We start from the raw sequence: 55,381 nt of genomic DNA, 5'->3' as shown, positions 1-55,381 counted from the left end.
TCAACTCCTCGACGAAGAGCGTCGAGGAGATGTCCGCAGTGATCCTGCAAACCCTCGGCCTTCGCCGCTGACCAAGACGAAAGAGCTCATCGTGACCAACATCCTCTGGTTCGATCAGATCGGAATGGCCGATCTTCCCCAGGTCGGCGGCAAGAACGCCTCCCTCGGCGAGATGATCTCGAATCTCTCCGAACTCGGCGTGCGCGTGCCCGGCGGCTTCGCGACGACCGCAGACGCCTACCGGCGCTTTCTCGCTCACGACGGGCTGCGCGAGCGCATCCGCGACGCGATCGCCGGGCTCGACGCCGACGACGTGACGCGGCTCGCGCTGGTCGGCACCGAGATCCGCGGCTGGATCATCGAGCACCCGCTGCCCGGCGACCTCGAGCGCGACATCCGCGACGCATACGACCAGCTCGTGGTGAAGGATGCCGAGCCCGACCGCGTCACCTGGGCCGTCCGCTCCTCTGCGACGGCGGAGGATCTTCCGGATGCCTCATTCGCCGGCCAGCAGGAGACCTTCCTCAACATCGGCGGGATCGAGAACGTGCTGACCGCGATCCGCAGCGTGTACGCCTCGCTGTACAACGACCGTGCCATCGCGTACCGCGTGCACCATGGCTTCGATCACGACGAGGTCGCCCTCTCGGCCGGCGTGCAGCGCATGGTGCGCTCGGACATCGGCGCGTCGGGCGTGATGTTCACCATCGACACCGAATCCGGCTTCGACGACGCCGTGTTCGTCACCAGCTCGTACGGTCTGGGCGAGGCCGTTGTGCAGGGCGCCGTGAACCCCGACGAGTTCTACGTCTCGAAGCCGGCGCTGCGCGCCGGGCGCCCCGCGATCCTCAAGCGATCGGTCGGCGAGAAGGCGATCGCCATGCGCTACACCGACAGCAGGGAGGCAGGGGCCAGCACCGCATTCGTCGACGTGCCCGTCGCGGATCGCCCGCTGTTCTCCATCACCGACACCGAGCTCACCGAGCTCGCCCGACACGCGCTCGTGATCGAGGAGCACTACGGCCGCCCGATGGACATCGAGTGGGGCAAGGACGGCGTCGACGGCCGGCTGTACATCCTGCAGGCGCGTCCTGAGACAGTCGTGTCGCGGGCGTCGTCCACGGTCATGCGCCGCTTCCGCCTGCAGGAGAAGGGGCCAGTAGCCGTCGAGGGTCGCGCGATCGGGCAGCGGATCGGCGCAGGTCCGGTGCGCGTGCTGCGTGATGCGACGCAGATGAGCGAGTTCCGGACCGGCGATGTGCTCGTCGCCGACATGACCGATCCCGATTGGGAGCCGATCATGAAGCGCGCATCGGCCATCGTGACCAACCGCGGCGGCCGCACCTGCCATGCCGCGATCATCGCCCGCGAACTCGGCATCCCCGCCGTGGTCGGAACCGGCGGCGCGACGCGGGTACTCACCGACGGTCAGCCGGTCACCGTCTCGTGCGCCGAGGGCGACACGGGTGTCGTCTACGAGGGCATCCTGCCTTTCGCCGAGGAGGAGACGGCTCTCGACAGCATGCCGGAGGCGCCGGTCAAGATCATGATGAACGTCGGAACGCCCGATCAGGCCTTCTCGTTCTCGCGACTGCCGCACCGCGGGGTCGGCCTCGCGCGGCTCGAGTTCATCATCAACCGCCAGATCGGCATCCACCCGCGCGCCCTGCTCGAGCACGACGCCCTGCCCGACGACCTTGGTCGGCAGGTGGATGCTCGCATCGCCGCCTACCCGTCACCGCGCGATTACTTCGTGCAGCGGGTCGCGGAAGGCGTCTCGATGCTCGCCGCCGCGTTCGCGCCAGAGCCGGTCATCGTGCGGATGAGCGATTTCAAGTCGAACGAGTACGCCAATCTCATCGGCGGGGAGCGCTACGAGCCGCACGAGGAGAACCCGATGATCGGGTACCGCGGCGCTTCGCGGTACATCTCGCCCGACTTCCGTGAGTGCTTCGAGATGGAGTGCGAGGCGCTGAAGTTCGTGCGCGACGAGATGGGCTTCACCAACGTGCAGGTGATGGTGCCGTTCGTGCGCACCGTCGCCGAAGGGCAGGCGGTCGTCGAGCTGCTCGCCGAGAACGGTCTGCGCCGCGGAGAGAACGGCCTGAAGGTCGTGATGATGTGCGAGGTGCCCACCAACGCGCTGCTGGCCGACGACTACCTCGAGCACTTCGACGGATTCTCGATCGGCTCGAACGACATGACCCAGCTGACGCTCGGCCTCGACCGCGACAGCGCCCTGGTCGCAGACACCTTCGACGAGCGCGATCCCGCCGTGCTCAAGCTGCTGTCGATGGCGATCGAGGCGTGCCGTCGGCAGGGCAAGTACGTGGGGATCTGCGGTCAGGGGCCGAGTGATCACCCCGAGCTCGCGGAGTGGCTGGTCGAACAGGGCATCGAATCGGTCTCACTGAACCCCGACACCGTCGTCGAGACCTGGCTGCGGCTGGCACGACTGCAGAGCGTGGAGGCGTGATCCTACCGCGCCGGGCGTGACATGCGGCGAAACAAGGGTGCGTATTGTGTATCACCGGTGGGCCTTCGGCCCCTCCCTCAGCACAGTCGACTACGGTTCAGAAGGAGCGCGTCCGCGCTCATCGAACGAATGCAGGTGCCTCAATGCCATATCGCGACCGGACCACCGTGGAGAGCTGGGTCGACGAGTACATCGAGTCGCACAGCGCTGACTCGCTGGGCGTCGCGGTGCTCGACAAGAACTTCGAGGCGGGCCCCGATTCCGGGATAGTGGTCGTCACGCTGCGCACGGCCAGCACGATCACGTTCCTGCACCCCGAGATCCGTCGGGGATCACCGATCTGGATCGTCACCTTCGAGGAGCGCAACGAGACGCTCGATCTCGACGACGTGGCGCTTCGCCAGCTCGCGGAAGACCTCACCGCGCTCACCGAGCTGCGGACGTTCCTGCAGCGGAAGACCGACGCGGTCGTGCTCGCGCACTGACCGCGGCGATCAGGCCGGGAAGACGGTGAGCAGCGCGCCGAATGCGGCGGTGACGCCTGCCACCAGGCCCGCCGATGCGGCGATGGGGTGCACGATGCGGCCGACCCGACGATCGCGCATGCGCGCCTTCTCGGGCTTCCACGACAGCACTGCCGTCTTCGCTGCGGAGAGCTCGGCGTAGCGGCCGATCGGGGCGCTCGTCGCGTCGAACGCGACGAAGTGCCCGTCCGGCGTCGTGTCGACGGATCCGACGTACTCGCCGGCCTTCGAGGCGACGTAGAAACCGGTGTCGACCTTGCTCCACGTCACCGAGCGCGGCACGATCGTGGCGGTCGGCGCCTGCGGTAGAGCGGAAGCGAGCGGAGCGTCGGGGGCGGCCGGGTTGTACAGGCGGCCGGCGGGGTGATCTGCGATGGTCATGCCACACGCGCCAGTGCAGGGGTGCGGACGTCGAGCTCGGAGATCTCGCGCTCGGCGACCTGGTCGCAGAGATCGATGACGACGCCTGCGGACGAGTTCGCCTGGTCGGCGAGCTGCTGCAGGTAGCTGCGATCCAGCTGCTTGGCGGCCTCGGCATCCATCTTGAACTGCAGCGGGATGGAGCAGTGCAGCCAGATGCTGGACCGCTCGACGTTGCCGTCGGTGAGGCGGTCCCACGAGAGCGAGAAGCTCTCGTTGCGCCGCAGCTTGGTCGAGACGAGAACCTTCAGGTGAGCGAGGATGCGATCCGGCATCTCGATTGCTTCGCCGGTGGCTCCGTAGTGCAGCGTGCCCATTTCAACTCCTCAGGTCGGGGGATCCGATGTAGGAAAACTTACTCAGGTCAAAACTAGTTTGTCAAACTACATATCTGCCACGCTTCATGGTTTGTTATACTCGAGTTCAGGAGGTGGCTATGAGCGTTCAGATCGATGCCGCTACAGAGATCATCGATGCCCTTCGGCAGTACCAAGAGGCCGACAGTGCGATGCACGCGCGTGCCCGCCAGGCGTCGTCGATGTCCGACAACGAGATCCGCATCATCCAGTTCCTCCTGACCGCCGCGGGCAACAATCACACCGTCACCCCCACCGCGCTGTCGAAGCACCTCGGCGTGACATCCGCGTCGATGACCGCGCTGCTCGACCGTCTCGAACGGGCGGGCGCCATCGAGCGCGTGCGGCACCCCTCAGATCGACGAAGCCTCGTGATCACCGCGGCGCCGTTCGCAGAGCAGACTGTCGGTGCGCCAGTGGTCGCCTTCCAGCAGGCCACTCAGGAGATCGCGGCCGACCTCACCGAAGACGAGCAGGCAGCCGTCGTCCGCTTCCTTCGCCGACTCACCAGCGCAGTCGACCAGGCAAGCCGCACCGTCGGCGGCTGAGAGCGATAAGCCGCGTCAGGCCTTCAGCGCCTCGGCGATGCGCAGCACGGCCTCGCGGATGATCGGGCGCGGGGTGGCGAACACGAATCGCGTGCAGCCGATCGCGGCCTGACCGCACAGCGCACCATCTGTCATCGACACCGCGGCGTTCTCTCGGAACCACGTGCCGAGGTCGGCATCCGCGCCGAGTTCGGCCGAGAGCCGGGTGCCGCGGAAGTCGAGCAGGGCGATGTACGTGCCCTCGGGCACCGTGACCCGCACATCGGGAAGGTGCTCGGCCACCAGGTCAGCGAGCAGTCGGCGACTGCCGTCGAGGTACTCGGTCATCTCGGCCAGCCACTGCGCACCGCCGGTGTAGGCGGCGAGCTGCGCGATCACTCCGATCGTCGCCGTGCCGTGACCGGCCCAGCCGCCGTCGGCATCCCACGCCTGGCGGGTCTCGTCGTTCGACAGGATCAGCTGCGCGCACTTGAACCCGGCGAGGTTCCACGCCTTCGACGCCGAAGTCGCCGTGAGCGTGTGCGCGGCGGCATCATCCGACACCGACGCGTACGGGATGTGCCGAGCAGGCTCGTACACCAGCGGCGCGTGGATCTCGTCGGAGAAGACCCGGCCGCCGGCATCCGCCACCGTCTGAGCGATCGCGAGCAGCTCTTCCCTGGTCGCCACCGTCCCCAGCGGGTTGTGCGGGTTGCAGAGCACGAGCAGCTCACCACCGTCGGCGAACGCGGACGCGACCGCCTCGAGATCTATCGTCCAGCGCCTGTCGACCTCGACGCTGGGCACCTCGATCACACGGCGTCCGTGCCGCAGCGGCACATCGAGGAACGGCATGTACGCCGGCGTCGGCACGATGACCGCGGCTCCCGGCTCGGTGTACGTGGTGATCGCGAACTCGTATGCCGCGATCACGTCGGCGACCAGCCGCACGTCGTCGCTCGGCACCGCCCAGCCGTACCGGTCGGCGTACCAGTCGGCGACCGCCTGCTGCAGAGCGCGGGCGGTGGGCACGGGCAGGTACCCGGTGAACCCGGCCTGCAGCGCATCGACGACGGCGTCCGAGATCGCCGGGGCCACGCCGAAGTCCATCTCGGCGATGAACGTGCCGATGGTGTCGGGGAAGCGGGTCCACTTCACGCTTCCCGCCTGCCGCAGATCGGCCTCGGTGATCGCGTCGTACGGGTGCATGGCGGCGGGATCGGCGAGGCTCATGCATCCATTCTGCTGTGCTCCCGCGACACCGTGGGCAGCCGTCGCCGCGCGACGTCACACGACGCTACAGCCAGCCCTTGCGCTTGAAGGCGAGATAGAGGGCGCCGCCGAGCGCCGCCATCGCCGCGATGGACAGCGGGTAGCCGTACGCCCAGTCCAGTTCGGGCATGTCGCGGAAGTTCATGCCGTAGATCGAGCCGATCAGCGTCGGCGCGAACAGGATCGCCGCCCAGGCCGAGATCCGCTTCATCTGGTCGCCCTGGCGGATGCTCTCCTCGGTCATCCGCCGCATCTCCTCGTTCTGCCTGCGCGCCACGATCGTCGACTCGACGGTGAGCGCGTTCTCGAGCACCGCCCGGAACGTGGCCGCCCGGTCGGCGACCCTGATCGCGTGGTCGTGCACGTCTCGGAGGCGACGCTGCAGCTCGGCATCCGCTCCGCGCCTCTCGCCCTCGCGCAGCAGGGCGCCGACGATGTCTGTCAGCGGCTGCGCCGCGCGCTGGAACTCGAGCACCTCCCGGGAGAGCTCGTAGATGCGCTGCGTGGCGTCGACGTCATCGACGAACAGCTGATTCTCGATCTCGTCGATGTCGTTCTCGAGCCCGACGAGAACCGGCGCGTACCTGTCGACGACCTCGTCGAGGATCGCGTACAGCACCGCCTCAGGCCCATGCGCGAGCAGCTCGGGGTCGTTCTCCAGGCGCCGACGCACATGCCCCAGGTCTGGCTCCTCGGCGTGCCGGACGGTGACGACGAAGTCGCGTCCGACGAACACGTGCACCTCGCCGAACTCCACCTCCTCCTCGGCGTCGAGGTATCTGGCGGGACGGAGCACGACGAAGAGGTGGTCCTCGTAGTGCTCGAGCTTGGGCCGCTGGTGGCCGCGGAGGGCGTCTTCGACCGCGAGCTCGTGCAGTCGGAATTCAGCGGCGACGACCTGCAGCTCGTCGGCGTCCGGTCGGTAGAGGCCGATCCAGCCCATCCCGCCGCGCTCGCGCATCAGCTCGAACGTCTCGTCGATGCTGTCGGGGTTCGCCGTGCGCGTGCCGCCGACGTAGATGCCGTTGTCGACGATCGCCATGCCATGCCTCCTGTATGCCCCGGTCGGGCGCTGTCGCCGAACGTATCACCGCGACCGGGCCCCGCCGATGCACGACGGGGCCCGGTCCGGCAGTCGGTGTCAGCGCTTGCGCCGCACCGCGATCACGATGGCCGTGACGATGGCGGCGAGCAGAACCACGCCGAGTCCGATCAGCAGCGGCCACGGCATCGAGTCATCGGACTGCTGCGCCGGCTGCGCCGCGTCGGAGGGCGGGTCGGTCGGCTCTGCCGCGGCCGTCTCGCTCGGGGTGGCGCTCGGGGCGGCGGATGCCTCGGGGAGGGTGAGCGAGAACCCGTACTCCCCCGACGTCGGGTGCCCGTCGCTGGAGACGACCTGCCAGGTCACCGTGTAGGCGCCACCCGGCATCCCCTCGGCCAGCGGAACCGTGACGGTGTCGGCGGCGACCACGGGGGGCCCTGCGACCCAGTCCTCACCGGATTCGTCGATGACGGTCATGGCGGTGCCGCTGTTCTCGTCGAGCGACAGCAGGGTGTTCGAGAAGGTGAGGACGACCTCGGCCGGCGCGGCGGTCAGCTGCGAGTCGGCTGCCGGTGTGCTCGAGACGATGGTGTCGTGAGCCGACGCCGGCGCGGCGACGGCGAGTGCGGCGACCGTCGCCACGGCGACGGCTGCGATGGTGGTGCGGATGCGGAACATGGGAAACCTCTTTCTGGATGCCGCGAAGCGGCGAGTCATCGGGACGGGCGCACCGCGCCCACGCGGCCCTGGAGAGCCGCACTGGATCAGATGACGGGAAGAGGCGGGCCGCGACGGCGAAGGGTCGACAGGCGCGGCTCGGAGCGACGCGGCGCCGAGAGCACTGCCCAGCGCGGCCGGGCCGGGGCGCCGGGAGGCAACGGCGCGGCGGCGACGATGCGCGTCAGCCACCGCGCGACGGAGGAGGCAACCGCCGCGAGCGCCTGGAGCAGGCGCTCACCGCGGTGCAGGGCGACCACGGTGATCAGAGCGGCGATGCCGTGTGCGAGCCACATGCCTGCGTCTTCGGGAACGACCGCACTGCTCCCGGCGGGGAGCATCAGCGGACCGTGCACGTGCGGCGCGATGCCCCCGCGCGGTGTGATCGCCCCGAGCACGAACAGAGCGTGGAACAGCGCCTGAGACACCACCACCGAGAACGTCAGCCGGATGGCCGACAGCCGGATGCCGCTCAGCAGCGTGCACACCATGAACGACAGCAGCCACGGTACGCCGATGCCGAGCATCCCCGGCATCTGACCGTCGACCCAGACGTGAGAGGCGAGGGCGACGAAGGTCGAGATCGATGCGCCCGCGAAGCCGCGGAGGAGCCGAGATCTACCAGACGTGCGCACCCGTCGATCCTTTCACGGAGTGGATGGCATTTCGGCGTCGATGATGCCGCGGGGCCGGCGCTGCCGCCCTGCCCACACCTCACCGGCGCTGGCGAGCAGGTCGCCTCGGACGGTGGCGCGGCTCACTCCGCGGCGGGCGGCGCGCAGATCGCAGCATCCGCGATGCTCTGCGCGTACTGCTCAGCCGTGAAGGGCAGCCCGAACTCCGGCGCGGTCTGCCCCTCGGCCGCGGGGGCCTTCGAGGCGATCGCCGCGAGCTGCCAGGCGAGGTAGCCCGCCATCGATCCGCCGGCGGACGAGCCGTTGAGTGTGACCGCCACGGTGAACCCCGTGGCCGGGTCGGAGTACGCCGCCGTCGCGTAGCCGGGCACCCAGCCGTGCTGTCCGACCATCGACCCCACGAGGTAGCCGCCGCCCGTCGCCTGGTACCAGGTGGGCGCATCGGCGCTGACCGGGAGGGGAGCGCCGAAGCGCGCCGGTTCTGCGTTCTTCGGCCGCAGCGCCTGACGTGCCTCGGCCTGTGCGTAGCGTCCGAGATCGGTGATGGTCGACACCACGCCCGAGTCGGTGAAGCCGATGCTCGACGAGCTCTTCGTGATGTCGACGGGCGCGGCGCAGTCGTAGCCGCCGCCTTCGGCTGCGGGCAGGAAGGTGCCCTTGAGCGCGGGCGAGGGGGTGGGCTCGGCCGACTCGCGCGACGGAAGCGAGGTGGAGGCCAGATCGAGGGGCGTGGTGACGTACTTCGCGATCAGCTCTGCCGCGCTGCGTCCGGAGATGCGCTCCAGAGCCATGCCCAGCATGAGGTATCCGGCATCGGACTCGCGGTACTCGGTGTGCGCCGGAGTGCGTCCGGTGCCCAGCCCGAAGCTCGCCAACTGCATGGGCGCCCATTCCCGACCCGGGGTGTTCAGCCAGTATGGCTTCACCACGGCTTCGGACGATCCGACGCCGCTGGTGCCGTTGCAGAGGTCGAGCAGCGTGATGTCGGCGAGGTCGGCGACACCCGAGACGTACTTGGGCACCGGGGCGTCGAGCTCGACCTCGCCGTCGTCGGCCATGCCGTAGAGCACGTCGCAGGTCATCAGCCGCGTCACGTCGGCGACTCGGAACGACATGTCGGCGGTCACCTCGGCGCCCTCCGGGCCCTGCGTGCCCAGGCCGGCGACCCACTGGCCGCTCCACGGCACCCAGACTCCGACGATCGCGCCAGACGAACCGCTCGCGGCGATCGCCTGCTCGACGGCGGCCTGCAGCTGTCCGGTCATGTCTTCGGGCAGTGTCGCGTCGACCTGCGCGGGGGGCGTGTAGCTGAACTCGGAATCCGACCCGGTGCAGCCGGTCAGTGCGAGGGCCAGGGCGAGCGCGCCGCCCACGGCAGCGCGCACGCGGCGCGACGAACGAAGATGCATAGGACACTCCCGGGGATGGACTCTCCGAGTCTAGGGCGACGAGACTGAAAGGCCGCCCGTCACGGCATCCGGATGCCCTTTTCGGTCTTCGGGTTCGTCTCGGCGCTTCCGGCTCTCTCGGCCTGACGGGCCTCCCACGATTCGCGCATGAACCGGCGCACGTCCTCGTCGACGCGGATGTCGCTCGGCCGCAGCGGCCGCGAGAGGTAGAGCCCCTCGAGCGAGGTGAGTCGGGAGAGTGCGACGTACGTCTGCCCTGGCGCGAAGGCGCCCGAACCGAGATCGACGACCGCGCGGTCATACGTCTTGCCCTGGGACTTGTGGATGGTGACTGCCCAGGCCAGACGCAGCGGGAATTGCGTGAACTCCGCGGCGACCTCGCGGGTCAGGGTCTTGGTGCCCGGGTTGTAGGCGTAGCGGAATCTCTCCCACACCGCCGGCTCGACATCGAATTCGTCGCCGTCCACCTCGACCCGCACGGTGCCGCCGAGGATGCGCGTCACCGTGCCGATCGACCCGTTCACCCACCGTGGCGGCTCGCCCTGCATCGAGACGTCGTTGCGCAGGAACATCACCTGTGCGCCCACCTTCAGCTTCAGCTCGGCGTCAGCGGGATAGTTCGCCTCGCCGCGCCCGAAGTCGCCCGAGACCTCGGCGTGCGCGGTCTGCTCGCGGCCGGGGAGCGCCGCGAGATGACGCCGGTTGATGCTGTTCACGATGTCGTTGCGCGTCGCGAGCGTGATAATGGGCACTTCGCCCGGCTCGGGCTCGGGCGGGGTTCGCGCGCCCTTCTCGTTGAGCACGCCGGCGATGTCGGCGGTGACGCGTCCGTAGCGCACGGCGTTCAGCATCGCCTTGAAGCCGTCGTCGGACTGACGGTGGATGTGCACCAGCTCGTGCACGTGCAGCTTCGCCCCATAGGTGCCGATGTCGAGCATGCCGCCGCCGTCGTCCCGTCCGCCGGTCCACACCTTCGCATCGAAGAACCAGAACGAGCGGTAGTGATCCTGGATGTAGCGCAGCTCGTCGCCGCGGGGCGGCACCGGCGCGAGCTGGTAGGGATCGCCGAACATGACGATCTGCACTCCTCCGAACGGGATTCCGCGCTTGCCGCGCGCCTGCCGCAGAGACCGGTCGATGGCATCCATCAGGTCGGCATTGACCATCGAGATCTCATCGATGACGAGTGTCTCGATGGCATTGAGCAGGCGCCGGGTCGCGTCGGACTGCTCGATCTCGCTCTCGGCGATGAGTCCGATCGGCAGGCGGAACAGCGAGTGGATCGTCTGCCCCTCGACATTCAGTGCCGCGACTCCGGTCGGCGCGCAGATCGCGATCTGCTTCTTGGTGTTCCACGCGAAGTGCTGCAGCAGCGTCGACTTGCCCGTGCCCGCGCGGCCCGTCACGAAGACGTGCTCGTCGGTGTCCTCGATGAGTCGGAACAGCGCGTGCTGTTCTTCGGAGAGGGCGACGGACACGCCCCCTATGTTAGGTCCACCACGGCTTCGTACGGCATGGTCCCAGGGCCGACTGCCTAGACTTGCGCCATGATGCAGGGGCGGGTGTCACCGGGGCGAGCGCGCCCGCGCGCGCGTTCCCGCCTGCGATCCGATCTCACCCTGCTCGCCGTCATCGGCGTGCTGCTGTTCGCCGCGATCGCTGCCGGCGGCATGTCGCTGTACCAGTCGTTCTACAGCCCCTCCGCCTTCGTGCAGCGGTACATGGATCTGCTCTCGAGCGGGCGCGCCGTCGAGGCGCTGCGGGTGCCCGGCGTCTCGCTCGACCTCGCTGTGCTGCAGGAGGCCGGCATCGACCCATCCGCCTCCGAGGCTCTGCTGCGCCGAGCGGCTCTCGCCCCGCTCACCGACGTGACGGTCACCGAGAAGGGCTCGAAGGACGGCGTGCACGAGATCGTCGTCGACTATCGTGCCGGCGGGGTCAGCGGCACCTCGGCTTTCACCGTCGCGCAGGACGGCTGGGTCGGCGTCACCCCGAACTGGCGATTCACCACCAGCCCGCTGGCCGAGATCGAGCTCACCGTGCGCGGAGCCGATGTCTTCGCCGTCAACGGCTTCGCGATCGACCGGCGGCAGGTCTCGGTGGACGGCGCCGAGGCCGCTCCCCTCGACCCGCTCCACCTGCTCGTGTTCACGCCGGGCAGGTACTCGGTGACCGTCGACACGGCGATCTCGTCGACGCCGGGTGTGAGCGTGCTCGCCGACAAGGCGCTGGCCCGCACGCCCATCGACGTCCAGGCTCAGCCGACCGAGAAGTTCGTCGAGGTGGTGCAGCAGCAGGTCGAGCAGTTCCTCACCGAATGCGCCACGCAGGAGGTGCTGCAGCCCACCCGGTGCCCGTTCGGTCTGCAGCTGCACAACCGGCTGGCGCCGGACACCGTGCCGAAGTGGTCGATCACCACGCAGCCCGTGGTCAGCCTCGTGCCCGACGGCGGCGCCTGGGCTCTGCCGCCCACCGACGCGATGGCGCACATCGAGGTGAGGATCCAGTCGCTGTTCGACGGCACCGTGCGCAAGGTGTCGCAGGATGTTCCCTTCCAGGTCAACGGCACCGCGACGGTGCTGCCCGACGGATCGGTGTCGATCCGGGTCGGGTCGCCGAACGGCGGTCAGCCGACGCTCGAGGACTGATCGCTCAGCGCACGCTGTCGCGCTCGGCCATGCGCGCGAGCCGCGCGTTGTACTCCTCCAGCTCAGCGTCCCCGGTGCGGTCGGCGTGCCGGTCACGGCGACGCTGCAGCCTGACATCAGATCTCGACCACTGGATCGCGACCGTCACCGCCAGGATCAGCGTGGGGATCTCACCGACCGACCACGCGATGCCACCGCCGATGTACTGATCCTCCATCGGCGTCGGCCCCCAGGTGCGACCCATCGCTCCGAACCACTCGGCGACGAACAGTCCCGACTGCATCATGATCGCCATGCCGAAGAACGCGTGCGTCGCCATCACCGCGATCAGGGTGATGAGCCGGCCCGCGTACGGCAGTCGGTACGGGATCGGATCCACGCCGATCAGGGTCATCGCGAAGAGGTAGCCCGAGATGAGGAAGTGGATGATCATCCACTCGTGACCGAGGTGGTCGTACATCGCCCAGCGCACGAGGTCGGTGAAGTAGAACGCCCACAGCGACACGGCGAAGATCCCGGCGGCGACGAAGGGATGCGTGATGAACCGCGAGTACGGCGAATGCACCGCCCAGAGGATCCACTCCCGACCGCCGCGGGTGCCGTCGTCGCGCTTGTGGATGCTGCGCAGCGCCAGTGTGATCGGGGCGCCAGCGACGAGCAGCACCGGGATCGCCATGCTGAGCAGCATGTGCCCCGCCATGTGCACGCTGAACAGGTAGTCCTGGTACGCGTTGATCGGACCGCTCGTCACCCACAGCAGCAGCGACAGGCCGAGCATCCAGAAGATCGTGCGGTGCACCGGCCAGGCATCCCCCCGGCGGCGCAGCCGGACGATCCCGACGATGTAGAGGAAGACTCCGAAGCCGACGGCGGCGATCCACAGCACGTCGAGGTCGAACGAGGTGAACCAGCGATCGAGGGTCAGCTCGGGCGGCAGCGGCTCCCGGGTGAGCCGCTGCGCCGGCGTCTGCAACGCCGGGGCCTGCTCGCCGAGCGGCGGAGGCGTGCGGGCGAGGGCGGCGGCGGCACCTGAGGCGATGCCCATCAGCGCGAGCTCGCCGAGGATCAGCGACCAGAATGCGCGCTTCTGGCGCGTGCCGGCGAGATTCGGGATGAGCCGGCGGCGGTACCAGGCGCCGAACAGGCCGAGGCCGACGAGGGCGACCGCCTTGGCGATGACGATCAGGCCGTACGGCGAGAGCAGCTCGCTCCACTCCCCCAGCGCGACGACCGTGCGCGCGACGCCCGAGAACGCCACGACAGCGAACGCCGCGAGCGCGAGAGACGAGTAGCGCGCGACGAGCACGGGGAGGTCGATCCGGGCATCCGTCTTCGGCGTCTTCGACTGAGGGGCACTGTCGACCTGCCGGAGGATCACGAGCAGCAGCAGACCGCCCACCCACACCGCCGCGCCGATCGTGTGCAGCAGGATCGCGTTCACGGCGACGGTGTGACCGGCGACGTCACCCGAGTGACCCTGCGTGGCCATGGGCAGGAACGATGCGGCGGCGAGCACCGCCGTGAGCATCGTGCCGGTCCAGCTGCGCCATCCGAACAGCAGCAGGGTGATCACGGCGCCCATCAGCGTGGTGATCAGCCAGGCCTGCCCGAGGGGCAGCTCGAGCAGATAGCGGCCGAACTGCTCGCCGAAGCCGCGATCGGCGGTGAGCTTCGGGTTGAATGCCGCCATGAACGTGAGGAAGGCGGTGACCCCCGACCCGATCGTGAAAACGGCAGCTCCCACGGATGCCGTGTCGATCGCGAGCTCGAACGGACGGGTGCCCGCGCGCAGGCCGAACAGCGCGAGCACGAGTGAGCCCAGCATCGCTGCGGCGCCGAGGTTGGCGACGAGCTTCACGGCCGGCAGGCCCCACATGACGATGGGCCCCGGATCGAGCAGCTTCGGAGGCACCGCGCCGCCGCCGACGAGCAGGGCGGCGATGAGGCCGGCGGCCCCGCTGACGACGATGATCGCCAGGCCAGCGAGACGGTACGGGTTCACCCTTCCAGCCTACGGCCGATACGACGGAAGGCCGCCCCCGGAGGGACGGCCTTCACGTACGGCGAGCGGTCTTACTTGACGGCTGCCTTCAGCTTGGAGCCAGCGGTGACCTTGACGCGCTTGCCGGCCGGGATCTTGATCTCGGCGCCGGTCTGCGGGTTGCGGCCGGTGCGAGCGGCGGTGTCGACCTGCTCGAACGCGATCCAGCCCGGGATCGAGACCTTGCTGCCCTTGGCAACGGCGTCCGAGACGGTGGTGAACAGCGAGTCGAGCACGCGCGAGACGGTGGCCTGGCTCTCGCCGGTGGCGGAAGCGATGCTCGCGACGAGCTCGGTCTTGGTGATGGACTTGTCAGCCATGTCACTCCTCCAGCGACGAAGGTCCGTCGCATCGTGTTGATTTCGAGGGAGAGACCCCCGTCGGTCGTTCGACCGCCTCGAATGTACCAACCAGCGCACGGCATTCCGCGTCATTTCGCGGGTTTTGGCGCGATTTCCCGGCGAGTTCGGTCACTTTGGTCACTTCAGTCACAGATTCGGCCCTGCGGCGGCGTCTCGGGAGGACTCGACATGCACGTGATGCGCGCGGGGCGAGGATGCGAAAGGGGCGAGGATCCGAAGATCCTCGCCCCTCACAACCCTTCGACGAGCTCAGGGGATGCTTACCAGCTCGACTTGGTGATGCCGGGCAGCTCGCCGCGGTGAGCCATGTCACGGAAGCGGACACGCGAGATGCCGAACTTCGTGAGCACGCCACGGGGGCGGCCGTCGATGGCGTCGCGCGAGCGGACGCGGATCGGCGACGCGTTGCGCGGCAGCTTCTGCAGGCCGACGCGTGCGGCCTCGCGGGCCTCGTCGGTGGCGTTCGGGTCGACCAGGGTCTTCTTCAGCTCGGCGCGACGCTCGGCGTAGCGCTCGACGATGACCTTGCGCTGCTCGTTGCGAGCGATCTTGCTCTTCTTCGCCATGATTAACGCTCCTCGCGGAATTCGACGTGCTTGCGAACGACCGGGTCGTACTTCTTCAGCACGAGACGGTCCGGGGTGTTGCGGCGGTTCTTCTTGGTCACGTAGGTGTAACCGGTGCCCGCCGTCGAGCGCAGCTTGATGATCGGACGGATGTCCTGAGCCTTCTTGGCCATTAGAGCTTCACACCCTTCGCCTTGAGGTCCGCGACGACCTTCTCGATACCGCGAGCGTCGATCACCTTGATGCCCTTGGCGGACACGTTCAGGGTGACCTTACGACCGAGCGACGGCACGTAGTAGGTCTTCTTCTGCACGTTCGGGTCGAAGCGACGCTTCGTCCGGCGGTGCGAGTGCGAGATGTTGTGACCGAAGCCGGGAACAGCACCGGTCACCTGGCACACTGCTGCCATGTTGTGACTCCTTCATTACCGTGAGGCCGGACGGCCTCACCCAAGATCCCTTGTCTGCATCCCACCCGCAGGCACGGCGCCGGCCCCATGACAGGGCTCGAGACCGAGAAGAGGGAAATGGGATACGAACTGCGCACAGGAGTGTGCACAGACAAGGAGTCAGTCTAGCACGGACGAGGCGCCGAGCCGTTCCGCGCCGCGATCTCCGAAGTGAAGTAGTGCGCAGACTCCCATATCGTGCTACTCTACCCGCGTAGATCACTGGGGAACCGAGGGGTCTCGGAACCGTTCTGAGGGGCACGGTTCCGAGGCCCCTTCCCTTTGTTGACACCCGTTGACGACGGATGGAAGACTGCGGCACATGGCGTTCAGCATGGGGCTCGTCGGCGCGGGCCAGTTCGCAGGTCAGTTCGCCACCCTCTTCCACCACCATCCCGGGATCTCGGCCGTCCACGTCACAGACGTCGTGCCGGCCCGTGCGACCGAGCTGGTGGCATCCGCCGGCCTCGCCGGCACCTTCGAGAGCTTCGAGGACATGATCGCGTCGCCCGCGATCGACTCGATCGCGATCTTCACGCAGCGGTGGATGCACGGACCGCTCGTCGTCGCGGCGCTGCGCGCCGGCAAGCACGTCTACTCGGCCGTGCCCATGGCTATCACCGTCGACGAGATCGGCGCGATCATCGACGCCGTCCGCGAGACGGGCCTCACCTACATGATGGGCGAGACGAGCTTCTACAACCCGGCCACGGTCTACGCCAGGCAGAAGCTCGCCTCCGGCGAATTCGGGCAGCTCTTCTACGGCGAGGGCGACTACATCCACGACATGGATCTGGGCTTCTACGAGGCGTACCAGTACTCCGGCGGCGAGGGCTGGAAGAGCACGGCGAGCTATCCGCCTCTGCTGTACCCGACGCATTCGATCGGGGGCGTGCTGGGCGCGTGGCCCACCCACGCCGTCGCGGTCTCGGCGATCGGGGTGACCGACCGGCGCGGTGACGGGGTCTTCGAGCGCGAGGTCAGTCAGTTCGACAACGACTTCTCCAACGCCACCGCCCTGTTCGAGGTCGCAGGCGGCGGCTCGATGCGGATCAACGAGTTCCGCCGCGTGGGCTACCCCACGCATCTGCGCGAATCGCGCTTCCGCTGGTTCGGGACCGAGGGGTCGTTCGAGCAGCTGGCCCGCACGACGGTGTGGCAGACCCGCCAGGGCATCGAAGACATCTCGCATCTCATCGACACCGACGCCTCGGCATCCATCGACGACCCCGCGCTGTCGGGCATCGCGCCGGCGCTGCGCGAGGCCTTCGTCTCGGGGTACGCGGCCATCCACGAGCAGGAGCGCGCCCGCATCCCCGCTGAGCTGCAGAAGCTGCCCAACGGTCACGAGGGCAGCCACCACTTCCTCGTCGACGACTTCGTGCGCGCGGTGACCCATCAGACGCTGCCGCCGGTGAACGCGTGGCAGGCGGCGCGCTTCACGCTTCCGGGCGTGATGGCGCACGAGTCCGCACGTCGGGGCGGCGAGCGGCTTATGATTCCCGATATGGGACAACCGAATGCACGCTGACCGCCGACCGCGGTCTGTGACCCGGGCCGACGTCGCCCGTTATGCCGGCGTCAGCACGGCCGTCGTCAGCTACGTGCTCAACGATGGGCCGAAGGCCGTGGCGCCCCTCACCCGGGAACGGGTGCTCGATGCGGTGCGGGTGCTGGGCTATCGGCCCAATGCCGCCGCTCGAGCGCTGTCGATGGGTTCGGCTGATATGTTCGGCCTGCTCGTGCACGACAATCGCAGCCCGTTCTTCGCCGAGCTCTGCCATGCCCTCGATCAGGCCAGCGCCGACAACGGGCGATCGCTCCTGATCGTGAACTCCGACCGCGAGCAGGTGCCCACCTCGGAGCAGATCCGCGATCTCGTCTCACGCCAGATCGGTGGCCTGATCATCGCCGACGTGCTGACCGCGCGCGAGCAGTCGCTGGTCGAAGCCCTCGGCATCCCCACCGTGGTGATCGGCCAGTTCGGCGAGACGGACGGCCTGCACAGCGTCGGCGTCGACTTCGCCGTCGGCGCGCGCGCCGCGACCGCGCACCTCATCGGACACGGCTACCGCGACATCGCGTTCGTGGGAAGCGCTGCGCGATACGACGAGCGCGAACGAGGCTGGCGCGATGCGCTGAGCGCCGCCGGCCTGCCGCTCGGGCCACTCGTGCACGTGCCGTTCACCCACCAGGGCGGCTACGACGCGGCGATTCAGCTGATCAGGGCTCCTCACCGGCCACGGGCGGTGCTCGCGGCATCCGACCAGATCGCGATCGGCATGCTCGCCGCCTTCGGCCAGCACGGCGTGCGAGTGCCGCACGACATCGCCATCGTGTCGTTCGACGGCACGGTCGCCGCCGACTTCGTGTGGCCGCGCCTCACGACCGCGGTGCAGCCGCTGGAGGAGATGGCGCATGCGGCGGTGAACATCCTGCTCAAGTCAGGAAACCAGCGCCGCCACCACGAGTTCACCACCGAGCTGCGGGTGCGCGAGTCGTGCGGGTGCACCGTCGCCTGACCAGACCCGCGATCCTGCGCAGACGTCAGCCGTGACCGCCGCGCTCGCGTGACGACCCGGCGTTCAGCCCTGCTTGGCGGCTTCCCGAGCGCCGCGCCCCCAGCGGAACGGCGACACGGTCGGGTCGCCGGTGATCCAGAACCGCCAGGGGAACGCCATGGTGCCGGCGAGACCGGCGACACCCACGCGTGGCCCGGCCGAGACATCCGCCACCGGCTCACCCCAGCTCAGCTGCGCGATCGCTCCGTTCTGCTCCTCGCTCGTGACGAAGTCGATCCCGTCGTGCAGCGCGTGCCGCAGGCCGAGCGCCTGCCCGAGCCGCCCCGGCCCGCGCGCGAGGTCGCGCAGCGCGATGCGCGAGAGCGGCGGCGAGACCCCGCGACGGTGCGCCGCGGCATCCGCTCCGTCGACCACCTCACCTGCGCGAAGCAGCACTCCTCCCGCCGTTCCCTCCGGCCCGCAGACGACGTTGATGCACGAGTGGATGCCGTGGCTCAGGTACACGTAGAGGTGCCCCGGCCGGCCCCACATCGTGGCGTTGCGTGCGGTCGGCCCCATGCGCGCGTGCGAGCCGGGGTCGGGCACGTCTCCGGTGCCGCGTCCGTGGTACGCCTCGACCTCGGTGATGCGCAGAGCTGTCTCGACGCCGTCGACGACCGTGCGCAGCTGGGCTCCGAGCAGGCGCGGAGCGACCTCGACCGGCAGTCCGAGCAGATCTCGACGGTCGATCGTCATGGCAGCGGGGCTGTGCGGCACCAGGAGATGTCGAAGCCACTCAGGGTCGGCAGCTCGCGATCGCCGACGAGATCGATCAGGCTGGTGTGCAGGGTCACAGGAAGCGGCAGCAGCAGGTCGTCGTACTCGTTGGTGGCGAGGTCGGGGGCGATCGTGACGGCGGCGTACTGGCCGCTGGGCGAGACGCAGGTCTGCAGGATCGAGTCCTCGCCGCTCACCTCGGCGATCATGGTCGCGGCGCCCTGGTCATCGACCCGCACGACCGCCTGGCCGGTCGGCATGCCGAGCTCGTCGCGCTGCACCACGTGACGCAGGGTTCCGCCGGGGAACGCCTCGATGCCCACCGCGTCGCCGTAGTAGGGATCGGAGGCGGGCAGCGGCTGCTCGGTGCCGTCGGTGAGGTCGAGCACGACGAAGCTGCCGTCGGAGCGCTCGATGAGCGCCGTGTAGGTGCCTCGGTTCACGCCGAGAATGCTCGCCGCAGTGCCCATGGGCTGCGCGCCTGCGTCACCCGTCGGGTCCTCGACGGTCAGCGATCCGTCGAAGTCGATGAACAGCAGCGCTGACGAATCGGGCACGAAGCGCCATTCGGCGACGTTCGCCTCCTTGTCGTCGATCCGCACGATGCGCGGCTCGTCCCCGCCGCTCAGCGACTGGGTCACGAGCACACTGGCGCGACCGGTCGTCTCGGTGAGATCGCGGTCGGAGTAGCTGTAGCCGACCAGGCCGGCGCGGTCGGAGACCTGCACCGATGAGACGTACCCCTCGCCCGGCAGCTCGAGCTCGCGCTGGTCGGAGCCGTCGCGGTTCATCACGAGCAGCCGCGACCCGTCATCCTCCTCGACGGCGACGACCAGCACATCGGTCGTGGCGCGGTAATCGCTGATGCGCGGATGCTCGAAGACCGGCGCCGCCTTCTCACCGCTCAGGTCGGAGAGGAAGATCTTGTCGACGCCGTCGGTCGAGCGCTGCAGCAGCATGATGCTCGAGGCAGGCGTGCGGAAGCTCGTCTCGAGGTCGGCTGCGGTGCCCCCGCCGGCGGCGGTGACCCCGGCGACGGAGACCCGGTAGGTCGTGTCGTCGTGCAGCGGGACGGTGAACCGGATGCCGACGCTGCGCCCGCCCGCATCGACCGTGAACGGTACGACGGGCTCGACGGTGACCTGGGCGGGATCGATCTCGTCGAGGCCCTGGTTGGCGGTGAGGATGAGCCGGCTGCCGGATGCCTCGATCGCCTGCGCCGGGTCGACCTGCACCTGACTGAGGCGCGGGCCCTGCACGAGACTGACCACCGCGAGCACGCCGGCAACCAGCGTCAGGACACCGAGGACGGACAGCAGCGTGAGTGTGAACCGGCGGTCGCGGCGTGCGGGGCCCTGGTGCGGTTGCGGCTCCGGGTGCGGGTCCGGGTGCGGTTGCGGGTGCGGTTGCGGGTGCGGGTGCGGGTGCGGGTGCCGTTGCGGTTGCACTTCGGGGGCCGACACGCCAGATGTCGGACGGTTCCCCGCAATCGGTCCGACATCTGGAGTGTCGGCCCCCGTTTCGTCAACGGTGGGAGGGGCGCCGGGTGCCTGAGGGACATCGGATGCGGAGGAGGCTGCGGCGGCGGGTGGGGCGTCGGCGGCGGGTGGGGCGTCGGCGGCGGGTGCGCCGGGATCGGATGCGGAGGAGGCTGCGGCGGCGGGTGGGGAGGCGTCGGGTGCGTTGGGGTCGGGGGCGGCGGCGTCGGGGGCGTGGCCGGGCTGCGGCGTGGGGAGCACCGCGGGATCCGGCGCCGCGGCGGATGCCCCGGGCGACGCCGCGTGTTCGTCGCGGGTTTCCGCAGCGCGCAGAGCGCGCAGCTGCGCGCGGGTGAGCGGCTGCTCGCCGGTGCCGCCGTCTTTCGGGCCGTCAGTACTCATACGGGTCCTTCGGCTCGTCGATCCGCTTCACCGTCGCCGACTCGATGCTCAGCTCGCCGTCGGCTCCGGCGCGGACGGTGCCGGTGACCTCGACCCACTGTCCGGTCTCGTAATCGCCGTCGAGCCCGCCGCCGCTCACGGGGACGGATGCCGGCTGCGCATCGATCACGCAGTGCGAGATCACCATGCGGGTGAGGTTCACGTCGCCGTCCTCGGCGGGGGTGACGAATCCGGTGAGGGTGACCGCCGCACCGTCGTACTTCTCGGGCCGGGTGGAGTTGGCGAACGCGATCGACCAGTCGCCGACCCCGAAGCTCGTGGTGTCGGCGACGCCGAGCGCGACGTCGTCGGCGCCGGCGAACAGCGTGGGCGACTCCCCGGCACGCGACAGCGCGAGCTGCGCCGAGAGCGATGCCGGCGGCAGCACGAGCCCTGCGAGCACGACAGCAGAGCCGATCACCCCGCCGCTCACGGCGGCGACGGTCTGCATCCGGCGTCGACGATCCCCCCGGGCATCCGGCGCAGTGTGCGCGTCGGCATCCGGCGCAGTGTGCGCGTCGGCATCCGGCGCGGTGTGCGCGTGGTCATCCGGCGCGGTGTGCGCGTGGTCGTGCTCGCCCTCCGCGCCGAGCGGGAGGGTGCATGACCAGACGGCGAGGACGAGCGTGACCACGGCCGCCGCCGCAGCGAACCAGACCGTTTCGGGGCTGATGTACAGGGTGAGGCGACCGGTCAGTGCCAGCACCAGCGTGACCACCGAGATGACTACGGCGAGGCCCACCCCGAGCCAGCGGGTCGCCACGGCGCGCCAGAGGTCGCGTCGGGCGTTCGCGCTCTCAGCCAAAGACGTTCACCCCGATCCCGATCACGCAGGCCGACAGCACGACCACGCCGACGACGGCGGTCAGTACGCGGGCGGTGAAGGTGGTGCGCAGCAGCGCGAGCATCTTCACATCGACCAGCGGTCCGACGATGAGGAACGCGATGATCGCACCCGACGAGAAGGTCGAGGCGAACGACAGGGCGAAGAAGGCGTCGACGTTCGAGCAGATCGCGACGGTCATCGCGAGCGCGACCATGGCGAGGATCGACAGCACGGGATTCGACCCGATCGCCAGCAGCACGTCTCGCGGCACGAGCACCTGCACGGCCCCGGCGAGAGCGGAGCCGATGACGAGAGCCGGCATCACGGCACGCAGCTCGATGAGGAACTGCACGAGGCTGCGGCGTGCGGGACTGCCCGGTTCGTGCGCCACGTGCGCGCAGGTGTCGACGAATCGCTCGGTGAGCAGCGCCTGCTGATCGCGGCGCAGGCTGAAGATCCATCCGATGAGGTTCGCGATGACGAAGCCGCCGAGCAGACGCGCGACGAGGATCCCGCCGTCCCAGCCGAACGCGGCGTGGGTGGTGAGGATCACGATGGGGTTCACGATGGGAGCGGCGATGAGGAAGGTCATCGCCTCGGCCGGCGCGAGGCCGCGCATCATCAGCCCTCGGGCGAAGGGCACGTTGCCGCACTCGCAGACCGGGATGAACATGCCCAGCAGCGACAGTACGCCCCGCCGCGCCCACGGGTTGCGCGGCAGCCAGCGCTGCACGGCGTCTGACGGCAGCCAGACCTGCACGACGATCGACAGCACGACGCCGAGGATCACCCAGGGCAGCGCCTCGATCAGCACGCTGAGCGCGAGGGTCAGGCCGTCCTGAGCACGGGCGGGCAGCGTCTCGGGGAAGAGCGCGGGTGCGAACAGGTCGATGAGCACCAGCACGGCGACGATACCCGCGCCGACCGCGACGGCCCTGCCCGTCGGCACCCGGGAAGGCTGCTGCCGGTGCGCGTGCGGCACCGTCGGCGGGGCGGTGGATGTCACTGCGCTGCCTCGGAAGCGGCGTTCTGCCTGTTGGCGCAGCCGGCGCAGAGACCGAAGATGTCGACGACGTGCTCGGCGTCGCGGAACCCGTGCAGGGATGCCGTGCGCTGAGCCCACTGCTCGACATCCTTCGCCTCGATCTCGACCGTCAGACCGCACGATCGGCAGATGAGGTGGTGGTGGTGACCCTCGGTCGAGCAGGCCCGGTACAGCGCCTCACCCTCGGGGCTCTGCAGCGAGTCCGCCTCACCCGAGGCGGCGAGGCCGGCCAGCGCGCGGTACACCGTGGCGAGACCGATTCCGGTGTTCGCCAGGCGCAGCTCGGCGTGCAGCGACTGCGCGCTCACGAAGCCGCGCGCGTCGGCGAGCGCATCGCGCACGCGTTCGCGCTGCCAGGTGTTCCGCTGAGCCATGCCTCGAGTCTAGGCCGGGAGCCTGTGCGGACGGTCAGCGCGCACAGCACCCGGCGGGGTCTGCCTGCCGGCATCCGGGCTCATCCGCGCGCCCCGCGACGCACCCTCGACCGCACCCGCTGCAGGGTCCAGCATCCGGCATAGATCAGGAACGAGATCGTGGTGATGTAGGGACTGACCGGAAGCGTCCCGGCGAGCGCGAGCAGGATGCCCCCCACTGCGGCCGTGAAGCCGAACAGCGCCGCGAGCAGCGGCACCGCGACGGGTCCGCTCGACAGGCGCATCGCCGCGGCCGCCGGGGTGACCAGCAGCGCCATCACGAGCAGGGCGCCGATGATGTGCACGCTGACCGCGACGATCAGCCCGAGCAGCACCATGAAGATGAGACTGACCGCGCGCACGGGCACGCCGCGAGCGGCGGCCGATTCGGCGTCGAGCGAGTCGAAGCGCAGCGGATTCCACATCAGCAGCAGTCCGATCAGAACGACCGCCGAGATGCCGATAAGCCAGCCGAGGTCGGGGTTCGAGACCGACACGATCTGGCCGGTGAGCAGACCGAAGCGGTTCGCGGTGCGTCCCTCCACGAGCGAGAGGAACAGGATGCCCAGGCCCAGCCCGAACGGCATCAGCACGCCCACGATCGAATTGCGGTCACGAGCTCTCGCGCCGAGCACGCCGATGAGGACGGCGGCCACCAGCGCCCCGCCCAACGACCCCATGACGACACTGCCGCCGAACAGCAGGGCGGCGGCGGCGCCGGCGAACGACAGCTCGCTCACCCCGTGCACCGCGAAGGCGAGGTCGCGCTGCATGACGAAGACGCCGATCAGGCCGCCGACCACGCCCAGCACGGCGCCCGCGATCAGCGAGTTCGACAGCAGGACGAGCAGCTCGCCGTAGTCCTGGAACGAGAAGACGTCACCCCACTCGAGCAGCGGCCTCATGCGTGCGCTCCCCGGTGCGCGTCGCCGTCTTCGGAGTGCTCGTGCGCGTGCGTGCCCTCGGCATCCGGCGCACCGACCACCACCAGCCGGTCGCCGGCGCGCAGCACGAACACCGCCGTGCCGTACAGATCGGTGAGCACTCGGCTCTGCAGCACCTCGTCGGGAGTGCCGAGCACGAACCTGCCGCCGGCGATGTAGAGGATGCGGTCGACGAGCCCCAGGATCGGGTTGACGTCGTGGGTGACGAACAGCACTCCTGCGCCCTGTCGTCGCTGACGATCGATGATGTCGGTGATGCCGCGCTGGTTGGCCAGGTCGAGACCCGACAGCGGCTCGTCGCACAGGAGCAGCGCGGGATCGTCGGCGAGAGCCTGGCCGACCCGCAGTCGCTGCTGCTCGCCGCCCGAGAGCAGTCCGACCGGCCGCTCGGCGTAGTGCGCCGCGCCCACTCCCTCGAGCAGCGCGTCGACGCGCGCGCGATCGCCGCGGCGCGGGATGGGCAGGCCGAAACGGGTGCCGTTCACGCCGAGCGCGACGAGGTCTCGCGCGCGCATGCTCGTGTCGGGCGGCAGCGGTCGCTGCTGCGGCACGTAGCCGATGCGGCGGTTACCGCGCCGAGCGGGCCGCCCGCCGACCCGGATGCTGCCGGCTGAGAGCGGCTGCAGGCCCAGGATGCTGCGCAGCAGAGTCGTCTTGCCCGATCCGGACGGCCCGAGCACGGCGAGGAACTCCCCCGGCGCGACGTCGAGATCGAGTCCCGACCACAGCTCGCGGCGGGAGCGATGCAGCGCGGCACCGCGGATCTCGAGCACGCTGGATGGAGCGCCGCTCATCCGTCGAGTGCGGCGGCGAGGTCGGAGATCGCAGAGCGCATCCACTCAGCGTACGACTGGTCGGCGCTGAGCAGCTCATGGAAGGTGATCACGGGGATGCCCGCACCGCGCGCGGCGTCTTCGATGCGGCTCGTCTCGGTGCCGCCGGTCTGCGCGTTGGCGAGCACCGCGCGCACTCCGCCGTCTTCGACCAATGACAGCGACTCGAGCAGGATCGCGGGGGCGACCTCGTTGCCCTCTTCCACCGCCGAGGCGAACCCCTCGGGGGCGACGTCGTCGAGACCGGCCGCGGCGGCCAGCGCGCCGGGCAGCGGCTCGGTGATGAATACCGGCGTGCCCTCGAGCTTCGCGTGCAGCTCGTCGAGTTCACCCTCGATCGCCTCGAGTTCGCCGGCCAGCGTCTCGGCGGCGGCCGAGTAATCCGCCTTGCCCGCCGGGTCGAGCTCGGCGAGATCGGCCGCGATCTGCTCGGCGACGTGCGAGACCGTGTGCACGTCGAACCAGACGTGCTCGTTGAAGCCCTCGATGTGCGAGTGGCCCTCGTGCTCGTCGGCGTGGTCGGCGTCGCCGTGGTCGTCGACCACGGCGTCCGGGTAGTCGTGCGAGAACTCCGCCGCAGTGATCACGACGGCATCCGATCCGTCGATCAGCTCGTCCATGAAAGCGTCGTAGCCGCCGCCGTTCGCGATGACGAGGTCGGCCTTCTGCACGGCGAGGCGATCGCGGGCGGTGGCCTCGTAGCCGTGCGGATCCTTCGCGGCCGAGTCGATCAGGCTGGTCACCTCGACGCGGTCTCCGCCGAGCTCGGCCGCGAGCTGACCGTAGACGTTGGTCGAGGCGACGACCTGCAGCGCGCCGTCATCGCTCGTCTCCGCCGGCGCCGAGCATCCGGTCAGGGCGAGGGCGGATGCGGCGGACAGGGCGACTGCGAGGACGAAGCGTGAGGAGTGCATGTGCCCATGCTAATTGCTAATGAGAACCATTCTCAACTTGGCGACGAAGTTCCCACACATGAGACAGGGCGAGACCGACCTGCGGTCGGAGACGTACGCGAATTCACGATTCGCGAACGTCTCCGACCTCATACGAGTGCGAGCGTCAAGCCCTCAGCCAGGCCGTCGCCTCCGCCGGCAGGGCGCCGTCGCGAAGCGGCTGGGTGCTCAGCAGCACGGCATCCGCATCCGCGCCGAGATCGAACGGCTCGGTGCCGAAGTTCGTCACCACCTGCCATCCGTTCGGGCGAGCGAAGCGCAGCACGTCGGACCGGCCGGTCTCACGCCACTCGAGCCTCTCCTCCGTCTGCAGGCGACGGCGCAGTCCCAGCGCCTTCCGATAGAGCGAGAGGGTGGATGCCGGATCCGCCGCCTCGACATCCACCGCGTACTCGGCGAACCACGATGGCTGGGGCAGATGCGCGCCGTCGGAGCCGAAGCCGAACGACGCCCCCTCGGCGCTCCACGGCAGCGGAACCCGGCATCCGTCGCGGCCGAGTCCGTCGAACTCCGCGCCGCGGAAGAAGGCCGGGTCCTGACGCTGCTCGGGCGAGATATCGGCGACCTCGTGCAGGCCGAGCTCCTCGCCTTGGTAGAGATAGGTACTGCCGGGCAGGCCGAGCAGCAGCATCGTGGCCGCCTCGGCGCGCCGGCGCCCCTGCGCGCGATCGAGCTGGTCATCGGGTCCGCCGGCGGCGACCCACTCCGTGCCCTGCTTGACCCGCCGGCCGTCCAGCGGCGGCAGCCCGTAGCGTGTGGCATGCCGGGTGACGTCATGGTTCGAGAGCACCCAGGTCGTCGACGATCCCGTCGCATCGGCCTGCGCGAGGTTGACCGTGATCAGGCGACGGAACTCCGCGGCGTCGAAGTCGGCCTCGAGCAGATCGAAGTTGAACGCCTGGCCGAGCCCCTCGGCCGACGCGTACCGGGCGCGCCGCTCTGGCGTCTGAACCCATGCCTCGGCGACGGCGGTGCGCGGCGGGTCGTACTCGTTGAACACCTGGCGCCATTCGGCGTACACCTCGTGCACGTCGTCGCGATCGGTGATCGGGTGCTGACCGGTGGTGCTGTCGATGGCCTCGAGCTCGGCGCGGCTGGGCAGCGGCTCGGTGAGGTCCTTGGTGAGCATGTGGGCGACGTCGATGCGGAAGCCGTCGACACCACGGTCCGACCAGAACCGCAGAGTCTTCAGGAAGTCGGCGCGCACCTCGGGGTGCGACCAGTTCAGGTCGGGCTGCTCGACGGCGAAGTGGTGGAAGTACCACTGCCCGTCCTCCACCCGCTCCCAGGCCCCGCCGCCGAACACCGACAGCCAGTCGGTGGGCGGCTCGCTGCCGTCGGGACCGGTGCCCTCGCGGAAGATGTACCGCTCCCGGGCGGCCGACCCGCGCCCAGCGGCCAGCGCCTCCTGGAACCACTCGTGCAGGTTAGACGAGTGGTTCGGGACGATGTCGACGATGACGTGGATGCCGCGCTCGTGCAGCGCCTGAACCATCCGGTCGAACTCCTCGAGCGTGCCGATGCGGGGGTCGACGTCGCGATAGTCGGCCACGTCATAGCCGCCGTCGGCGAGCGCGGAAGGGTAGAAAGGGCTGAGCCAGACCGCGTCGATACCCAGCTCGGCGAGGTAGTCGACGCGGGAGAGGATGCCGGCGATGTCGCCGATGCCGTCACCGTTGCCGTCGGCGAAGCTGCGCGGATAGATCTGGTAGACGGCGGCCTGCCGCCACCACGTGGTGGGGTCGATGGTGCTCTGCTCGGCGACGGACGGGTCGGTCATGAATCTCCTTGACTGGGGGTTTGGGTCGGTCTGGTGGGTTGCGGAGCCTGCTCCCCTGGGTTGCTGAGCCTGCTCCCCTGGGTAGCTGAGCCTGCCGAAGCATCAGCCCTTCACGGCGCCCTGGGTGACGCCCTCCATCACCCAGCGCTGCGTGAACAGGTAGGCGACGATCGCGGGCGCCATGGCCATGAGGTACGAGGCGAAGGCGACGTTGTAGTTGTTGCTGAACTGGTTCTGGAACAGGTTCTGCCGCACGGGAAGGGTCTGCAGGTTCGGATCGGAGATGATCAACGACGGCATCATGAAGTCGTTCCACGCGTAGAGGAACGCGAAGATGCCGACCGTGGCGCTCATCGGCGCGAGCAGCGGGAAGATCAGCTTCCAGAACGTCTGCCATGTCGTCGCGCCGTCGATGCGGGCGCTCTCTTCGAGCTCGATGGGGATCGAGCGCAGGAACGCGGTGAACAGCAGCACGCTGAAGCTGAGCTGGAACATCGTGGCGAGGATGATCACGCCCATGGGGTTGTCGAGCCCGACTCGGCCGGTCAGCTGGATCTGCGGCAGCGCGACGACGGGGAACGGGATGAACATCGCCGCGAGCAGATAGAAGAAGGAGTACCGGAAGAACCGCCGGTCCCAGTTGCGCACGATCGCGTACGACGCGAAGGCCGCGAGCACGATCGTCGCGATCACCGTTCCGGCCGTGACGAGCATCGAGATCGCCGCGCCGACGGGGAACTTCGTCAGGGTCCAGGCCTGCACGAAGCCGTCGACGCTGAACGGCGCCGGCAGCGAGAACGCGTTGCCGTCGACGGCCTGGCCGGTGGTCTTGAACGCCATCGAGATGGTGACGTACAGAGGCAGCAGCACGGTGACCGCACACAGGATGAGGATGATGGTGCCCGACCAGTTGACGCGCTCCATCGCCGTGCGCGACGGCGTGGTCGGTGTGCGCTCGGTCAGTGCGCCCGGGGTGGCCGAGGTGAGAGCGGGCTGGGTGGTCATCAGAGCGCATTCCTTCCGCGCGTCAGCGAGAGCTGGAGCAGGGAGATGAGCACGGCGACGATGAAGAAGATCGTCGCGTTCGCCATCTGGTAGGCGTAGTCGCCGCCGTTGAAGCCCGCGATGATCGTCATCGCGACGCTGCGGGTGGCGGTGCCCGGGCCGCCGTTGGTGAGGCCGACGATGATGTCGTAGGCGTTCAGGAAGCCCTTGAACCCGAGGATGACATTGATCACCACGTAGCCGGCCACGAGAGGGACGGTGATGCGCATGAGCTGCTGCGTCTTGGTCGCACCGTCGATCGACGCGGCCTCGTACACGTCGCCGGGCACAGAGAGCAGTCCCGCGATGTAGATGAGCATCGTGCCGGGGATCGCCTGCCACGCCGTGACGATGACGATGGCGACCCAGGCGAGGTCGGGGTTGGCCAGCAGGCTGGTCTGCAGCCAGCCGATGCCCGTCGCCGCGCCGGCGGCGGGGATCGAGTTCGAGAAGAGGAAGTTGAAGACGTAGGCGATGATGATGCCCGAGATCACCATCGGGATGACGAAGATCGTGCGCAGGCCCGTCTTGAACCGGATGCGCGAGGTGAGCCCCACGGCGAGCAGGAACGCGACGAAGTTGACGACGATCACCGTCGCGATCGAGAACCCGAACGTGAACAGGTAGCTCTGCAGGATGGCCGGGTCGCTGAACATCGCGATGTAGTTCGTCAGGCCGTTGAAGCTCCAGTCGCCGAGCCCGATCGAGTCGGTGAAGCTGAAGAAGATGCCGATCACGCCGGGGACGGTGATCGCCAGGGTGAACAGCACGAGGGTGGGGACGAGGAAGAAGTAGTAGATCGGCTCGACCCGACGACTGCTGCGTCGGCGTGTGCGATCGCCCTGCGTGATGACCGTGGACGTGGTGCTCATTCTGCCGACTCCTTCGTCTGGCTGGTGGGCGCAGGGGCGCGGAAGGCGATGCGCGCCCAGTCGGCGTCCATCGTGCGCAGGATGTCGTCGGGGTCGGCCCCGAGCACCATGGCCTGCGCGTAGTTGAAGACGGGGATCGTCTTGGGAACGAGAACCGAGGGGCCCTGGTAGATGCGGCCCTCGTCGTAGTACTCGATCATCCCCTCGATGCGCGGATCATCCGGCGCGGCGGCGTCTTCGAGCGGGGTGAAGCCGAGCTGCGATGCGTTGTACTCCTCGATGTGCTCGGGCTGGTAGAGGTACTCGAGGAAGTCCCGGGCAGCCTCTTTGTGGCGAGACTCCTCGGGGATCATCGCCGCGAGGTCCATGTTGACGCGCACGGCGAGGTCGTCGGGGTCGTCGGTCATCGGCAGCGGGAAGGTGCCGAGCTCGAGGTCGGGGGCGGTCTTCGCGATCTCGCTGAACGCCCACGGCCCCTGCAGGTACATGGCCGCCTCCCCCTTCGAGAAGGCGAGGTTGCCGTCGCCGTAGCCGCGACTGGCCGCGTCGTCGTTGGTGTAGTCGGACGCGAGCGTCAGCATCCGGTCCATCGGCTCGGCGAAATTCTTCTGGAACGAGACCTCCGACTCGGGGCCCACCTCGGTGCCCTCCTTCGCGAGGGCGTCGAAGAACTCGAGCACGTCGAGCGACCCTCCGACCGAGTAGTCGTACCAGCCCTGACCCACCGTCCAGTCGTCTTTGAAGGTGCCGTAGAACGGGGTGATCCCGGCCTGCTTCAGCTGATCGGCGACCTGCAGCAGCTCGTCCCACGTGCGCGGGACCTCGAGGCCCTGCTCGGCGAAGATCTGCTTGTTGTAGATGACCGACGCGGCCATCACCGAATAGGGCAGTGCGCTGGTGCGCCCTTCGCATGACCCGTACTGCTCCATGAGCGGCTGCAGATCCTCGCGCACGCTCTTCGCGGCGTCGGTGCCGCTGAGATCGCTGAGCGCGCAGCGCTGCACGAAGCGCGCGACCTCGTAGTTGTAGTTGGCGAGCATGATGTCGGGCGGGTTGCCGCGCACGAAGCTGGCCGAGACGACGTCGACGCCGGATGTGTCGATCTCGACGCGCACGTCGTCCTGCGAGGCGTTGTAGTCGGCGACGAGCTTGGTCATGAACTCGATCGCCTCGCGTTTGCTGAAGGTGAAGCGGATGGTCTCGCGGCCGTCCGACGAACAGCCGACCAGGGCCGAGCCGAGCAGCGCGAGCGTCGCGGCGCTCGCCGCGATGCGCACCGCGCGAGGAGATGTGACAGACACCGTCGTCCTTCCGACCTGAATATCCGGAGAGTAAATCTAGTGACTAGATTTAGTCGCTTGCCCGGTACTCTCTCAGAGGGAAGGGAAGAGGTCAAGAGCTGTGAGCGATATCTCCGCAGATCTCGGCACCGGCAGAGCCAGCGTCGGAGCGGTGCTCGACTACGCCTGGACCGCGGGAGAGTTCACGGCGACGGATGCCATGGCATCCACCGCCATCACCCGATCCACCGCCATCGAGGCGCTCGCGACGCTGGTCGGCGCAGGGATCCTCACCGAGCTGCCGAATGCGCGGGCGGCCGGCGCGTACCGGGCGGGCCGGCCCGCTCGACGCTTCACGCTCTGCCCCGATCTGGGCGTGGTCGCCGGCATCGACGCCGGCGACACGCACCTCGCTGTCACGATCGCCGACCTGCTCGACACCTCCCTCGCGCATCGCCGCGTCGACCTCGATCCCGAGCAGACGCCTGATGAGCGCCGCGCCACGATCCTGCAGCACCTCGAGCAGTCCCTGGCCGACGCCGGGCGCACGCGCGAGTCGCTGCTGTCGATCTGCGTGGGCGTCGCCGCCCCTGTCGACCGTGAGGGCACCTCTCCCCCGCACCCCCAGGGGTTCTGGGAGCGGACCAACCCGGCTCTCGCGACGGCGCTCACCGACTGGGCGCCGGTCGTCGAGGTCAAGAACGATGCTCTGCTCGCTGCGGTCGCCGAAGGGTCTCTGGGCGCAGCGGTCGGATGCCGCGACTACGTCGCGCTGCTGGCCGGCGAGCGCTTCGGCGGCGGAGTGGTCGTCGACGGGCACCTGCTGCACGGCGCGCACGGCGGCGTCGGCGAGGGCGTGGTGTTCGATCACATCGTCGGCGTGGGCTCGGCCGTCGGTCTGAGCCACACCGTGCAGGACGAGGTGCGCTCGGCGGTCGAGGACGGCGAGATCGATCGGCGGGGGCTGATCGGACGCCTGTCGGATGCCGTGCGCATCGATCCGCGCGTCGTGCTCGTCGCCGCCGCCGAGGGCGATCGGGATGCGGTGCTCGTCTGCTCGCGGGTCGGAGAGAGGCTCGCACGGATCGTGGGCGTGCTCAGCAGCATGTACGACCCCGCTCGTGTGATCGTGTGCGGCGCGATCGCCGAGAGCATCCAACCGGTGATCACAGCGGCTCGTGCGATGCTGCCCGCTCAGATGCACCTCCCGGCGCCCGATCTGCTCGCCTCATCGCTCGGTGCCGAGGTGGTCTCGCTCGGCGCGGTGGCCACGGCACGGCGGGCGGCGCGCGAGCGCGCCGTGCCGCTGCTGGCCGAGCGCAGACTCGCAACGGCGTGATCGCGCGACGATGCGCTCGAGTGCGCCGCGTCAGAGATCGGGGTCGAAGCTCGCGTTCAGGCCGGCGTCGAACTCGTCGTCGTCCGCCTCGTCCCTGGGGCGAGGATAAAGACGGTGCGAGCGCAGCGTCTCGGCCTCGACCGAGAAGTCCGGATCCGCTCCGTCGGACGTCTGCGGGCCCACGAGGAGATCGTTGCCGACACCGACGAGCAGGTCGGCGCTGTCTTTGGCGCCGTTGATCACGACGGGGATGTGCAGCGCCTCCGTCTCGCCCTCCCGCGCGATGGCAGCCGCGAGCTCCACCAGCGCGTCTGCGACATCATTGGTGGTGATCAGCTGCTGGCCGGCGTAGGAGACGAGTTTCACGCCGAAACACTGCCAGAGCGATGCGCCGATCGCCGCCTGGGTTGATATTCCTCTTGTGATGGGATAGCCGGTGCACTCAGTCGACGAGCAGGGCTGGCTCCTCGAGGATCGAGGCGACGTCGGCGATGAACCGGCTCATGCCGTCGCCGTCGATCACCCGGTGATCGAACGAACCCGACACCGTCGTGACCCAGCGCGGGCGCACCTCGCCGTCGACCACCCACGGCTTCTGGGCGATCGTGCCCATGGCGACGATGCCGGCCTCGCCGGGGTTGATGATCGGGGTGCCCGCGTCCATGCCGAAGACACCGATGTTGGTGATCGTGATGGTGCCACCTTGCTGGTCGGCGGGGCTCGTCTTGCCCTCGCGCGCCGTGAGCGTGAGTCGGTTCAGCGAGCGCGCGAGATCCTTCATGCTGAGATCCTGCGCGTCCTTGATGTTCGGCACCAGCAGACCGCGCGGAGTCGCGGCCGCGATACCCAGGTTCACGTAGTGGCGCACGACGATCTCGGCGCCGGAGTCGGTGTCGACCCAGGCGGCGTTGACCATCGGAGTGCGGCGTGCGGCCCAGATCACGGCACGGGCCATGATCAGCAGCGGTGAGACGCGGATGTCGGCGTAGTCGGGCGAGGCCTTCAGCCGCTTGACGAGATCCATGGTTCGGGTCGCGTCGATCTCCTTCCACACCGTCACGTGCGGGGCGGAGTACGCGCTCTGCACCATCGCCGACGACGTCGCCTTGCGCACGCCCTTGACGGGGATCGATTCGGAGCGCCCTTCGTCGACCTGCGGCTTGACGGGCAGCTTCTCCTCACGGATGGCGCCCCAGGCGGGAGTCTCGATGTTGCGGAACACGCTCGCCTGCTCGGCGTGCTTCACGACATCGTCACGGGTGACCTCGCCGTCGGCGCCTGTCGGTGTCACCTCGGTGAGCTCGACGTTCAGGTCGCGGGCGAGCTTGCGGATCGGCGGCTTGGCGATCACGCCGACCGACGAGCGCACAGGACGCTCGGCCGGCTTCCGGCGGCGCGAGGTCGCCCCTCCCCCGGTTCCGTAGCCGACGAGCACCGACCCGCCGCCCTCGTCGGTCGCCGGCGGAGCCGCGGGATCCTTCGGGTTCGCCGCGATACCGGCATCCGCCGCCTCGGCCTCCGACACGAACGTGATGATCGGCGACCCGACCTCGACCGTCACGCCCTCGGCGACCAGCAGCTCGCCGACGACACCGGCGTGCGGAGAGGGAAGCTCGACGAGCGACTTCGCCGTCTCGATCTCGCAGATGACGTCGTTGATCGCGACGGCGTCGCCGGGCGCGACCTTCCATGCCACGAGCTCGGCCTCGGTGAGACCCTCGCCGACGTCGGGAAGAGTGAAGGTTTCGGTGGTCATGAGAGATGTCCTCCGTCGGGATCAGTAGGCGAGCGAGCGGTCGACGGCGTCGAGGATGCGGTCGGCATCCGGCAGGTAGGTGCCTTCGAGCTTGGCGGGCGGGAACGGCGCGTCGAAGCCCGACACCCGCAGCACCGGGGCCTCAAGCGCGTAGAACGCGCGCTCCATGACCGTCGCGGCGATCTCGCCGCCGACGCTCGTGTGCCCCGGGGCTTCCTGCGCGTAGACCATGCGCCCGGTGGAGCGCACCGAATCGAGGATCGGCCCGTAGTCGACGGGTGAGAGCGAGCGCACGTCGACGACCTCGCAGCTGGTGCCCTCGGCCTCGGCGAGCGCGGCCGCCTGCAGCAGCGTGGTGACCATGGCGCCGTGGCCGACGAGGGTCACGTCGCTGCCGCGGCGCACGATGCGCGAGGCGTGCAGGGGCAGGGCGGATGCCTCGAACTCGACCTCACCCTTCTGCCAGTAGCGGCTCTTCGGCTCGAGGAAGATCACCGGGTCGTTCGAGCGGATCGCCTCCTGGATCATCCAGTACGCGTCGTTCGAGGTCGACGGCGAGACCACCCGCAGACCGGGGGTGTGCGCGAAGTACGCCTCGGGACTCTCCTGGTGGTGCTCGACGGCGCCGATGTGCCCGCCGTACGGGATGCGGATGACGACGGGCATCGACAGGGCGCCCTCGTGCCGGTTCGTGAGCTTGGCGAGCTGCGAGGTGATCTGGTCGAAGGCGGGGAACACGAAACCGTCGAACTGGATCTCGATCACCGGGCGGAATCCGGCCATGGCCAGCCCGATCGCGGTGCCGACGATGCCCGATTCGGCCAGCGGGGTGTCGAGCACGCGGCGATCGCCGAAGTCGCGCTGCAGGTGCTCGGTGATGCGGAAGACGCCGCCCAGGCGACCGATGTCCTCCCCCATCAGCAGCACCCGCGGGTCGTCCTCCATCGCCTTTCGGAGACCCGCGTTCAGCGCCTTCGACATCGGCATCGATTCGATGGTCATCAGTGCGCCCCTCCCTCGAACGAGGCCTCGTAGTCGTTCAGCCATGCCTTCTGCTCCGCCATCAGCGGGTGCGGGTCGCTGTACACGTGGTCGAAGATCAGTGATCGCTCCGGTGAGGTGAGGGTGACGGCGCGGCTGCGCAGGTCTTCGGCGGCGTCCGCCGCCTCGGCATCCGTCTCCTCGAAGAGGGATGCCGGCGCGCCCCGCCCCTCGAGGAAAGCGCGCATGCGTGCGATCGGGTCGCGTTGCGCCCACCGCTGCTCCTCGTCGGAGTGTCGGTACTTCGTGGGGTCATCACTGGTCGTGTGCGCGCCCATGCGGTACGTCACCGCCTCGATCGCGCGCGGGCCGAGGCCGCTGCGGGTCTCGTCGAGCAGCGCGCGCGAGACGGCGTAGCTGGCGAGCACGTCGTTGCCGTCGACTCGCACCGACGGGATGCCGTACCCCGGCCCACGGCCGACCAGCGGCACCTTCGACTGCGTCTCGACGGGCACCGAGATGGCCCAGTGGTTGTTCTGCAGGAAGAACAGCACCGGGGCGTCGTAGCTGGCGGCGAACACCATCGCCTCGTGCACGTCGCCCTGACTGGAGGCGCCGTCGCCGTAGTAGACGACCACGGCCTCGTCGCGCTCGACATCACCCGTGCCGGTGCGGCCGTCGAACGTGAGACCCATCGCGTATCCGGCGGCGTGCAGGGTCTGCGACCCGAGCACCAGCGTGTAGATGCGAGTGTTGCCGTTCTTGGCGTCGGTGGGGTTCCAGCCCCCGTGCGAGGTGCCGCGCATGACCTTGAGGATGTCGACGGGGTCGACGCCGCGGATGCGGGTGACCGCGTGCTCGCGGTACGAGGGGAACAGCGTGTCCTGCGCGCGCGCGGCGCGGGCGGATCCGACTTGAGCTGCCTCCTGGCCGCGGCTCGGCGGCCACAGGGCGAGCTGGCCCTGGCGCTGCAGGTTGGTCGCCTGCGTGTCGATCGCGCGGATGACGACCATGTCTCGGTAGAACTGCTCGAGCTCGGCGTCGGTGAGCGCGTCGATGAGCGGCAGATAGCGCTCGGCGGCAGCCGAGGGGGCGTAGCTGCCGTCGTCGGCGAGGACGCGAACGAGGGGTGCTTCGATCGGGGTCACCCGACCACGCTACCCACGTCGGCATGCCAGGTCACGCATACCTAGGGGCCCCTAGTAAGTGCCCGGCACCTGGACTTCTCGTGTCAGAGCAGCGACTTGGCGACGGCCAGCACGCGGTCGATCGACTCCTCTTCACCGACCGAGATCCGGATCCCGTCGCCCGGGAAAGGGCGCACGATCAGGTCGGCGGCGTCGAATGCGGCGGCGACCTCGTCGGTGCGCTGGCCGGCGGGCAGCCAGACGAAGTTCGCCTGCGAGTCGGGCACCTGCCAGCCCTGCGCGCGCAGGCCGCCGACGAGGCGCGTGCGCCGCTCGACGATCACCGACACGCGCTCGCGCAGCTCGGGCTCGGCGTCGAGACTGGCGATCGCCGCGCGCTCGGCCGCGCTGGTCACCGACAGCGGGATGCCGGTGGTGCGGGCGGCGTCGAGCACCCGCGGATGCCCGATCGCATAGCCCACGCGCAGACCGGCGAGCCCGTAGGCCTTGGAAAAGGTGCGCAGCACGACGACGTTCGGATGCCGATCGAAGAGGCGCTCCGCGAGCCCGTCGACCGCGTCGGGCGCGGTGACGAACTCGGCGTACGCCTCGTCGAGGATGATCAGCACGTCTCGCGGCACGCGGTCGACGAATGCCGCGAACTCGGCGCTCGTGACGATCGGGCCGGTCGGGTTGTTCGGCGTGCAGACGATCACCACGCGGGTGCGGTCGGTTACGGCATCCGCCATCGCGTCGAGATCATGCCTGGCGCCCGAGGCGAGGGGCACCTGCACGCCCGTCGCGCCGGCCACCAGCGGAAGGCTGGGATACGCCTCGAACGAGCGCCAGGCGTAGACGACCTCGTCGCCGACCGACGAGGTGCCGAGCACCAGCTGGTGCAGGATCGAGACCGACCCGGCGGCGACGTGCACGGCGTCGGACTCGACGCCGAACCTCTCGCCGAGGCGGGCGCGCAGCGCCGCCGCGGAGGCGTCGGGATAGCGGTTGACCGGCGTGGTCGCCTGCAGCGCCTCCAGTACCGACGGGAGCGGCTCGAAGGGGTTCTCATTGCTCGAGAGCTTGAACGCCTCGGGGCCGGCCTGCTTGCCCTGGCGGTACGGCGGCAGGGCGGCGATCTCAGGACGGATTCGGGGCAGCATCGGCTCGGTCACGGCATCAGTCTAAGAGCGGCATCGGCCCCTGACGTGACAGGATCAGCACATGCGATTCCTCATCCGCGTCGTCATCAACGCCTTCGCCATCTGGATCGTCACGCTGATCCCGGTTCTCGGTGTGGGCATCCGGCCGTTCGCCCCGGGGGGCGACCTGCAGGTCGCGCTGACCCTGCTCGCCGTCGGCGCGGTGTTCGCTCTGGTCAACTCGATCATCGGCACGGTGATCCGCATCGTCGCGTTCCCGCTGTACATCCTGACGCTCGGGCTGATCTCGTTCATCATCAACGGTCTGCTGCTGTGGATCACCGCGTGGATCACCGGCGCGTTCAGCTGGGGGCTGACGGTGGAGTCGTTCTGGTGGGCGGTCGTGGCCGCGTTCCTCATCTCGGTGATCAACGCGATCCTCGGCGCCATCCTGCGGCCGCAGGAGAAGAAGAAGCGCCGCTGACGCGGAGCGGAGGCGCGGGCCCGGCCGCGAGGTGTCACGGTCTGGTCGCATGGAACTCGGTGCGTTCCCGACCCCGTCACGGCCTGGTCGCGTGGAACTCGGTCCGCTCGACCGAGACGATGTCGTCCGCCTCCGAACGCAGCGTGTCGTGCATCCGCTCGACGCGGGCGTCTCCCGACTCGTCGGCGAGGGCGAGCGTCTCGTCGTACGCATCCCGCATGTGCGCGCCGAACGTCGATGCCTTCCCGTTCGCCGCGTCGTCACGTGAGATGGTCATGCTGTCGGGTGAGCCGATACTGGCCGCAGGACCACCGGAGGTGAGGCCGGCGCCGACGGGATCGTCGGGGTGGACGACCCGGATGAGCGTCTGGTCCGCGTCGAGCACCGGAACCGTCGGGCTCCCCACGGTCATCACCCGCGACGTGGTGTACACCCCGCTCACCGCCACCGCCGCAGCGATCGCACCGCCCTGCGAGTACCCCACGAGGTCGACGCGCGCCCCGGGCTCGGCGCCCGCCTGCCGCAGCGCCTCCATCGTCGCCGCGTACGAGGCGCTCTGCTCGCGGTCGATGTAGAGGTCCCAGTTCGAGCCGGAGTCCCACGGCTCCTCGAAGCCGCTTCTGATGGTGCGGGTGCCGTCGATGTACGCGACGAACGACGTGGTGCCGTCGGCGTGGGTGCGCTTCTCGACCGCGACCTGCGCCTTTCCGTCGGGCAGGCGCTGCGTGAGCTGAGCGAGAGTAGTGGCCGCGCGCTCGACGGCGTGCGTCGACGCCCGCCGCACCACGACCGGCGGCGCCTCGCCGCTGAGCCGCGTGCCGTTCAGGATCGTGCCCGCGCTCGTCGTGATGCGCTGCAGCAGCGGGGCCAGCAGCCACAGCGGCATGTGGAACGCGCTGTCGCCGAGAATGGCCGCGAGCTGGTCGACGGGCGCATCCAGCATCCCGTCCACCGACGAGCGCTCCCATGCTGCGGTCAGCTGCAGCGCCATCCCGTCGACGGCAGGGTACGACGCGACCAGCTCGTCGATCCGCCCTTGCAGCAGCTCCGCCTCGAGGGGATGCTCCACCGCGAGCAGCTGCTGCTCGGAACGCAGGTCGGCCAGCTCGAAAGCATCCGCCATGATCGTGGTGCCGCGCGCGTCGTCGCCGAGCTCGTCTGCGTCTTCAGCCACGTGCTGCGCCGTCGCCCACAGACCGCCCGCACCGACTCGGCTGCCTGCGCGCCACGCCGAGGAGACGGCGTGATGCGCGCGGCGCAGGTCATCGGCGGCGGCGCTCAGCCGTGCGGCGGTCGCCGCCATCCGGTCGGCGACCGCGCGCATCTCGTTCGGGTCCACGGCTATCGCCCCGCCGCCGGTGATTTCCAGGGTCATACGACCGCCGCCAGGCATTCGTCTCGGTACGAGGCGATGTCGGCGCAGGCGACGACGAGCCGGCCCGCCCGCCCGATCAGCGCGGCACGCAGCATCCGCACCGCCGCCGCCTCCCAGTGGGAGTCGTCGATCAGGCGGTCGAGCTCGGCCCGCACCTGCGCGAGCGCGTCGAGCGCGTCATCGAGCAGGCGGACCCCGGTGACAAGCTCCGCGAGCTCGTCGCCGGAGGGAGCCGCCGGGTGAATAGTGGTGAACATGACCCTAGCCTGCGCGACGCGCCGCATGCGCCCAGCCGGCAACCCACGGACTGTGAATAACCCGGGACGACCCCCGATTGGGGAGACGAGTCGAGGCCCGCAGAATGCCCTCTCGCCGGCGCAGATCTAGGCAGCGTCCTCATCAACGAGCCGGACGCGTCTGATCCCGGGCACATCAGAGAAGTCGGCGAGCAGCTGCTCGAGCCGCGCGGCGTTCGGCTCGACCGACACGGTTGCCTCCCAGCGCTGCGGGCGTCCATCGCGCTCCAGCACCCGCGAGTCGATCACGACGGCCTTCGCCTCCTGACTCCTGGCTACCGTCAGCGCACGGGCCAGCGCCCCCTCACCTGGCCGGTATCGCAGGACGACCGTGTGCTGTCTTCCTCGCCCCTGACGCCTTCTGCGCCCGCGTCCCAGCGAGGTGACCGCGACGAGCTGCAGGGCTGTGGCCATGATCGCCAGCAGCGGTGAGCCGGCCCCGCAGGCCATGCCCACGGCAGCGGTGGCCCAGATCGAGGCGGCGGTGGTCAGTCCCGACACGACGTTCTGGCGCACGAAGATCAGCCCCGCCCCCAGAAAGCCGATCCCCGAGACGATCTGCGCGGCGATCCGTGACGGGTCCATGACCCCCTCGGCACCGCTGACACCGCCGAAGCCATACGCCGAGACCAGCGTGAACACCGCTGATCCCACCCCGACAAGGGTGTGCGTGCGCATGCCGGCGCTCTTGAGCTTGCGATGCCGCTCCCAGCCGATCAGCGCCGACAGCGCGAAGGCCAGCAGCAGCAGCGTCAGCTCGGTGAGTGTGGACTGGCTGAACCATTGGATGTGCATCATCGCCGTCTACGGGCCACCTCTTCCGCCAGCAACACACGCACGGAATCCGACACCTCGATCCCGCCACGCTGCAGCGCGAGCACCGCCGCGCCGACAACACCATCGGTGGCATGGCGCACATCCGCTCCACGCAACGCCTCGTGCAGCTCGGAGGAGAAGGCACCGGGGGCGCCGAGCAGACCGCGGGTGAGCACGCTGCCTGCCACCACCACCGGCAGCTGCTCGTATCCGCTGCGCACCGTCATCACCGTGCGGGCCAGATGCCCGGCTGCGGCAGAGAGAATCGACGACGCGACGGCATCACCCTCAGCGGCGGCGGCGAAGGCGAGCGGAGCGAGGTCGGCGAGCACGGTCGGGGTGCGGTCGTAGACACCGCGCAGGATCGCGGCGATCTCGGACGTGCGCACCCCCGACCAGGGGCGCTGCTCGCGCGGCATCCGCGCCAGCAGGTGCTCGACCAGCGAGGTGGCGGGACCACGCCCATCGGCAGCCTCTGCGGCGCACGAGACGACCTCCCTGCCGATCCAGAACCCGCCGCCTTTGTCGCCGATCAGCCAGCCGAGTCCGTCGACGACCTCGACCAGACGCGACTGCTCGATCCGCGCGGCGACGGCGCCGGTGCCGGCCACCAGAACGATCCCCTCAGGGGCACTCGAGCCGGAGAAGTAGGCGCCGAGTGCGTCGCCGACGATGTGCCACGACGTGTCGTCATCGAACCCGAGCCGGGAGGCCAGCAACGCGCGCCGCGAGGTCGGCGCTTCGCCTGCGGCGCACAGCACCGCGGTGAGCGTCGCTGCATCGGCGCCGGCCTGCTCGATGGCCGTTCGGCAGGCCTGCTCGATCGCATCCAGGCCCTGCTCACCCAACGAGGTCGCGTTCCCGCCGGTCGCGGTGCCCCAGCCGATCACCCTTCCGGTCGCGTCGACGCAGGCGGCTCGCGTGTGCGAGCCGCCTGCGTCGACGGCGAGGACCGCAGTCACTTCAGGGCCCCCTGCGACACCGACGAGAGCAGCTTCTTCTGGAACAGCAGGTACACGATCAGCACCGGCACGACCGTCATCACCGCGGCGGCGAACAGAGCGCCGAAGTCGACGTTGAAGCCGGCCTGCACCGCGAAGGTCTGCATGCCCTGGGTGAGCACCGACTTCGAGGGGTCGCTGATGAGCACGAGGGGAAGCAGGTACTGATTCCACAGCCCCACGAAGTTCAGCAGGGCGATCGCCGACATGCCCGGGGCCGCCATCGGCAGCATCACCGAGAAGAAGGTGCGCCATTGCGACGCACCATCGATGGCGGCCGCCTCCGCGATCTCCTCGGGAAGCTGTTCGAAGAACGCCGCGAGGAAGAAGATCGTGAACGGCAGGGCGTACGCCGTGTAAGTGACGATAAGCCCGAGATGCGAGTTGAGCAGGCCGAAGTTCTGCACCACGAAGAACAGGGGCACGACCGCCAGAAACACCGGGAAGGTGAGTCCCGCCAGGATCAGGTTGCGGATGAAGCGCCGGCCGGGGAAGTCGAATCGCGCGAGCGCGTAGGCGCACATCGCCCCCAGCAGCATGGTCGCCACCAGCGCACCGGCCACGACGATCACCGTGTTGGCGAAGAACTGGCCGATCCCGGCCTGCGTCCAGGCGTTGACGTAGTTGTCCCAGCTCCATCGCGCGGGAAGCCCGAACGGCGACTCGAGAATCTCCCGGCTCGTCTTGAACGACGACATGAGCGTCCACAGCAGCGGGATGAACACCAGCGCGGTCCAGAAGATCATCACCGTCTGCGCCGAGAAGGTGACGATCGGCTCGCTGGCACTGCGTCGGCGGGGGCGCGGCGGCGGCGCTGCCGAGCGCCGGCGCTGCTGCTCGCGGCGTGCATGCGCGCGCGTGGTGGGTGCAGTGAGTGTCTGGGTCATCGTCTTCCGATCCTTCCTGCCACGCCGACCAGCCCGACGAAAACGAAGGTGAGCAGGGTGAGCACGACGCCCATGGCGCAGGCGAGGCCGAAACGACCGTCGAGGAACGCCGCCCCGTAGATCTCCTGCGTGATGCCCAGCGTCGAGCGCTGCGGGCCTCCGTCGGCGTTGAACGCCTGCAGGAAGACGAACACGTCGAGGGCGGCGATGCCCACGTAGATGTATGCCGACTTCACGTTCTTCGCGATCCCGGGCAGCACGATCGACAGGGCGATGCGCACACGGCCCGCGCCGTCCAAGCGCGCAGCGTCGAACAGCTCGGTGTCGATGCCGCGGATCGCGGCGACGAAGAGCACCATGTAGAAGCCGGCCGAAGCCCAGACCACCGCCGCGATCGTCGCGCCCATGGCCGTGGCCGGGTCGCCCAGCCAGGCGAAGGAGCGGAAGTTCTCGAACCCGGCACCGGTGAGGATGCCGTTGAGGATGCCGTTGTTGGGGTCGTACACCTGCGCGAAGATGATGCCGACGATGATCGAGGGGATGACACCGGGGAAGAACGCGGCGACGCGGTAGAAGGACGCCCCCTTCACACCCGACACCCCGCCGCGCATGTCTCCGCCGATGGTGACCATGATGGCAAGGGCGAATCCGATCGCCAGCGTCACGACGGGCATGATGGCGAGCATGGTGAGGTTGTTGCGGATCGCGATGAGGAACGATTCGTCGTTCGCCAGCTGCGCGTAGTTGGCCAGGCCGACGAACTCGAACCCGGCGGTGAAGCCCGACCAGTCGGTGAGCGAGTAGACGACGGCCTGCAGCATGGGCCAGACGACGAAGCCGACGTACAGCGTCAGCGGCGCGCCGATGAAGACCAGCAGCAGCGACAGGCGGTCGAACCGCCCGGCGCGGGGGCCGCGACCACGGGTCGCGGCCCCCTGAGGCAGATCGAGTGCGGGTGTCGTCACGACGCCTTGACCTTGACGATGGAGTCGTCCTCGCGGATGCGGTCCGACGCCTTCTGCAGCTCGGCCAGCGCCTCGCCGACGGTCATGCCGCCCGAGAGGAAGTCGTTCATGATCCGGTTCTTGTCGTCGCCGAACGGGTACGCGTCGGTGAAGTCCCACGCGTAGGCGTCGTCACCGGCCTGCTCGAGCAGCTGCGTCGAGGAGACCAGCGCGGTCGAGCCGTAGCCGTCCTCGGGAACGGTGTTGCGCACGATCGTGGGCGACTTGTTGATCCGAGCGAATTCGGTGGCGGCGTCGCGCGAGAGCATGGTGCGAAGCGTCTCCTTGGCGCCCGCGACGTTGGCACCTTCCGTGGGCACCACGAAGCGGTTGCCACCGGCGAAGCGGATCGCCTCGTAGGGCAGCGCAGACGTCGTGGTCACAGTCGGGTTGGGCGCGCCGACCATCTCGAAGCCGTCGGCGATCTCATCGCCCATCTCGGCTTCGATCCACGAGCCGGACGGGTACATGATCGCCTCCTGGCGCAGGCTCCACTGCGCCTGGGCGGCCTTGAACTGGGTTCCCGCGCCGCCGGGGAGAAAGTAGCCGGCGTCGACGACCTTCTTCATGGCGGTGAACGCCGCGATGACCGTAGGTTGGCTCCACGACTTGGGCTCGAGGTTGGCCAGCGCCACACGCACCTCGTCGCCGCCCTCCTTGATCGCGCTGTCGATGGCCATCGACAGGTAGTACGCCGCTGCCTCCTTGCCCCAGGTGAAGAGGTACTTGCCGTCCTTCTTCGCCGCGGCGCCGAGGTCCATCGCGTCGTCCCAGGTGCGGGGGGCCTTCCAGCCCTTCGCGGCGAACAGGCTGCGCGAGTACCACAGCGCGTGCACGCTCAGCGAATAGTTGATCGCCGCGAGCTTGCCGTCGAACGACGCAAGCTCCAGCACCCCGGGGTAGACGATGTCCTTGATGACGTCGCCATCCAGGTTGGGGGCGGCCACGAGCTCGGTGAGATCGAGCACGCTCGGCAGCAGCGTGGCCACCGGGATCGAGCCCGCGCCGGCCGAGTGCAGCAGGTCCGGCGGGTTGCCGGCGACGAAGCGCGGCTGCACCTGCTGCGCGATCTGGGTCGATGCGGTGACCTCGAGGGTCACCTTCCTGCTCTTCTCCAGCTCCTTGGTCAGGTAGGCGAAGAACTCGGCGTTCTTGGCGTTGTCAAAGATGACGCTGTCGACGGTGCTCCCAGCGGCCACGCCGAACGGGTTGGCCGCATCGACCGGTCCGCTTGAGGCCGGGCCGCCGCCGCCTGCGCCGCCGCCGGGCGAGACGGCGCAGGCGGCGAGCGGAACGGCGAGCGCCGTCATGCCCATAAGCGAGAGAAGCTGTCGCCGATTCATCGGCTGCTGAGAAGAGACCATCGTGTACTCCGTTTGCAGGGGAAGGGCAGGGTTAGGGACAGAGAGGTTCGTGGGCGGGTCAGGCGACGCGACGGATGCGTGCGCCGTAGCGGGCTTGCAGGGAGCGGTTGTGCTCGTCGCCGCCGGGGATGTTGGCTGAGAGGAAGACCGGCACGACTTCGCCCTTCGCCTCGAGGGCGGAGGCGACTCCGACGGTCAGCAGCTGCGCGATGTACGCCGAGGTGATCGACGAGACGGCGCCCATCGGCACGGCGCCCTCGAGCACTGCATCGCCGTAGGGGGCGCGATTGTCGATCACGACGTCGGCGATCTCGCTGAGTCGCTTGCCGCTGGGGTGCAGCGGGCTGACGCGGACGGTGTGCTGCAGGCTGGTGACGGCGATGACCTTGTGACCGTGCGACTTCGCCAGCAGAGCCATCCCGACGATTGAGCCGTTGACGCCGGAGTTGGAGGCGATGATGAACACGTCGGTGCTCTGGCGCGGAATGGTCGCGAAGATCTCCTCGGCAATCCGGGGGTCGCGCTCCAGCGGCGGGTCCGCGACCAGCTCGGCGCTCGTGCGCTCGCCCCACAGCACGGTGTCGCGCAGCGCGACCTTATTGCTGGGGATCAGTCCTCCCGCGCGGCCGGCGATCTCCATTGCGAAGGCCTCCGAGTGCCCCGTGCCGAAGGCGTGGATCACGCCGTCGGCGCTGAGCGCATCGGCGATCACCGTGATCGCCTCATCGAGCTCTCCGTTCTGCGCACCATCGGTGATGTGGGCGATCCGGCTGCGTACTTCGAGCTCGAAGCGGGAGGCTGTCTCGTTGATCATCTATTCTCCTGGGGGATCGAAGGGGATGCCGGTCCGGCTAGTTCATTCATACATCACACTGTGTTTGTATGTATCATTCATGCATACCCGTAAGCCGCCTGTCCACCCCGCATGAGAGAGTTCAGCTGAGATTCATGAACCGGTACCCGCAGGGAGAGCGCCGATGACCGCACGTTCACACAGCGAGCCGTCGCGCAGCGGCCTGCTCGCCCCGGATCAGCCTGCGGTCACCGATCAGATCCGCCTCGCGCTGCCGGGCCTGTCACCCTCGATGGCCCGCGTCGCGAAGCGCGTGCTCGATGACCCTGAGGGGGTCGCCTCCCTCTCGGCGGCACAGCTGGCCGCCGAGGTCGGCGTCTCGCAGCCGACCGTCACCCGGTTCTGCCAGGCGCTCGGCCTCACCAGCTACCAGGCGCTCCTGCTGCACATCGCGCAGGAGGCCGGGCGCAGCAGAGAGCCACGCTGGAGCTCGGCCGGCTACGAGGAGATCGGCCCCGACGACGACCTGGAGCACGTCATCCAGGTGATGACGAGCGTCGACGTCGACGCGATGCAGTTCGCGTCCCGCTCACTCGACCGTGAAGCTTTGGAGGCAGCGGCGACGGCTGTGGCCGAAGCCCGCACCGTCGACGTGTACGGTGCAGGCGCGAGCGCGGTCGTCGCGAACGAACTCGAACTGCGCCTGCTCGGCATCGGCGTGCAGATCCGCGCGTGGACGGCCCTGCACAGCGCGCTCAGCTCTGCCTCCGTGCGCCGCCCCGGCGACGTCGCCCTTGCGATCTCCGCCTCCGGTCGCACACGCGAAGTGCATGATGCCCTCGCTGAGGCGAAGTCGCGGGGGGCGCTGACCATCGCCGTCACCGGCGATGCGAATTCCCCGATCGCGCGTATAGCCGACATCCACCTCACCGCCATCGGCCGGGAGATGCCGTACCGCACCGCCTCCTTCGCGGCCCGCCACGCCCAGTTGCTGGTGCTCGACATCCTCTACACCCGGGCCGCGCAGCGCAATCCGCAGCGCTCGGCGGAGACCCTCGCCGCCCGCCAGCACATCCCTGCCTGGCACGCCCTGCGCAGCAACCACCGACCGGGAAGCGAGACGCACGTATGACCCTCATCTGGGCCCACGCCCGCTCATCGGCATTGACCGCGTTCAACACGCTCGAGTCGTACGCCCAGGCCGTCGCCGAGGGGGCCGACGGCCTTGAGCTCGACGTGCACCTCACCGGCGACGGGCACCTCGTGTGCTGCCACGACGGGCACCTGCCACTGCCGGACGGCACGACGCTGACCGTGGGCGCCGCCACCGTCGAAGACCTCGTCCGCGTAGAAGTCGGCGACGCGACCACCGGCCCCACCCGCATCCCCCTCCTCCGCGACGTGTACGAGTTGCTGGGCCCCACCGAGATGCAGCTGAACGTCGAGGTGAAGAACCTCGTGCACCGCTACCCCGGCATCGCCGAGCAGCTCCGGCGCTCGCTGCGCGAATCGGGGATGATCGAGCGCATCACCGTCTCGTCGTTTCAGCACAGCCTGCTGACCGAACTGCAGCAGCACGACTCCGCGATCCAGACGGCCGCGCTCTACGCCGACGGCCTGATCGAGCCCTGGACCTACTTCACATCCATCGGCATCTCCCAGGTGCATCCGCATTTCTCGACACTGCTCGACCCCGGCGTGCTCGACCGGCTCCTTGATGAGAACTTCGTGGTGCGGGCGTGGACGGTCGACGACCCCGAGCTATGGGCGCAGTACGTCGTCGAGGGAATGAGCGGGATCATCACCAACGATCCCGTCGGCGCACTGGCCGCGCGCGACGCCCTGTCGGCCCAGCCCTAGCCGCGCTGACCCTGGGCGAGCGGGCGTGACGTCAAGGATCCACGCTGGTGTGATGCGCCGATACCGGCACAATGGTGTGATGACCGACCCGGATCCCTTCCGCGTCATCTTCGTCTGCACAGGTAACATCTGTCGCTCCCCGATGGCCGAAGTGGTGCTTCGCGCGCTCTCCGCGCAGCACGGCCTCGGCGCGCGAGTCATCTCGCGCAGCGCGGGGACGGGCGACTGGCACGTCGGCGAGCGCGCGGACGGGCGCACCATCGAGGCACTGAGCCGCCGCGGACTCGACGGGTCGACGCACCGGGCCAAGCAGTTCAGCGCGGCGTCCTTCTCGGACAACGACCTGATCGTCGCCCTCGACCGCACCCACGAGCGCATCCTGCGTGCCTGGGCGCGCAACGAGGACGACGAGGGCAAGGTCACGCTGCTGCGCGCGTACGACCCGCACGCGTCGAGCATGGATGTGCCCGACCCGTACTACGCCGGCCCTGAGATGTTCGATTCGGTGCTCGGTATGATTGAGACCGCCACCCGCGGCCTCTTCGCGCAGCTCGAACCGGCCGTGCGGGCATCCCATCGCCGTCTCGCGTGACGCGGGACCCTGAGCAGGAGGACCTGCCCTGACTTCTCTGCCCTCGCTCCCGACCCAGCCGCTCAGCCCTCTCGACGGCCGCTACCAGGCCGCCGTGTCCGGCCTCGCCGACTACCTCTCGGAGGCGGGCCTGAACCGTGCCCGCGTAGAGGTGGAGGTGGAGTGGCTGATCGCCCTCACCGACCGGTCGCTGTTCGAGACGACGCCGCTGGCAGACGCCGACAAGGAGCGCCTGCGCGCGCTGTACCGCGACTTCGGTCAGGCCGAGATCGACTGGCTGGCCGAGAAGGAGGCCGTCACCCAGCACGACGTCAAGGCCATCGAGTACCTGGTGCGCGACCGGCTTCAGACGCTGGGCCTGGATGCCATCGCCGAGCTCACGCACTTCGCCTGCACGAGCGAGGACATCAACTCGGCCTCGTACGCGCTCACCGTCAAGCGCGCGGTGGAGGAGGTCTGGCTGCCCGCCCTCGACCAGGTGATCGCGAAGCTGCGCGAGCTGGCCGTCGAGCACGCCGACGCGGCCATGCTCTCGCGCACGCACGGCCAGCCCGCCACGCCGTCGACCATGGGCAAGGAGCTCGCGGTGTTCGCGTGGCGCCTCGAGCGGGTGCGCGGTCAGATCGCGGCATCCGACTACCTGGCGAAGTTCTCGGGCGCGACCGGCACCTGGTCGGCGCACCTGTCGGCTGATCCGGATGCCGACTGGCCGACCATCGCGCGCGAGTACATTGAGGGAATGGGCCTCGGGTTCAACGTGCTCACCACGCAGATCGAGTCGCACGACTGGCAGGTCGAGCTGTACGACCGGGTGCGTCACGCCGGCGGCATCCTGCACAACCTCGCGACCGACATCTGGACGTACATCTCGCTCGGCTATTTCGCGCAGATCCCCGTCGCCGGGGCGACCGGCTCGTCGACGATGCCGCACAAGATCAACCCGATCCGCTTCGAGAACGCCGAGGCGAATCTCGAGCTCTCGGGTGCGCTGCTGGGCTCGCTGTCGCAGACGCTGGTGACCTCGCGCCTGCAGCGCGACCTCACCGACTCCACCACGCAGCGCAACATCGGCGTCGCATTCGGGCACTCCCTGCTCGCGCTCGACAACCTGCGTCGCGGCCTGAACGCGATCTCGCTGCGCCGCGAGGTGCTGCTCGACGACCTCGACCACAACTGGGAGGTGCTCGCCGAGGCGATCCAGACCGTGATCCGCGCGGAGGTCGTCGCCGGGCGTTCGAGCATCACCGACCCGTACGCGCTGCTGAAGGAGCTCACCCGCGGGCACCGCGTGGGAGCGGCGGAGCTGGCCGAGTTCGTCGAGAAGCTCGAGATCGGCGACGCCGCGAAGCAGCGCCTGCTCGCGCTGACGCCGGCGACCTACACGGGAATCGCCGAGCGCCTGGCTCGATGACGAGCCTCAGAGCGCGTCGGGGTTCGGCGCGTCGTCGCGCGGCATGAGCACCGCTGCGAGCAGGGTCAGCGCGGCGAACACGGCGGCGCCGACGAACACCCACGTCGACGCCCAGACGACGGTGGCGGGGTCGCCTGCTCCCCTGCCGGCGTCGAGCAGCGAGTTCGAGATTGCGCCCAGCACGGCCACGCCGACCGCGCTCCCCGCCGATCGGGCGAAGCCGTTCATCCCCGTGACAGCACCGCGCTCTCCCCAGCCGACCGCGGCCTGTGCGCCGATCAAGGTCGGCGCGGCGGTCCACCCCAGGCCGAATCCCAGCACGAAGGCGACGGCGGCGAACAGCAGCGGGTTCGGCCACGGTGCGATCAGCACCAGACCGGCGGCCGCGATGGTCGTGATCGACATGCCGATCAGCACCGTGCGCCGGAATCCGATGCGCAGATACAGCCTCCCGACGAGGGATGCCGCGAGCGGCCAGCCCATGCTCAGCGCCGCGACAGCGAGCCCGGAGATCAGCGGAATGGCGCCGCCCGCGCCTTCGAGATAGGCGGAACCGAAGCTCGTCACGCCGATCGTGAGCGCACCGACCCCGAAGGCGACGGCGGTGCAGGTGAGAATGAGGCGCCGGGTGATGAGGGCGAAGTCGATGATCGGCTCGGCTGCGCGTTTCTCGACGAACGCGAAGACGGCGAGCAGCAGCGCGCCTCCCACGAAGCAGACGGCACTCTGCCACGACAGCCAGGCCCACGCGCTGTCTCCCTCGAGCAGCCCGAGGATGATCCCTGTCAGTCCGAGGGTGAGCAGAACGGCGCCGAGGTAGTCGATGCGGTGCGGCTTCCGCTCCACCTGCTCGTGGTACCTCGTCACCAGCATCCATCCCGCCAGCAGACACAGCGGGACGTTGACGAAGAAGATCCACCGCCACGCATCCAGCTGAGCGAAGATCCCGCCGAGCGACGGGCCGATGACCGACGAGATCGCCCAGACACTCGCCATGTAGCCCTGCACCTTGGCTCGCTCGGCAACCGTGTAGATGTCGCCCACGATCGTCATGGCCATCGGTCCCACGGCGCCCGCGCCGAGGCCCTGCACGACGCGGAACAGGATGAGCGTGAGCATGCTCCACGCGAACCCGCAGAGCACGGAGCCGGCCAGGAACAGCCCGATGCCGATCAGGATGATCGGCTTGCGGCCGATCGTGTCGGCGAAGCGCGAGTAGATCGGCACGCTCACCGCCTGGGCGAGGAGGTAGACCGAGAACAGCCACGGGAACAGCTGATAGTCGCCGAGATCCCGAACGATCGTCGGGACGGCTGTGGCGAGGATCGTCGTGTCGATCGCGATGAGTCCGGTGGCGAGCATGAGCGCGCCGAGCACGGGGCCGCGCTCCGATCGCAGACCGACAGAGGCGCGATCGACGGAGACGGTCATGACAGGGCCAAGGCGCTGCTGGTCGGATGTATTCCCGCTGCGGGTGGATCGACGGCGCCAAGTGACGGATGCTGGAGGGCACACAGGCGAGAGGAGCGGCCGATGAGACGTCGCATCGCACCCGCGCTGGCGCTCGGCGCGCTCGTTCTTGCGGGGTGCTCGACCCCCGGCATCCCGACGCCGCCCGCGGTCGATCCGACAGACACGGCGAACACCGAGCCGGTCACCCTCGCGTCCGGGCTGGAGGCGCCGTGGTCGGTGGTGCGGCTCGCCGGCGGCGGAGCGCTGATCTCGCAGCGCGACGGCGGCGAGGTGCTCGAGCTGACGTCCGTGGGAGAGCTGCGCGAAGCCGGCGTCGTGCCCGGTGTCGTCTCGGGCGGCGAGTCGGGTCTGCACGGCCTCGCGCTGCTCGTCGACGGCGGCACGCGCTGGCTCTACGCCTACCACGGCGCGGCGGACGACAACCGGGTCGTGCGGATGCCGCTCGTGGGCGATCCTGGTTCGCTCACGCTCGCCGTGGACGCGGTCGAGGTGGTGGTCTCGGACATCCCGCGCGCGTCGACCCACGACGGCGGGCGGATCGCCTTCGGGCCGGACGGGATGCTGTACATCGCCACCGGCGACGCGGGGCAGCGCGATCGTGCTCGGGATCGCGACTTCCTCGGCGGGAAGATCCTGCGGGTGACGCCGGAGGGCGAACGGGCGTCCGGCAACCCCTTCGGCACCGCGGTGTACAGCCTCGGCCACCGCAACGTACAGGGCCTCGCGTGGACCGCCGACGGTCGCCTCTGGGCGAGCGAGTTCGGCCAGGACACCTGGGACGAGCTGAACCGCATCGAGGCGGGTGGCGACTACGGCTGGCCCGACCACGAGGGCTTCGCGCGGGCAGGCGAGGCGATCGATCCGGTCGCGGTGTGGGCACCCGACGAGGCGAGCCCCAGCGGCATCACGGTGGTCGACGATGTCGTGTACGTCGCGGGACTGCGCGGTGAGCGGCTCTGGCTGTACGACACCACGACACCGAGCATCGAACCCTGGCCGGTGTACACGGGCGAGTTCGGCCGGCTCCGCGACGTCGTCGCTGGTCCCGGCGACACCTTCTGGGTGCTGACGAACAACAGCGACGGTCGGGGATCGCCGGGGCGGGACGACGATCGGCTGCTGCAGCTCACGCTGCCCGAGGGATGAGGCGGGTCAGGATGCCGCGGCCGGCCCGTCGCCGGCATCCGGACGCTCACCGCTCTTCGGCTCGCCGGTCGAGCTGCGACCGGAGTCGGGCGACGACGGGTCGGCGTCGAACAGCACCGGACGATCTATGGTCCTGGTGACGTCTGCGGGATCGACTGCGAGCATGAGCATCGCGAGCCCGAGCAGGGTGACGATGAACGAGGCACCGCCGATGACGAGACCCAGCCCCAGCGGGGTGAGGCCCTCGTAGGTGCCCTTGGCGATGGAGAGGTTCACGCGCTCGGTGAAGGCCCCGGTCGAGACCAGGGTCACGACGGTCGCGAAGACGCCGGCGGCGAGGGCAATGCCCACGAGGTGCAGCGGGCGCAGGATCTCCTTGCGCGTCGGCTTGTCGTCGGTCATGCCTCTCCTCCGTGGTCGGCCAGGCGGTCGGCCCCGGCAGTCTTCTCACCGGTCGTGGTGCTCCTCGCGGCGGGGGCGAGTCCGGCGATCCCCAGGAACACCGCGACGATCGCGGCGTACCCGCCGAACAGCCCCACGCCGATGATGATGCCGGTGAGCGACATCGCGTGCCCCTCGACCGCGTAGTCCTGCACGAACCCGACGGGGACGATCAGCAGCAGCGTCGCGAGCAGCAGCCCCAGCGCGCCGATGGTGATGGCATCGCGAGAGCCATCCTGCCCGCGCGATCGCACGCCCGAAATCAGCTCGACGAGGCCTGTCAGCGCTGCCCACGTGATCACGAGCACGAAGAACAGCGCGTCGGTGCGCCAGGCCGGGATGCTCGCGGCCATGCCGAGAACGAGCGTGATCGCGCCCATCAGCACCGATGGCCAACGCTGCCCCGAAGGGTGCACGATGATCGCGGCGACGATCAGCACCAGGGAGGTGACGATCGCGAAACCGCCGAACACCGACAGGCCGATCGCGGCGGAGTGATCGGGAGAGAAGGTGATCATGAGGGCGGCGACCGCCGCCATCAGGGCGCGCGCGAGCTGCACGGTGCGCACGGTGAAAGGGCGCCCCGTAGCGGGACGCGCGGTGCGCGAGCGGGAAGCGGCGGGCATGACAGTCCTCAGATCGGTGACCCGACCAGTCTACGTCTCACGACCTTTGCACCGCCTCGACGGTGGGTGGGCGCGGAAGGGGTCGGGGGCGTGCGGGGTCACTCCAGTACGGTTCGACGCCCCCAAACCGTACGCAATCGACCCCGCAGCGCGACGGCGGCTGCCGAGAGCGGCCGATGGACGCAAGCGGGCCGCGGCCGTCGGACGCATCATGGATGAGCGTCTTCCGGCCGCGGCCCGTGGAGGCCGGCCCGGGTCGCTACCCGGCCGCGACCGTGCGACGGTGGCTGATGCGGTGACCGACCCAGAAGCCGATGGCGATGAGCCCGACGAGTCCCAGTCCGAGCATCCAGGGCAGCGTCGACGGCGCCGCGGCGGCGGTAGCCGAGGCCAGCTGCACGGAGCCCGCCGCGAGCTTGCCGTTTCCGTCGCGGAGGTCTCCGGCTCCGCCCGACAGCTCGCCACCACCCGCGGCCAGCTTCGCGGTTCCCTCGTCGACCGCGGCGGCGCCGTCGGAGAGCTTGCTGACGCCGGCGCTGAGGTCGGATGCCCCGGTGCTGAGCGTCGACGTGCCGGCGGCGAGGTCTCCCGCACCGGCGTCGAGCTTGGCGGCTCCGGCGCTGAGGTTCTGCGCGCCTGTGTTCAGCTGGCCGGCCCCGGATGACAGGGTGCCGAGTCCGGTGGTGAGATCGTTCGCTCCGGTCGAGAGCTTGCCCGTGCCGTCGCGCAGATCACCCGCGCCCGCGGCCAGCCGGCCGGCCCCGGCCGAGATTGCGCTCGCGCCGCCGGCCACGCTGGATGCGCCCTCGGCGACCTTGCCGATACCGGGCCACCCCTGTAGCGCGTCCCCGTTGACGAGCTTGGTCGCCCCATCGAGCAGACCCTGCGCGCCTTCGAACCCGGTGACGGCCAGCGTCGCGAGCCCAGGAACGGATTGAGCGGTTCCAGCGACCTTCGCGAGGTTGCCTTCTGATCTCGCGGCCAGGGTTGCAAGACTCGCCAGTTCGGCATCTTCAGGGTGCGCCTCGGAGAGCGCAGCGAGCCGGGTCTTGAGCTCCGAAGCGTCAGCGGCTGCCGTAGTCGTCGTGCTCGTGATGGCCGCCTTGCCGGCGTCTGTGGTGAGCCCGCGCACCCCGTTGATCTTCGGGGCGAGACCCTCGGTAAGCGCAGCGGCACCGGTCAACAGCCTCCCGGAGATGAGATGGGCGGCTGCCGTTCCCGTCTCCACGGCTGCCGCGCCCGTCGCGAGTTCGGCGGACTTCGACGCCAGTTCCTGCGCACCGCCCGCCAGCTTCTGAGCGCCCGCGTGGGCGCTGCTCGCGCCGCCGGAGAGCTTGAGAGCACCGCCGTATGCCGACGAGGCGCCGGCGTCGAGCTTGGCGGCTCCGACCGCGGCGCTCGAGGCACCGGCGCTCAGCGAGGTGGCTCCCTCGGCGAGGGTCTGCGCGCCGGTCGCGGCGCTCGCGGCTCCTTCGCTGAGCTTTGTCGCGCCGGCGTCGGCATCCGTCGCGCCCTGCGCGAGAGCGGAGGTGCCGTCCGCGAGCTCACCGGCGCCGTCGGCGAGCGTGCTCGCCCCGGTCGCCAGCTGCGTCGAGCCGTCGTGCGCTGCCGACGATCCGTCGGCGAGTTCGGCTGCGCCGGCGGCGATCCGGCCGGTCGTCGCGAAATACAGGAACACCATCGCGGCCAGCATGATGCTGAGCACGATGACCAAGACGCGCATGCCGATTCCGTGCGCGTGAGGGGTACCACTCGTCATTGAGCACTCCAGGGTCGGGGGGCCTCGTCGCCCTCGGTGAGCGTATGGGCGGATGCTCAGCCGCGACGGTACCTTGAATCCCGACACCAAGTTCCCTACTCGGTGACACTCGGTTTCTGTTTATCGCCTACAAAGACACGGCGGCCACGCGGTGTACGGCATCCAGCGCGGCCTGGGGATCAGGAGGCGACGCGGACGGTCTCGCCCGCCGTCCGCGCCGGTGTACCGCGCCCGGTCAGGCGCGGGGCGGCCGTCTTCGCCGACTCGCGTGCCGGCTCTGCCGACGACGCAGCCGTTGCCGTCTCGCGTGCGGGCTCTGCGGATGACACAGCCGCTGCCGTCTCGGGGTTCGGGCGGCGCACGGCACGGAGCAGCACCCGTGCGAGAGCTCCGACCACGAAGGCCGCCGCGAGCGCGCCCAGCGACACGAGCACCGGCGTCCACTCCGCAGCGAACGAGGCGCAGAGACTCAGCAGCGCGCCGAGGATCCACACGCCCACCCCGCCTCCCGCGAGCCCCGCCGCGCCGCGCGCGAGCGCGAATGCGGTCACGAGCGCACAGACGACGGCGAGAACTGCACCGGCGTTGCCTATCGGCACGAGCACCGCTGCCAACGTGTTGGCCACTGCAAGACTGGACATCCTGACCCCCCGGTCATCCGCACACCGCATCGCGGCGTGCTCGTGACAGCCACGTTACGCGCGGAGATCGGGCTTGTGCGTCAGCCAGGGGAACGATTCGGCATCATCCTGACGGATGACACGTGAACGGCTCGCACCCGGATGCTGACCTGCCGCCCTCCCGGACGGGCGCCCGCGCGCGCTCAGCGCGTCCGCCGCCCCTCCGGGGAAGACGCAGGGCGCTCAACCGCCCCACGACGACGGGCGCGGGGGCGGTGAACACGGCATCCACCATCCGCGATCCCTCCGTCGGACCGATCACCGGGATGGGCGTCGTGAGGGTCGTCTCGATCGGCTCGACCGGCATGCGGCTGAAGGCCCGATGCGCGGAGAGGTAGGCCGGCACGAGAATCACGACCGCCCCGATCCACGCGAGTGGATTGCTGAGCGCGACGCCCGCG

The 55,381-nt window shown here is 69.4% G+C and carries 59 protein-coding genes (2 of these 59 cut by a window edge); 14 read left to right on the top strand and 45 right to left on the bottom strand.

The annotated features are described in order from the left end of the window. From PGB26_RS04505 to PGB26_RS04495, 3 genes are all read left to right on the top strand, one after another. On the top strand, positions 1 to 71 hold the final stretch of the coding sequence (locus PGB26_RS04505; RefSeq protein ID WP_271639148.1) for a pyruvate, water dikinase regulatory protein. The gene continues 775 nt to the left of window position 1, outside the view; only the last 71 of its 846 coding nucleotides appear in the window; the start codon falls outside the window, past its left edge; the stop codon is at positions 69 to 71. A gap of 17 nt (positions 72 to 88) precedes the next feature. Continuing rightward, positions 89 to 2,476: a phosphoenolpyruvate synthase gene (gene ppsA, locus PGB26_RS04500; RefSeq protein ID WP_271639596.1), complete on the top strand. Its 2,388-nt coding sequence runs from the start codon at positions 89 to 91 to the stop codon at positions 2,474 to 2,476. A 143-nt stretch (positions 2,477 to 2,619) separates the two neighbouring features. Continuing rightward, positions 2,620 to 2,961, top strand: coding sequence for a protein-L-isoaspartate carboxylmethyltransferase (locus PGB26_RS04495; RefSeq protein ID WP_271639147.1), 342 nt, complete (start codon positions 2,620 to 2,622; stop codon positions 2,959 to 2,961). 9 nt (positions 2,962 to 2,970) lie between these two features. Here the strand turns inward: PGB26_RS04495 and PGB26_RS04490 are convergent, their stop codons facing one another. Next, positions 2,971 to 3,381 (bottom strand): hypothetical protein, encoded by a 411-nt coding sequence (locus PGB26_RS04490; protein ID WP_271639146.1) that lies wholly within the window; start codon positions 3,379 to 3,381, stop codon positions 2,971 to 2,973. Beyond that, the gene (locus PGB26_RS04485; protein WP_271639145.1) at positions 3,378 to 3,737 is read right to left on the bottom strand and encodes a DUF7882 family protein; all 360 of its coding nucleotides are present in this window, start codon (positions 3,735 to 3,737) and stop codon (positions 3,378 to 3,380) included. Before PGB26_RS04485 ends, PGB26_RS04490 begins: the two co-directional genes overlap by 4 nt. A 119-nt stretch (positions 3,738 to 3,856) precedes the next feature. On the opposite strand from PGB26_RS04485, the gene PGB26_RS04480 reads away from it, so the two are divergent. Continuing rightward, on the top strand, positions 3,857 to 4,324 hold the full coding sequence (locus tag PGB26_RS04480) for a MarR family winged helix-turn-helix transcriptional regulator (RefSeq protein WP_271639144.1): 468 nt from the start codon (positions 3,857 to 3,859) through the stop codon (positions 4,322 to 4,324). A 15-nt stretch (positions 4,325 to 4,339) separates the two neighbouring features. Here PGB26_RS04480 and PGB26_RS04475 read toward each other — a convergent pair whose 3' ends face one another. The 6 genes from PGB26_RS04475 to PGB26_RS04450 all read right to left on the bottom strand — a co-directional run bounded on the left by PGB26_RS04475 (position 4,340) and on the right by PGB26_RS04450 (position 10,856). Beyond that, complete coding sequence (locus tag PGB26_RS04475; RefSeq protein WP_271639143.1) at positions 4,340 to 5,536, bottom strand: MalY/PatB family protein; 1,197 nt, start codon at positions 5,534 to 5,536, stop codon at positions 4,340 to 4,342. Positions 5,537 to 5,600: 64 nt separating this feature from the next. Further along, positions 5,601 to 6,617 (bottom strand): magnesium/cobalt transporter CorA, encoded by a 1,017-nt coding sequence (corA, locus tag PGB26_RS04470; protein WP_271639142.1) that lies wholly within the window; start codon positions 6,615 to 6,617, stop codon positions 5,601 to 5,603. A 99-nt stretch (positions 6,618 to 6,716) separates the two neighbouring features. Further along, positions 6,717 to 7,295: a copper resistance CopC family protein gene (locus tag PGB26_RS04465; protein WP_271639141.1), complete on the bottom strand. Its 579-nt coding sequence runs from the start codon at positions 7,293 to 7,295 to the stop codon at positions 6,717 to 6,719. A gap of 86 nt (positions 7,296 to 7,381) precedes the next feature. After that, entirely contained in the window at positions 7,382 to 7,969 is a 588-nt protein-coding gene (locus PGB26_RS04460; protein WP_271639140.1) for a hypothetical protein, read from the bottom strand. Between the two features lie 122 nt (positions 7,970 to 8,091). After that, a complete protein-coding gene (locus PGB26_RS04455; protein WP_271639139.1) occupies positions 8,092 to 9,378 on the bottom strand; it encodes a serine hydrolase domain-containing protein in 1,287 nt (428 codons plus the stop codon). Between the two features lie 59 nt (positions 9,379 to 9,437). Continuing rightward, positions 9,438 to 10,856 carry an ATP-dependent DNA helicase gene (locus PGB26_RS04450; RefSeq protein ID WP_271639138.1) on the bottom strand — a complete coding sequence of 473 codons (1,419 nt, stop codon included), beginning with the start codon at positions 10,854 to 10,856 and terminating at the stop codon, positions 9,438 to 9,440. 69 nt (positions 10,857 to 10,925) lie between these two features. Here PGB26_RS04450 and PGB26_RS04445 point away from each other — a divergent pair, with 69 nt between their 5' ends. Beyond that, positions 10,926 to 12,026 carry a hypothetical protein gene (locus tag PGB26_RS04445; RefSeq protein WP_271639137.1) on the top strand — a complete coding sequence of 367 codons (1,101 nt, stop codon included), beginning with the start codon at positions 10,926 to 10,928 and terminating at the stop codon, positions 12,024 to 12,026. A gap of 4 nt (positions 12,027 to 12,030) precedes the next feature. Here the strand turns inward: PGB26_RS04445 and PGB26_RS04440 are convergent, their stop codons facing one another. From PGB26_RS04440 to PGB26_RS13875, 6 genes are all read right to left on the bottom strand, one after another. Then, positions 12,031 to 14,028: a cytochrome c oxidase assembly protein gene (locus PGB26_RS04440; protein ID WP_271639136.1), complete on the bottom strand. Its 1,998-nt coding sequence runs from the start codon at positions 14,026 to 14,028 to the stop codon at positions 12,031 to 12,033. Between the two features lie 71 nt (positions 14,029 to 14,099). Beyond that, complete coding sequence (locus PGB26_RS04435; RefSeq protein WP_071645077.1) at positions 14,100 to 14,387, bottom strand: HU family DNA-binding protein; 288 nt, start codon at positions 14,385 to 14,387, stop codon at positions 14,100 to 14,102. A 302-nt stretch (positions 14,388 to 14,689) separates the two neighbouring features. Beyond that, on the bottom strand, positions 14,690 to 14,995 hold the full coding sequence (gene rpsN / locus PGB26_RS04430) for a 30S ribosomal protein S14 (RefSeq protein ID WP_099195867.1): 306 nt from the start codon (positions 14,993 to 14,995) through the stop codon (positions 14,690 to 14,692). 2 nt (positions 14,996 to 14,997) lie between these two features. Further along, positions 14,998 to 15,168, bottom strand: coding sequence for a 50S ribosomal protein L33 (gene rpmG / locus PGB26_RS04425; RefSeq protein ID WP_045250846.1), 171 nt, complete (start codon positions 15,166 to 15,168; stop codon positions 14,998 to 15,000). Continuing rightward, positions 15,168 to 15,404, bottom strand: a complete 237-nt coding sequence (gene rpmB, locus PGB26_RS04420) for a 50S ribosomal protein L28 (protein WP_071645079.1) — start codon at positions 15,402 to 15,404, stop codon at positions 15,168 to 15,170. Before rpmB ends, rpmG begins: the two co-directional genes overlap by 1 nt. A gap of 258 nt (positions 15,405 to 15,662) precedes the next feature. Beyond that, on the bottom strand, positions 15,663 to 15,779 hold the full coding sequence (locus PGB26_RS13875) for a hypothetical protein (protein ID WP_413634900.1): 117 nt from the start codon (positions 15,777 to 15,779) through the stop codon (positions 15,663 to 15,665). On the opposite strand from PGB26_RS13875, the gene PGB26_RS04415 reads away from it, so the two are divergent. After that, the gene (locus PGB26_RS04415) at positions 15,766 to 16,974 is read left to right on the top strand and encodes a Gfo/Idh/MocA family protein (RefSeq protein ID WP_271639135.1); all 1,209 of its coding nucleotides are present in this window, start codon (positions 15,766 to 15,768) and stop codon (positions 16,972 to 16,974) included. The two genes, PGB26_RS13875 and PGB26_RS04415, sit on opposite strands and share 14 nt — an antisense overlap. Before the next feature lie 16 nt (positions 16,975 to 16,990). Beyond that, positions 16,991 to 17,965: a LacI family DNA-binding transcriptional regulator gene (locus PGB26_RS04410; RefSeq protein WP_271639134.1), complete on the top strand. Its 975-nt coding sequence runs from the start codon at positions 16,991 to 16,993 to the stop codon at positions 17,963 to 17,965. A gap of 63 nt (positions 17,966 to 18,028) precedes the next feature. Here PGB26_RS04410 and PGB26_RS04405 read toward each other — a convergent pair whose 3' ends face one another. The 12 genes from PGB26_RS04405 to PGB26_RS04350 form a co-directional block, all read right to left on the bottom strand. Further along, positions 18,029 to 18,700 (bottom strand): DNA-3-methyladenine glycosylase, encoded by a 672-nt coding sequence (locus PGB26_RS04405; RefSeq protein ID WP_271639133.1) that lies wholly within the window; start codon positions 18,698 to 18,700, stop codon positions 18,029 to 18,031. Next, positions 18,697 to 20,601 (bottom strand): hypothetical protein, encoded by a 1,905-nt coding sequence (locus PGB26_RS04400; protein ID WP_271639132.1) that lies wholly within the window; start codon positions 20,599 to 20,601, stop codon positions 18,697 to 18,699. The genes PGB26_RS04405 and PGB26_RS04400 overlap by 4 nt, the downstream gene beginning before the upstream one ends. Further along, positions 20,591 to 21,445, bottom strand: coding sequence for a TIGR03943 family putative permease subunit (locus tag PGB26_RS04395; RefSeq protein ID WP_271639131.1), 855 nt, complete (start codon positions 21,443 to 21,445; stop codon positions 20,591 to 20,593). The genes PGB26_RS04400 and PGB26_RS04395 overlap by 11 nt, the downstream gene beginning before the upstream one ends. After that, a complete protein-coding gene (locus PGB26_RS04390; protein ID WP_442923006.1) occupies positions 21,438 to 22,472 on the bottom strand; it encodes a permease in 1,035 nt (344 codons plus the stop codon). The genes PGB26_RS04395 and PGB26_RS04390 overlap by 8 nt, the downstream gene beginning before the upstream one ends. Continuing rightward, on the bottom strand, positions 22,469 to 22,885 hold the full coding sequence (locus PGB26_RS04385) for a Fur family transcriptional regulator (RefSeq protein ID WP_271639130.1): 417 nt from the start codon (positions 22,883 to 22,885) through the stop codon (positions 22,469 to 22,471). The genes PGB26_RS04390 and PGB26_RS04385 overlap by 4 nt, the downstream gene beginning before the upstream one ends. A gap of 80 nt (positions 22,886 to 22,965) precedes the next feature. Beyond that, a complete protein-coding gene (locus PGB26_RS04380; RefSeq protein WP_271639129.1) occupies positions 22,966 to 23,829 on the bottom strand; it encodes a metal ABC transporter permease in 864 nt (287 codons plus the stop codon). Further along, a complete protein-coding gene (locus PGB26_RS04375; RefSeq protein ID WP_271639128.1) occupies positions 23,826 to 24,662 on the bottom strand; it encodes a metal ABC transporter ATP-binding protein in 837 nt (278 codons plus the stop codon). The genes PGB26_RS04380 and PGB26_RS04375 overlap by 4 nt, the downstream gene beginning before the upstream one ends. After that, a complete protein-coding gene (locus tag PGB26_RS04370; protein ID WP_271639127.1) occupies positions 24,659 to 25,615 on the bottom strand; it encodes a metal ABC transporter solute-binding protein, Zn/Mn family in 957 nt (318 codons plus the stop codon). The genes PGB26_RS04375 and PGB26_RS04370 overlap by 4 nt, the downstream gene beginning before the upstream one ends. A 145-nt stretch (positions 25,616 to 25,760) precedes the next feature. Then, positions 25,761 to 27,434, bottom strand: coding sequence for a glycoside hydrolase family 13 protein (locus tag PGB26_RS04365; protein WP_271639126.1), 1,674 nt, complete (start codon positions 27,432 to 27,434; stop codon positions 25,761 to 25,763). A 102-nt stretch (positions 27,435 to 27,536) separates the two neighbouring features. Next, the gene (locus PGB26_RS04360) at positions 27,537 to 28,439 is read right to left on the bottom strand and encodes a carbohydrate ABC transporter permease (protein WP_413634912.1); all 903 of its coding nucleotides are present in this window, start codon (positions 28,437 to 28,439) and stop codon (positions 27,537 to 27,539) included. Further along, complete coding sequence (locus PGB26_RS04355) at positions 28,439 to 29,350, bottom strand: carbohydrate ABC transporter permease (protein WP_271639125.1); 912 nt, start codon at positions 29,348 to 29,350, stop codon at positions 28,439 to 28,441. The genes PGB26_RS04360 and PGB26_RS04355 overlap by 1 nt, the downstream gene beginning before the upstream one ends. Beyond that, positions 29,347 to 30,651 carry an ABC transporter substrate-binding protein gene (locus PGB26_RS04350; protein ID WP_271639124.1) on the bottom strand — a complete coding sequence of 435 codons (1,305 nt, stop codon included), beginning with the start codon at positions 30,649 to 30,651 and terminating at the stop codon, positions 29,347 to 29,349. Before PGB26_RS04350 ends, PGB26_RS04355 begins: the two co-directional genes overlap by 4 nt. 100 nt (positions 30,652 to 30,751) lie before the next feature. Between PGB26_RS04350 and PGB26_RS04345 the strand changes: the two genes are divergently transcribed. Further along, the gene (locus tag PGB26_RS04345) at positions 30,752 to 31,969 is read left to right on the top strand and encodes an ROK family protein (protein ID WP_271639123.1); all 1,218 of its coding nucleotides are present in this window, start codon (positions 30,752 to 30,754) and stop codon (positions 31,967 to 31,969) included. A gap of 30 nt (positions 31,970 to 31,999) precedes the next feature. On the opposite strand, the gene PGB26_RS04340 is transcribed toward PGB26_RS04345, so the two are convergent. The 5 genes from PGB26_RS04340 to PGB26_RS04320 form a co-directional block, all read right to left on the bottom strand. Next, positions 32,000 to 32,335: a hypothetical protein gene (locus PGB26_RS04340; protein ID WP_271639122.1), complete on the bottom strand. Its 336-nt coding sequence runs from the start codon at positions 32,333 to 32,335 to the stop codon at positions 32,000 to 32,002. Between the two features lie 76 nt (positions 32,336 to 32,411). Then, positions 32,412 to 33,725, bottom strand: a complete 1,314-nt coding sequence (locus tag PGB26_RS04335; protein ID WP_271639121.1) for a dihydrolipoamide acetyltransferase family protein — start codon at positions 33,723 to 33,725, stop codon at positions 32,412 to 32,414. Positions 33,726 to 33,746: 21 nt separating this feature from the next. Then, positions 33,747 to 34,727, bottom strand: coding sequence for an alpha-ketoacid dehydrogenase subunit beta (locus tag PGB26_RS04330; RefSeq protein ID WP_271639120.1), 981 nt, complete (start codon positions 34,725 to 34,727; stop codon positions 33,747 to 33,749). Beyond that, entirely contained in the window at positions 34,727 to 35,854 is a 1,128-nt protein-coding gene (locus PGB26_RS04325) for a thiamine pyrophosphate-dependent enzyme (protein ID WP_271639119.1), read from the bottom strand. The genes PGB26_RS04330 and PGB26_RS04325 overlap by 1 nt, the downstream gene beginning before the upstream one ends. Positions 35,855 to 35,937: 83 nt before the next feature. Next, positions 35,938 to 36,993, bottom strand: coding sequence for a histidinol-phosphate transaminase (locus tag PGB26_RS04320; RefSeq protein WP_442923013.1), 1,056 nt, complete (start codon positions 36,991 to 36,993; stop codon positions 35,938 to 35,940). 61 nt (positions 36,994 to 37,054) lie between these two features. Between PGB26_RS04320 and PGB26_RS04315 the strand changes: the two genes are divergently transcribed. Then, a complete protein-coding gene (locus PGB26_RS04315; RefSeq protein WP_271639117.1) occupies positions 37,055 to 37,456 on the top strand; it encodes a phage holin family protein in 402 nt (133 codons plus the stop codon). Positions 37,457 to 37,532: 76 nt separating this feature from the next. On the opposite strand, the gene PGB26_RS04310 is transcribed toward PGB26_RS04315, so the two are convergent. The 8 genes from PGB26_RS04310 to PGB26_RS04275 form a co-directional block, all read right to left on the bottom strand. Beyond that, on the bottom strand, positions 37,533 to 38,831 hold the full coding sequence (locus PGB26_RS04310) for a hypothetical protein (protein WP_271639116.1): 1,299 nt from the start codon (positions 38,829 to 38,831) through the stop codon (positions 37,533 to 37,535). Next, on the bottom strand, positions 38,828 to 39,088 hold the full coding sequence (locus PGB26_RS04305) for a hypothetical protein (RefSeq protein ID WP_271639115.1): 261 nt from the start codon (positions 39,086 to 39,088) through the stop codon (positions 38,828 to 38,830). The genes PGB26_RS04310 and PGB26_RS04305 overlap by 4 nt, the downstream gene beginning before the upstream one ends. Positions 39,089 to 39,214: 126 nt before the next feature. After that, a complete protein-coding gene (locus tag PGB26_RS04300; protein ID WP_271639114.1) occupies positions 39,215 to 39,925 on the bottom strand; it encodes an MgtC/SapB family protein in 711 nt (236 codons plus the stop codon). Beyond that, positions 39,922 to 40,905 carry an N-acetylglucosamine kinase gene (locus PGB26_RS04295; protein ID WP_271639113.1) on the bottom strand — a complete coding sequence of 328 codons (984 nt, stop codon included), beginning with the start codon at positions 40,903 to 40,905 and terminating at the stop codon, positions 39,922 to 39,924. Before PGB26_RS04295 ends, PGB26_RS04300 begins: the two co-directional genes overlap by 4 nt. Then, the gene (locus PGB26_RS04290; RefSeq protein ID WP_271639112.1) at positions 40,902 to 41,831 is read right to left on the bottom strand and encodes a carbohydrate ABC transporter permease; all 930 of its coding nucleotides are present in this window, start codon (positions 41,829 to 41,831) and stop codon (positions 40,902 to 40,904) included. Before PGB26_RS04290 ends, PGB26_RS04295 begins: the two co-directional genes overlap by 4 nt. Continuing rightward, positions 41,828 to 42,796, bottom strand: coding sequence for a carbohydrate ABC transporter permease (locus PGB26_RS04285; RefSeq protein WP_271639111.1), 969 nt, complete (start codon positions 42,794 to 42,796; stop codon positions 41,828 to 41,830). The genes PGB26_RS04290 and PGB26_RS04285 overlap by 4 nt, the downstream gene beginning before the upstream one ends. Further along, the gene (gene ngcE / locus PGB26_RS04280; protein ID WP_271639110.1) at positions 42,793 to 44,199 is read right to left on the bottom strand and encodes an N-acetylglucosamine/diacetylchitobiose ABC transporter substrate-binding protein; all 1,407 of its coding nucleotides are present in this window, start codon (positions 44,197 to 44,199) and stop codon (positions 42,793 to 42,795) included. The genes PGB26_RS04285 and ngcE overlap by 4 nt, the downstream gene beginning before the upstream one ends. Positions 44,200 to 44,257: 58 nt before the next feature. After that, on the bottom strand, positions 44,258 to 45,013 hold the full coding sequence (locus PGB26_RS04275) for an SIS domain-containing protein (protein WP_271639109.1): 756 nt from the start codon (positions 45,011 to 45,013) through the stop codon (positions 44,258 to 44,260). A 163-nt stretch (positions 45,014 to 45,176) separates the two neighbouring features. Between PGB26_RS04275 and PGB26_RS04270 the strand changes: the two genes are divergently transcribed. The 4 genes from PGB26_RS04270 (at position 45,177) to purB (ending at position 48,855) form a co-directional block, all read left to right on the top strand. Beyond that, positions 45,177 to 46,124 carry a MurR/RpiR family transcriptional regulator gene (locus tag PGB26_RS04270; RefSeq protein WP_271639108.1) on the top strand — a complete coding sequence of 316 codons (948 nt, stop codon included), beginning with the start codon at positions 45,177 to 45,179 and terminating at the stop codon, positions 46,122 to 46,124. Then, positions 46,121 to 46,852 carry a glycerophosphodiester phosphodiesterase family protein gene (locus PGB26_RS04265; protein ID WP_271639107.1) on the top strand — a complete coding sequence of 244 codons (732 nt, stop codon included), beginning with the start codon at positions 46,121 to 46,123 and terminating at the stop codon, positions 46,850 to 46,852. Before PGB26_RS04270 ends, PGB26_RS04265 begins: the two co-directional genes overlap by 4 nt. A gap of 142 nt (positions 46,853 to 46,994) precedes the next feature. Continuing rightward, complete coding sequence (locus PGB26_RS04260) at positions 46,995 to 47,444, top strand: low molecular weight protein-tyrosine-phosphatase (RefSeq protein WP_271639105.1); 450 nt, start codon at positions 46,995 to 46,997, stop codon at positions 47,442 to 47,444. Between the two features lie 37 nt (positions 47,445 to 47,481). After that, positions 47,482 to 48,855, top strand: coding sequence for an adenylosuccinate lyase (gene purB, locus PGB26_RS04255; protein WP_271639593.1), 1,374 nt, complete (start codon positions 47,482 to 47,484; stop codon positions 48,853 to 48,855). Positions 48,856 to 48,861: 6 nt separating this feature from the next. Here purB and PGB26_RS04250 read toward each other — a convergent pair whose 3' ends face one another. Then, positions 48,862 to 50,286: an MFS transporter gene (locus tag PGB26_RS04250; RefSeq protein WP_271639104.1), complete on the bottom strand. Its 1,425-nt coding sequence runs from the start codon at positions 50,284 to 50,286 to the stop codon at positions 48,862 to 48,864. A gap of 102 nt (positions 50,287 to 50,388) precedes the next feature. Here PGB26_RS04250 and PGB26_RS04245 point away from each other — a divergent pair, with 102 nt between their 5' ends. Next, positions 50,389 to 51,474 (top strand): PQQ-dependent sugar dehydrogenase, encoded by a 1,086-nt coding sequence (locus tag PGB26_RS04245; RefSeq protein WP_271639103.1) that lies wholly within the window; start codon positions 50,389 to 50,391, stop codon positions 51,472 to 51,474. 6 nt (positions 51,475 to 51,480) lie between these two features. Here the strand turns inward: PGB26_RS04245 and PGB26_RS04240 are convergent, their stop codons facing one another. The 5 genes from PGB26_RS04240 to PGB26_RS04220 all read right to left on the bottom strand — a co-directional run. Beyond that, entirely contained in the window at positions 51,481 to 51,876 is a 396-nt protein-coding gene (locus PGB26_RS04240; RefSeq protein WP_271639102.1) for a hypothetical protein, read from the bottom strand. Continuing rightward, positions 51,873 to 52,541, bottom strand: coding sequence for an acyl-CoA synthetase (locus tag PGB26_RS04235; RefSeq protein ID WP_271639101.1), 669 nt, complete (start codon positions 52,539 to 52,541; stop codon positions 51,873 to 51,875). The genes PGB26_RS04240 and PGB26_RS04235 overlap by 4 nt, the downstream gene beginning before the upstream one ends. 259 nt (positions 52,542 to 52,800) lie before the next feature. Beyond that, positions 52,801 to 54,264: a hypothetical protein gene (locus tag PGB26_RS04230; RefSeq protein WP_271639099.1), complete on the bottom strand. Its 1,464-nt coding sequence runs from the start codon at positions 54,262 to 54,264 to the stop codon at positions 52,801 to 52,803. 215 nt (positions 54,265 to 54,479) lie between these two features. Then, a complete protein-coding gene (locus PGB26_RS04225) occupies positions 54,480 to 54,926 on the bottom strand; it encodes a hypothetical protein (protein ID WP_271639098.1) in 447 nt (148 codons plus the stop codon). 118 nt (positions 54,927 to 55,044) lie between these two features. Further along, positions 55,045 to 55,381, bottom strand: partial view of an MATE family efflux transporter gene (locus PGB26_RS04220; RefSeq protein WP_271639097.1) — the 3' portion only. The gene runs 1,232 nt beyond the window's last position; only the last 337 of its 1,569 coding nucleotides appear in the window; its start codon lies off the right edge, out of view — the gene reads right to left on this strand; its stop codon occupies positions 55,045 to 55,047.

The sequence above is a fragment of the Microbacterium sp. nov. GSS16 genome (assembly GCF_028198145.1).
Classification (GTDB): Bacteria; Actinomycetota; Actinomycetes; order Actinomycetales; family Microbacteriaceae; genus Microbacterium.
This window is presented reverse-complemented; position numbering and strand designations above follow the sequence as displayed.

Bases quoted from the DNA above. Each gene is read 5' to 3' on its own strand.
- PGB26_RS04455 (WP_271639139.1), bottom strand. From the start codon at position 9,378: ATGCATCTTCGTTCGTCGCGCCGCGTGCGCGCTGCCGTGGGCGGCGCG.
- PGB26_RS04300 (WP_271639114.1), bottom strand. From the start codon at position 39,925: ATGATGCACATCCAATGGTTCAGCCAGTCCACACTCACCGAGCTGACG.
- ngcE (WP_271639110.1), bottom strand. From the start codon at position 44,199: ATGGTCTCTTCTCAGCAGCCGATGAATCGGCGACAGCTTCTCTCGCTT.
- PGB26_RS04415 (WP_271639135.1), top strand. From the start codon at position 15,766: ATGGCGTTCAGCATGGGGCTCGTCGGCGCGGGCCAGTTCGCAGGTCAG.
- PGB26_RS04465 (WP_271639141.1), bottom strand. From the start codon at position 7,295: ATGTTCCGCATCCGCACCACCATCGCAGCCGTCGCCGTGGCGACGGTC.
- rpmG (WP_045250846.1), bottom strand. From the start codon at position 15,168: ATGGCCAAGAAGGCTCAGGACATCCGTCCGATCATCAAGCTGCGCTCG.
- PGB26_RS04495 (WP_271639147.1), top strand. From the start codon at position 2,620: ATGCCATATCGCGACCGGACCACCGTGGAGAGCTGGGTCGACGAGTAC.
- PGB26_RS04230 (WP_271639099.1), bottom strand. From the start codon at position 54,264: ATGCGCGTCTTGGTCATCGTGCTCAGCATCATGCTGGCCGCGATGGTG.
- PGB26_RS04475 (WP_271639143.1), bottom strand. From the start codon at position 5,536: ATGAGCCTCGCCGATCCCGCCGCCATGCACCCGTACGACGCGATCACC.
- PGB26_RS04240 (WP_271639102.1), bottom strand. From the start codon at position 51,876: ATGACCGACGACAAGCCGACGCGCAAGGAGATCCTGCGCCCGCTGCAC.
- PGB26_RS04360 (WP_413634912.1), bottom strand. From the start codon at position 28,439: ATGACCACCCAGCCCGCTCTCACCTCGGCCACCCCGGGCGCACTGACC.
- PGB26_RS04235 (WP_271639101.1), bottom strand. From the start codon at position 52,541: ATGCCCGCCGCTTCCCGCTCGCGCACCGCGCGTCCCGCTACGGGGCGC.
- PGB26_RS04290 (WP_271639112.1), bottom strand. From the start codon at position 41,831: ATGACCCAGACACTCACTGCACCCACCACGCGCGCGCATGCACGCCGC.
- PGB26_RS04265 (WP_271639107.1), top strand. From the start codon at position 46,121: ATGACCCTCATCTGGGCCCACGCCCGCTCATCGGCATTGACCGCGTTC.
- PGB26_RS04365 (WP_271639126.1), bottom strand. From the start codon at position 27,434: ATGACCGACCCGTCCGTCGCCGAGCAGAGCACCATCGACCCCACCACG.
- PGB26_RS04445 (WP_271639137.1), top strand. From the start codon at position 10,926: ATGATGCAGGGGCGGGTGTCACCGGGGCGAGCGCGCCCGCGCGCGCGT.
- PGB26_RS04405 (WP_271639133.1), bottom strand. From the start codon at position 18,700: ATGACGATCGACCGTCGAGATCTGCTCGGACTGCCGGTCGAGGTCGCT.
- PGB26_RS04330 (WP_271639120.1), bottom strand. From the start codon at position 34,727: ATGACCATCGAATCGATGCCGATGTCGAAGGCGCTGAACGCGGGTCTC.
- PGB26_RS04250 (WP_271639104.1), bottom strand. From the start codon at position 50,286: ATGACCGTCTCCGTCGATCGCGCCTCTGTCGGTCTGCGATCGGAGCGC.
- corA (WP_271639142.1), bottom strand. From the start codon at position 6,617: ATGGCGATCGTCGACAACGGCATCTACGTCGGCGGCACGCGCACGGCG.
- PGB26_RS04370 (WP_271639127.1), bottom strand. From the start codon at position 25,615: ATGCACTCCTCACGCTTCGTCCTCGCAGTCGCCCTGTCCGCCGCATCC.
- PGB26_RS04310 (WP_271639116.1), bottom strand. From the start codon at position 38,831: ATGACCCTGGAAATCACCGGCGGCGGGGCGATAGCCGTGGACCCGAAC.
- PGB26_RS04355 (WP_271639125.1), bottom strand. From the start codon at position 29,350: ATGAGCACCACGTCCACGGTCATCACGCAGGGCGATCGCACACGCCGA.
- PGB26_RS04400 (WP_271639132.1), bottom strand. From the start codon at position 20,601: ATGAGTACTGACGGCCCGAAAGACGGCGGCACCGGCGAGCAGCCGCTC.
- PGB26_RS04245 (WP_271639103.1), top strand. From the start codon at position 50,389: ATGAGACGTCGCATCGCACCCGCGCTGGCGCTCGGCGCGCTCGTTCTT.
- PGB26_RS04315 (WP_271639117.1), top strand. From the start codon at position 37,055: ATGCGATTCCTCATCCGCGTCGTCATCAACGCCTTCGCCATCTGGATC.
- rpmB (WP_071645079.1), bottom strand. From the start codon at position 15,404: ATGGCAGCAGTGTGCCAGGTGACCGGTGCTGTTCCCGGCTTCGGTCAC.
- PGB26_RS04375 (WP_271639128.1), bottom strand. From the start codon at position 24,662: ATGAGCGGCGCTCCATCCAGCGTGCTCGAGATCCGCGGTGCCGCGCTG.
- rpsN (WP_099195867.1), bottom strand. From the start codon at position 14,995: ATGGCGAAGAAGAGCAAGATCGCTCGCAACGAGCAGCGCAAGGTCATC.
- PGB26_RS04380 (WP_271639129.1), bottom strand. From the start codon at position 23,829: ATGAGGCCGCTGCTCGAGTGGGGTGACGTCTTCTCGTTCCAGGACTAC.
- PGB26_RS13875 (WP_413634900.1), bottom strand. From the start codon at position 15,779: ATGCTGAACGCCATGTGCCGCAGTCTTCCATCCGTCGTCAACGGGTGT.
- PGB26_RS04305 (WP_271639115.1), bottom strand. From the start codon at position 39,088: ATGTTCACCACTATTCACCCGGCGGCTCCCTCCGGCGACGAGCTCGCG.
- PGB26_RS04275 (WP_271639109.1), bottom strand. From the start codon at position 45,013: ATGATCAACGAGACAGCCTCCCGCTTCGAGCTCGAAGTACGCAGCCGG.
- PGB26_RS04480 (WP_271639144.1), top strand. From the start codon at position 3,857: ATGAGCGTTCAGATCGATGCCGCTACAGAGATCATCGATGCCCTTCGG.
- PGB26_RS04335 (WP_271639121.1), bottom strand. From the start codon at position 33,725: ATGACCACCGAAACCTTCACTCTTCCCGACGTCGGCGAGGGTCTCACC.
- PGB26_RS04435 (WP_071645077.1), bottom strand. From the start codon at position 14,387: ATGGCTGACAAGTCCATCACCAAGACCGAGCTCGTCGCGAGCATCGCT.
- PGB26_RS04270 (WP_271639108.1), top strand. From the start codon at position 45,177: ATGACCGCACGTTCACACAGCGAGCCGTCGCGCAGCGGCCTGCTCGCC.
- PGB26_RS04320 (WP_442923013.1), bottom strand. From the start codon at position 36,993: ATGCTGCCCCGAATCCGTCCTGAGATCGCCGCCCTGCCGCCGTACCGC.
- PGB26_RS04260 (WP_271639105.1), top strand. From the start codon at position 46,995: ATGGCCGAAGTGGTGCTTCGCGCGCTCTCCGCGCAGCACGGCCTCGGC.
- PGB26_RS04385 (WP_271639130.1), bottom strand. From the start codon at position 22,885: ATGGCTCAGCGGAACACCTGGCAGCGCGAACGCGTGCGCGATGCGCTC.
- PGB26_RS04490 (WP_271639146.1), bottom strand. From the start codon at position 3,381: ATGACCATCGCAGATCACCCCGCCGGCCGCCTGTACAACCCGGCCGCC.
- PGB26_RS04485 (WP_271639145.1), bottom strand. From the start codon at position 3,737: ATGGGCACGCTGCACTACGGAGCCACCGGCGAAGCAATCGAGATGCCG.